35 protein-coding genes are annotated in these 44,770 nt (G+C 41.0%); 27 read left to right on the top strand and 8 right to left on the bottom strand.

Annotated features, from left to right (window positions below; all coding sequences use genetic code 11):
* Positions 1-5 precede the first annotated feature (5 nt).
* Positions 6-338, bottom strand: a complete 333-nt coding sequence (locus ACKVDP_RS10410) for a hypothetical protein (protein WP_409228783.1) — start codon at positions 336-338, stop codon at positions 6-8.
* A gap of 154 nt (positions 339-492) precedes the next feature.
* On the opposite strand from ACKVDP_RS10410, the gene ACKVDP_RS10405 reads away from it, so the two are divergent.
* From ACKVDP_RS10405 to ACKVDP_RS10375, 7 genes are all read left to right on the top strand, one after another.
* Positions 493-1,983, top strand: coding sequence for a 4Fe-4S binding protein (locus ACKVDP_RS10405; protein WP_409228782.1), 1,491 nt, complete (start codon positions 493-495; stop codon positions 1,981-1,983).
* 75 nt (positions 1,984-2,058) lie between these two features.
* Entirely contained in the window at positions 2,059-2,466 is a 408-nt protein-coding gene (locus ACKVDP_RS10400) for a gamma-glutamylcyclotransferase family protein (protein ID WP_409228781.1), read from the top strand.
* 62 nt (positions 2,467-2,528) lie between these two features.
* The gene (locus tag ACKVDP_RS10395; protein ID WP_409228780.1) at positions 2,529-3,032 is read left to right on the top strand and encodes a gamma carbonic anhydrase family protein; all 504 of its coding nucleotides are present in this window, start codon (positions 2,529-2,531) and stop codon (positions 3,030-3,032) included.
* A 112-nt stretch (positions 3,033-3,144) separates the two neighbouring features.
* The gene (locus tag ACKVDP_RS10390) at positions 3,145-3,714 is read left to right on the top strand and encodes a TetR/AcrR family transcriptional regulator (protein ID WP_409228779.1); all 570 of its coding nucleotides are present in this window, start codon (positions 3,145-3,147) and stop codon (positions 3,712-3,714) included.
* 9 nt (positions 3,715-3,723) lie between these two features.
* Positions 3,724-4,992 (top strand): efflux RND transporter periplasmic adaptor subunit, encoded by a 1,269-nt coding sequence (locus tag ACKVDP_RS10385; RefSeq protein ID WP_409228778.1) that lies wholly within the window; start codon positions 3,724-3,726, stop codon positions 4,990-4,992.
* Positions 4,989-8,120 carry an efflux RND transporter permease subunit gene (locus tag ACKVDP_RS10380; protein WP_409228777.1) on the top strand — a complete coding sequence of 1,044 codons (3,132 nt, stop codon included), beginning with the start codon at positions 4,989-4,991 and terminating at the stop codon, positions 8,118-8,120. Before ACKVDP_RS10385 ends, ACKVDP_RS10380 begins: the two co-directional genes overlap by 4 nt.
* A gap of 89 nt (positions 8,121-8,209) precedes the next feature.
* Positions 8,210-9,898, top strand: a complete 1,689-nt coding sequence (locus ACKVDP_RS10375) for a phospho-sugar mutase (RefSeq protein WP_409228776.1) — start codon at positions 8,210-8,212, stop codon at positions 9,896-9,898.
* A 62-nt stretch (positions 9,899-9,960) separates the two neighbouring features.
* Here the strand turns inward: ACKVDP_RS10375 and ACKVDP_RS10370 are convergent, their stop codons facing one another.
* The 4 genes from ACKVDP_RS10370 to ACKVDP_RS10355 are packed head-to-tail and all read right to left on the bottom strand — an operon-like array spanning position 9,961 to position 17,289.
* Positions 9,961-11,004: a flavodoxin family protein gene (locus ACKVDP_RS10370; RefSeq protein WP_409228775.1), complete on the bottom strand. Its 1,044-nt coding sequence runs from the start codon at positions 11,002-11,004 to the stop codon at positions 9,961-9,963.
* Positions 11,001-12,233, bottom strand: coding sequence for a lactate/malate family dehydrogenase (locus tag ACKVDP_RS10365; RefSeq protein ID WP_409228774.1), 1,233 nt, complete (start codon positions 12,231-12,233; stop codon positions 11,001-11,003). The genes ACKVDP_RS10370 and ACKVDP_RS10365 overlap by 4 nt, the downstream gene beginning before the upstream one ends.
* A 5-nt stretch (positions 12,234-12,238) precedes the next feature.
* On the bottom strand, positions 12,239-16,963 hold the full coding sequence (locus ACKVDP_RS10360) for a cytidyltransferase (protein ID WP_409228773.1): 4,725 nt from the start codon (positions 16,961-16,963) through the stop codon (positions 12,239-12,241).
* A 38-nt stretch (positions 16,964-17,001) separates the two neighbouring features.
* Entirely contained in the window at positions 17,002-17,289 is a 288-nt protein-coding gene (locus ACKVDP_RS10355; RefSeq protein ID WP_409228772.1) for an ACT domain-containing protein, read from the bottom strand.
* 129 nt (positions 17,290-17,418) lie between these two features.
* On the opposite strand from ACKVDP_RS10355, the gene ACKVDP_RS10350 reads away from it, so the two are divergent.
* The 13 genes from ACKVDP_RS10350 to ACKVDP_RS10290 all read left to right on the top strand — a co-directional run bounded on the left by ACKVDP_RS10350 (position 17,419) and on the right by ACKVDP_RS10290 (position 35,216).
* A complete protein-coding gene (locus tag ACKVDP_RS10350; protein ID WP_409228771.1) occupies positions 17,419-18,351 on the top strand; it encodes a PfkB family carbohydrate kinase in 933 nt (310 codons plus the stop codon).
* Positions 18,352-18,361: 10 nt separating this feature from the next.
* Positions 18,362-19,450, top strand: a complete 1,089-nt coding sequence (locus tag ACKVDP_RS10345) for a metallophosphoesterase family protein (RefSeq protein WP_409228770.1) — start codon at positions 18,362-18,364, stop codon at positions 19,448-19,450.
* Positions 19,447-21,819, top strand: a complete 2,373-nt coding sequence (locus ACKVDP_RS10340) for an ATP-binding protein (protein WP_409228769.1) — start codon at positions 19,447-19,449, stop codon at positions 21,817-21,819. The genes ACKVDP_RS10345 and ACKVDP_RS10340 overlap by 4 nt, the downstream gene beginning before the upstream one ends.
* A gap of 13 nt (positions 21,820-21,832) precedes the next feature.
* Entirely contained in the window at positions 21,833-22,519 is a 687-nt protein-coding gene (locus ACKVDP_RS10335; RefSeq protein ID WP_409228768.1) for a metallophosphoesterase, read from the top strand.
* Between the two features lie 24 nt (positions 22,520-22,543).
* The gene (gene nagB / locus ACKVDP_RS10330) at positions 22,544-23,278 is read left to right on the top strand and encodes a glucosamine-6-phosphate deaminase (RefSeq protein ID WP_409228767.1); all 735 of its coding nucleotides are present in this window, start codon (positions 22,544-22,546) and stop codon (positions 23,276-23,278) included.
* A 14-nt stretch (positions 23,279-23,292) separates the two neighbouring features.
* A complete protein-coding gene (locus ACKVDP_RS10325) occupies positions 23,293-23,859 on the top strand; it encodes a class IV adenylate cyclase (protein WP_409228765.1) in 567 nt (188 codons plus the stop codon).
* Positions 23,849-25,240, top strand: a complete 1,392-nt coding sequence (locus tag ACKVDP_RS10320) for a TldD/PmbA family protein (RefSeq protein WP_409228764.1) — start codon at positions 23,849-23,851, stop codon at positions 25,238-25,240. Before ACKVDP_RS10325 ends, ACKVDP_RS10320 begins: the two co-directional genes overlap by 11 nt.
* Positions 25,240-26,589 carry a TldD/PmbA family protein gene (locus tag ACKVDP_RS10315; protein WP_409228763.1) on the top strand — a complete coding sequence of 450 codons (1,350 nt, stop codon included), beginning with the start codon at positions 25,240-25,242 and terminating at the stop codon, positions 26,587-26,589. Before ACKVDP_RS10320 ends, ACKVDP_RS10315 begins: the two co-directional genes overlap by 1 nt.
* Positions 26,590-26,872: 283 nt before the next feature.
* Positions 26,873-27,406: an NADH-quinone oxidoreductase subunit NuoE gene (nuoE, locus tag ACKVDP_RS10310; protein WP_409228762.1), complete on the top strand. Its 534-nt coding sequence runs from the start codon at positions 26,873-26,875 to the stop codon at positions 27,404-27,406.
* A 177-nt stretch (positions 27,407-27,583) separates the two neighbouring features.
* Complete coding sequence (locus ACKVDP_RS10305; protein ID WP_458306241.1) at positions 27,584-29,152, top strand: NADH-ubiquinone oxidoreductase-F iron-sulfur binding region domain-containing protein; 1,569 nt, start codon at positions 27,584-27,586, stop codon at positions 29,150-29,152.
* Positions 29,153-29,167: 15 nt separating this feature from the next.
* A complete protein-coding gene (locus ACKVDP_RS10300; protein ID WP_409228760.1) occupies positions 29,168-32,731 on the top strand; it encodes a molybdopterin-dependent oxidoreductase in 3,564 nt (1,187 codons plus the stop codon).
* Positions 32,732-32,824: 93 nt separating this feature from the next.
* Positions 32,825-33,553 carry an ABC transporter ATP-binding protein gene (locus ACKVDP_RS10295; RefSeq protein WP_409228759.1) on the top strand — a complete coding sequence of 243 codons (729 nt, stop codon included), beginning with the start codon at positions 32,825-32,827 and terminating at the stop codon, positions 33,551-33,553.
* The gene (locus ACKVDP_RS10290; RefSeq protein WP_409228758.1) at positions 33,546-35,216 is read left to right on the top strand and encodes a putative ABC transporter permease subunit; all 1,671 of its coding nucleotides are present in this window, start codon (positions 33,546-33,548) and stop codon (positions 35,214-35,216) included. The genes ACKVDP_RS10295 and ACKVDP_RS10290 overlap by 8 nt, the downstream gene beginning before the upstream one ends.
* A 41-nt stretch (positions 35,217-35,257) precedes the next feature.
* On the opposite strand, the gene rpsD is transcribed toward ACKVDP_RS10290, so the two are convergent.
* Positions 35,258-35,857, bottom strand: coding sequence for a 30S ribosomal protein S4 (gene rpsD, locus ACKVDP_RS10285; protein WP_409228757.1), 600 nt, complete (start codon positions 35,855-35,857; stop codon positions 35,258-35,260).
* A gap of 97 nt (positions 35,858-35,954) precedes the next feature.
* Positions 35,955-36,455 carry an inorganic diphosphatase gene (locus ACKVDP_RS10280; RefSeq protein ID WP_409228756.1) on the bottom strand — a complete coding sequence of 167 codons (501 nt, stop codon included), beginning with the start codon at positions 36,453-36,455 and terminating at the stop codon, positions 35,955-35,957.
* A gap of 217 nt (positions 36,456-36,672) precedes the next feature.
* Here ACKVDP_RS10280 and ACKVDP_RS10275 point away from each other — a divergent pair, with 217 nt between their 5' ends.
* The 4 genes from ACKVDP_RS10275 (at position 36,673) to ACKVDP_RS10260 (ending at position 40,820) form a co-directional block, all read left to right on the top strand.
* Positions 36,673-37,470, top strand: a complete 798-nt coding sequence (locus tag ACKVDP_RS10275) for a M55 family metallopeptidase (RefSeq protein WP_409228755.1) — start codon at positions 36,673-36,675, stop codon at positions 37,468-37,470.
* 15 nt (positions 37,471-37,485) lie between these two features.
* Positions 37,486-38,862: an MATE family efflux transporter gene (locus ACKVDP_RS10270; RefSeq protein ID WP_409228754.1), complete on the top strand. Its 1,377-nt coding sequence runs from the start codon at positions 37,486-37,488 to the stop codon at positions 38,860-38,862.
* Positions 38,863-38,871: 9 nt separating this feature from the next.
* Complete coding sequence (locus ACKVDP_RS10265) at positions 38,872-40,161, top strand: amidohydrolase (RefSeq protein ID WP_409228753.1); 1,290 nt, start codon at positions 38,872-38,874, stop codon at positions 40,159-40,161.
* Positions 40,162-40,310: 149 nt separating this feature from the next.
* A complete protein-coding gene (locus ACKVDP_RS10260) occupies positions 40,311-40,820 on the top strand; it encodes a hypothetical protein (RefSeq protein ID WP_409228752.1) in 510 nt (169 codons plus the stop codon).
* 208 nt (positions 40,821-41,028) lie between these two features.
* Here the strand turns inward: ACKVDP_RS10260 and ACKVDP_RS10255 are convergent, their stop codons facing one another.
* Complete coding sequence (locus ACKVDP_RS10255) at positions 41,029-42,066, bottom strand: IS6 family transposase (protein WP_409228751.1); 1,038 nt, start codon at positions 42,064-42,066, stop codon at positions 41,029-41,031.
* A 122-nt stretch (positions 42,067-42,188) separates the two neighbouring features.
* On the opposite strand from ACKVDP_RS10255, the gene ACKVDP_RS10250 reads away from it, so the two are divergent.
* The 3 genes from ACKVDP_RS10250 to ACKVDP_RS10240 all read left to right on the top strand — a co-directional run.
* Positions 42,189-43,802: a carbon starvation CstA family protein gene (locus tag ACKVDP_RS10250; protein WP_409228750.1), complete on the top strand. Its 1,614-nt coding sequence runs from the start codon at positions 42,189-42,191 to the stop codon at positions 43,800-43,802.
* A 62-nt stretch (positions 43,803-43,864) separates the two neighbouring features.
* Entirely contained in the window at positions 43,865-44,152 is a 288-nt protein-coding gene (locus ACKVDP_RS10245; protein WP_409228749.1) for a hypothetical protein, read from the top strand.
* Positions 44,153-44,169: 17 nt separating this feature from the next.
* The coding region (locus ACKVDP_RS10240; RefSeq protein ID WP_409228748.1) for an ArsA family ATPase at positions 44,170-44,770 on the top strand (601 nt) is incomplete at its 3' end.

Below are 44,770 nucleotides of genomic sequence, written 5' to 3'. Positions count from 1 at the left end.
CCTTTTTATAGCGAATATGTAAGATAGTCAATCAAGCCCGTTAAAACAGCCATCGAGAATATAAACCTTATGAACATTGTCAAGCGTCCTTTTTTCCATCGAAGATAGAATGCAAACAATGCTATCATTAATGGATACAGTGTAAATAACTTTTCAAGTGAAGTTTCCGAGGATGCCATTGAAAAGTTTAAGAGCGCCAGTAGTACCGCCATTGTAAGACTGAAGGAGCATGTTAAACATTTGCTCATGTGTTCACTGCTTTTGTAGAGATGAAGCTGTGTGAAAAACACCAGAATTACAACTAGAAAATTCATAATCATAGTAGTGATGCCATTCAAGTCAGCACCTCCTTTAGTTCAATTATACCAATTCACATATATATGTAAACCCTAAAATGATAATATGTTAACAAACATTGACAAAAGATTTTATTCCTAGTATAATTGTAAACTGTACCCAGGCAGGGTATAACACAAAAAGGAGGAGTTTTATATGAATGAATTGAATAATTATTACATAAAAACTAATAGAACTTTCACTACAATTAGAAAATTTGCTTGGATTTTTACTTTTCTTGTGGCAATCGGTGGTCTGTGGGAGCCTAGATTAGGTGTCCTTGTTGTGGGGATCATGGCAGGTCTATTGGGGACATCATTTTTTTCAGGAAGACACTGGTGCGGAAATTTCTGTCCACATGGAAGTCTTTTTGATAATATAATAAATCCCGTCAGCATGAACAAGAAGATCCCGGCTTTTCTCAAGAGCAAGTGGTTTATCGGGGCATTTTTCCTATTCTTTACCATCAACTTCTCTAGAAAGCTCTTTAGAATTGCAGCCCTTTGGGGATCATACAGCTTTATTGAGAGACTGGGATACATATTCGTCAATACCTATCTGATGGTATTGGTTGTTGGGGGAGCGGTTGCTCTACTGGTCAATTCCAGAACATGGTGCCAGTTCTGTCCAATGGGAACCCTTCAGAAGATATCCTATAGATTGGGGAAGGCAGTAGGAGTTGCTAAGCATACTGAGAAGAGAATAACAATAGAGTCAAAGGATAAGTGCCATACCTGTGGGAAATGTGCAAGGGTTTGTCCATTCCAGCTAACTCCGTATTTGGAGTTTAATGAGAACAACCAGTTTGATAACATTAACTGCATTAAGTGTACCACGTGTGTTGAAAACTGCCCTGCAAATCTTTTATCTCTGGAAACAGAACGCAAGGCTGTAAACATAATACAGATGAGTGATGTCAAAGGTTATGAAAACAGGCAGGAAATCCAATCCACACTTATAGAGATAAATGATCTTGATGGTGACTTGAGGGAATTTGTGTTCAGGTTTGAAAATCCAAAAAATGTTCACTACAAGGCCGGGCAGTTTATTCTGGTTAAGATTCAGGACAACCCGGTCCAGTACAGAGCTTACTCCATATCTTCAGCCAATGAGGATGACAGAATTCTTAAGGTTATAATAAAAAAGGTAAAGAACGGTTATGGAACTGAGATAATATTCAGATTCAAGGTAGGTGACGAGGTTACCTTGGAAGGTCCAATGGGAAATCACCTAGTACCTAGTGAGGATACGAAAAAGATGCTTTTTATTGCCAATGGAATTGGAATTACACCATTTATCGGGCTTGCAAAGGAAAGTCTTGCAAAAGGGGATTCAGTTGAATCTGTCAAGCTGTTAAACGGACAGAGATATATTGATGATTTTATATATCATGATTACTTCAAGGAGCTTCAGACGGAAAATGACAATTTTGAATATCTTCCTGCTGCCTCAAGAGAGGAGAAGGAGGGCTTCCATAAGGGATACGTAACTGGGCTGCTCAAGACCATGGATGTGACGGGGCATAAGGTATACATGTGCGGATCAGGTGCAATGATAAGGGAGTGCTACGATATATTAAGGTCTAAGGGGATTTCATCTGATGACATATTCTTCGAAAGCGAGGAAAGAATTCAACTTAGCGCATAGATAATAGAAATAGAAGCGAATATAATGCACCTCCAAGGGGTAATAATTTAGTGAGGATTCCGAGGAGGTGTTTTTATGTTGTATTTTGCTTATGCAAGCAATCTTAGCAAGAAGTATATGTCCAGCAGATGTCCACATGCAATACCCTTGAAAAAGGTAAGACTAAAGGGATATAAGCTTACCTTCAATGAGCTGGCCGATATAGTTCCCAAGGAAGGCGAAGAGGTAGTAGGAGGACTTTACCTTATATCAAAACAGGAGTTGGAAAAGCTGGATATACTTGAAGGACATCCAGACCTTTATGAAAGAATTATCGTTGAGGTTGAAGATGATGGCGGCAACCTATACGAAGCCTTTGTATACTCCATGGTGGACAAGAAGGAGCAGGCTCCGCCTGACAGCTACTACAATATACTCAAGGATGGCTACGAGGACTGGGAAATTGATAAGGAAAGACTTGAAAAAGCCAGAAGATTTGAATAAAAATTATCCCCTGGTCCAAGACTGGGGGAACTTTTATAATACAGATATAAAGGAGTGCTTTTATGTTAAAAAATTTAGGTGATATTAAACCTCAGGTTCATGAGGAAGCATTTGTTGCAGAGACGGCTTCTGTAATTGGTGATGTAAAGATAGGGAAGGGAAGCAGTATTTGGTATGGTGCGGTAATAAGAGGAGACATCGAAGATATAGAAATCGGAAAATACTCAAACATACAGGATAACGCATCAGTACACACTGAAACAGATATTCCAACTCGAATTGGTGACTATACTGTTGTGGGTCACAATGCAATAATTCACGGTTGCACCCTTGGAAACAATACCTTGGTTGGGATGGGGGCTATTATCCTCAACAATGCTGAAATCGGAGATAATTGTATAATTGGAGCAGGGACGGTTGTAACGGAAGGCAAGAAGATCCCTGATAATTCAATGGTTATCGGAATACCAGGGAAGGTGGTGAGAGAGGTAACGGAGGCGGAAATAGAGGGAATAAGAGATAATGCATTAAGGTACAACAGCTTGTTTAAAAAGCACATTGACTGATAAATGAATTGTTAGATTGTAAACCGGAGATAAATCTCCGGTTTTATTATTTGACAAAAATGATATTTATGCTATTATAAGTAAGTAAGCACTTACATAAGGGAGGGTAGCTATGAAAAATAATAGAACAAGAATGAACAGAGAAGAGAGGCAAGTCCAGATTACCCAGGTAGCAATAAAACTGTTTGTTGAAAATGGGTACAAGGGTACAACTACGGCTCAAATCGCTGAAGCTGCCGGTATTTCAGAAGTCACCCTGTTTAGGAATTTTGAATCGAAGAGGGAAATATTCCTTCATGGAGTGATGCCCATACTCACCCATACTTTAGAGGATAAACTTAAGGTGGATAAGGATAAGAGTCCGGAGGAGGTTTTGGAGAGCTTTTTGGTTGACAGGCTAGCCGTTATTTCTGAAAATCACGGAGTGGTAAGACTTGTGCTTATGGAAAATCAAATGAATCATGAGCTAGGGGATATAGACTTTATAAAGAAGGTTGGAGGTCAAATTCAAAAAGGCCTTCAGGAAATGGGATTCAAAGAAGGAATGCAGGACTTTACCATGAGATTGATAATGGGAAGCATCCTTTCTTTTCTATACCTGCCTGAAACAGATGAGGATACTGTAAGGGAATTTGCAGCTGAACTGGCAAGGACAATTGCCACAATTGATAAAAATAGATAGGAGAATCGTATGACCATAAAAAGGAAGATTATATCAATATTAATAATTGTTGCAGGATACTTGATTCTAAGGAATTCTTCACTATTGCCAATTGAGGCAAGTAATTCCAATCTGAGGACTGAGGAGCAGGGAATTGTAACCGAGCTACTTACCGTTGCCAAGGTTCAAATGGTTCAGGACTTGACCTATCTTGGTACGCTGGAAAGTGACACCAAGGCTATGCTAAGCCCAAAGGTAACAGGTAACGTAACTGATATAAACGTATCTGAAGGAGACATCGTTTATGAGGGAGAAATCCTGCTCCAGATTGACAGTGAACAGTTGGAGGCTAAACTAAAAACTGTGGAGCAGAGGAGGAATCTCTTATATGAAACCCTTTCATATCTTGATTCAGAGTTAGGCGGTTTTTACTCAACAAATCCTTTGGGCTCCAAGCTTCAATCTGCAAGATTATCACTTGATTTTCAAGAATCAGAAGTGGATAAATTAAGAACCTTGTATGAAGCAGGCGCTGTATCAAAATCCCAGTTGGATCAGGGAGAACATCAACTTCAATCCTTGAGACTTCAGGTGAAGGAATTGGAACAGACAATGAACTCAAATTATAACAAGCTTCAGCAGGAAAGGGATGTTACAGCAGCCCAGCTGGGAGAGCTTGAAGCATCCATAGACGAAATGGCGCTGTCTCTGAGGGATTCTTCCATAAAAGCCCCATTTGATGGTCAGATAACTCAGATAATAGCTTCAGTGGGAGAGCTTGCTTCACCGGGAAGAGCACTTGTAAGTCTGGATAATGTGCATCAGCTCAGGGTTGTTACACAGGTGGGTGAAACTGACCTTCAGAGAATCAGAAGGGGAATGGAGGTGGAGGTTACACTTTCAGGCCATGATGATCCAATTGGAGGAACCATTTCCTTCAAGAGTGGTAGTGTAAATCCCAATACAAGAATTGGGGAGGTAAGGGTTGATGTTGAACTACCAGCTGAGGAGGTTGTAATCGGCTCAAGTGCAAGGATAAGAATCCTTCTGGATTCAAGCAGAAATGAAATAATGATACCTTCTTCTTCAGTTAAGACTCTTGAGACTGGAATGGTGGTTTATGTCTACAATGGAAAGGGAAGGGTCTATGAAAGGAAAATCACCATCGGCAACAGTGTGGGCGGTCAATATCAAGTGATTGAAGGTCTGGCTGAAGGTGATGTCATAGCAGTGAGAAATATCCAATCATTAAGTGATGGATCACTTGTATACAAACTGGAGGAGGAGATTACACGATGAGTTTTGGCAAATTCTCCACAGGGAAGAAATACATTGTATTCTCAATCATAATCGGTATAGTAATTTTTGGAGTATACAGCATGTTCACCTTGAACACACAGCTATCTCCAGATACAAGTCCTCCTACTGCAACCGTTATGAGTGTATATCCCGGTGCAATGGCACTGGATGTGGCAACTGATGTTTCAAAGCCCATGGAGGAAGCTTTTGCCAAGCTGGATGGAATTGAAAACATCAGTTCATCAAGCCAGGACAATATCTCAATCATCAGATTGACATTTGATTATTCAACTGATGTGGATCAGGCCGCAATTGATATACAGAACACTATCAGCACCATCAGGAATAAATTGCCGGACGGTCTACAGGATCCTCAGGTTTTGAAGTTCAGCGTATCAGATCAGCCCATAATGACAATAGGTTTAAAGAGCGACTCCCTGTCCATGAGAGATCTTAGAAAGCTTACCGAGGATAAGCTGGCATATGAGCTTCAGCTGGTTGAGGGTGTAGCGGCAGTTAATATATTCGGTGGCTATGGTCAGGAAATACTGGTCAGTTTGGATGAGGCTACCGTCAGAGCATATGGACTTTCAATGGAAACCATAGTGGGTTCGCTTAAGGCATCCAATGTTAAGGCTCCAGGTGGCAGCATACTTTATGAGGATAGAGATTTGCTCCTAAGGGTTGAAGAAAGCCTCCTTTCCATACAGGAGCTTGAAAATATAAACATTCCTCTTGGGGATGGAAATTCTATACCCCTATCAGTACTTGGAAGAGTGGAATCGGGAACAGTAACCAGGGAAGGATCATATAGGCTTAACGGAGAGGATGCCTTGGCCATTCTGATTACCAAGAAGGCCGATTACAACACAGTTGATGTAATAAAGACTATTAGTGAAGAAATGGTGCAACTGGAGGATGCTTATCCTTATGTTCAAATGACTGTTGCTTCCGATGATTCCGAATTTACCAATCAAATGGTTACAAACATGGCCACAAGTGTTCTGATTGCCATTGCATTTACGATGATAATAATTCTACTGTTTATAAACAACATATCAAGATCCCTTGTAATTTCAATTTCAATGCCCTTGGTATTCTTGAGCACCATGGGATTGATGAAGCTCTTCCATATGGACCTTGACCTTGTTACGCTGTCTGCACTGATACTAAGCATTGGTTTTGTAGTTGATACTGCAATAGTGGTGGTAGAAAACATAAGCAGTCATGTGGGTAAGGGAAAGGAAATAACTAGAGCTGCTATAGAGGGCACAGATGAGATAGCACTTCCCAGTATAGCAGGGGCCACAACAACCTTGATAGTTTTGGTACCCCTGATGTTCATTACTGGCTTTGTCGGAGAGATGTTCAGGCCTTTGTCAGCAACCCTGATTTTTGCCATATCCTCATCCTTAGTGGTTGCTCTGATAATTATTCCATTGTTGACTGTGATGTTTCAGCCTTTGGAGTTTAAGAGGACCGAAAAGTTGGTTTCAAAGCTCTCAGGACCATTCAACAAAATAATGGATGCAGTTCAGGAAAAATATATAGCCCTTTTTCACATGACCAGGAAGGGTAAAAAAAGAGTATTGACTCTAATGGTTGCTTTGATGGCATTGAGCGTCCTGTTCCTAAGGTCCAATGGGATGGAGATGCTACCGAAGTTTGATAGTGGTGTTTCCTATGTGACAATAGAGATGGTACCGGGAACAACCCTGGAAAAGACAGAGGAGGCAGTAGGGAATATTGAGGATTATCTACTTGAGATAGAAGAGGTGATCTCATTTGATTCAAGAATCGGCTATGAGGAAGGAAACATTCAACAAGGTGACTTTGGGATCATGGGAAGCGACCAGGCAATGATAACAATAAACCTCACCTCAAGGAAAGAAAGAAGTCTTTCCATCTGGGACTTCCAGGAGGAGCTGAGGGATGAAATAGAAGAGATTCCTGATGTAAACAGGTATGTTGTCAAAGAGAAAGGTGGGACGGCTGTAACAGGTACCTCTGCTCCAATAGCCATCAAGGTTACAGGTGAAGACCTTGATGTGCTCTACCATCTTGCAGACCAGATGGTGAGTAGAATTGAGAATGTTCCGGGAACCACCAATATTTTTACCAGTTTCAACAATGACTACAGACAGATGTCTCTAAAGCTTGACAAGGAGAGATTATCAGAGCTTGGATTGACAAGTGCCTCAGTATCATCACAGCTGTATGGAAGAATGGAAGGTATTGATGCCACATCAATGACCCTGGGTAGGGATGATTCAATAGATGTTAGGGTAGGCTATAGTGGGGACTCTTCCCCTGACCTTGACTATCTTATGGACACCTACCTGACAACCCCATTGGGAGTAAGGATACCCCTTGGTGAAGTAGCATCAATAGAGGTTGAGAACAGGGCGAATATGGTAGAAAGAGAGAACATGTCCTATACAGTGAACATAAACGGGTTCACCGAAGACCGTGCATTCAGTCATGTTGTATCTGACATTCAGGGAGAAATTGACAAAATGGACCTACCAAAGGGCTATAGCATTGGGCTTGGTGGAGAGCAACAGACTCTGACCGACTCTGTAGGGGATATGGCATTTTTGATTTCATTGGCCATTGTATTTGTCTATCTGATACTGGTGCCACAGTTCAAATCATTTCTTCATCCTTTAACAATAATGGCTGCCATCCCCATGGTGGTAATCGGAATTGCACCTGCGCTTGGATTGACAGGAAAATATATGTCCATGCCAGTTCTTCTGGGACTAATATTGCTTGCAGGAACTGTAGTAAACAATTCCATTTTGCTGGTTGCTGCAATAAATGAAAACAGAGAAGCTGGAGTACAGATGGTAATTTCAGTAGAAGAAGCTATAAGGTCAAGGTTTAGACCTATCATGATGACCGCTCTATCTGACATAGTTGGAATGCTTCCACTTGCCCTTCAGTTGGCATTGGGCTCAGAAAGGTTTTCGCCCTTGGCAATAACAGTAATAGGTGGAATGCTTGCAGCCACTCTATTGACAATTATAATTATTCCCCTGATTTACATGACTTTGGAGGGAGCGGGAACGAAATTCAAGAAGATATTTGGAAGAAGCAAGGCTTCTGTAGAAATTGAGCCCAGTTAAAATTCAATCATTAAAAGGATGGGTATAAAGGTTGATAGAGGGTATAAAATAATAAGATATGCAATGATATTACCAATGGGGGGATGATTATGAACTATAAAGAAAAGTACCAATCCTGGATTGAAGATCCATTTTTTGATGAGGAAACAAAAGCTGAGCTTAAGGGATTGACTGATGAGGATGAAATTGAGGATAGATTTTACCAGGACCTTGAGTTTGGAACAGCTGGCTTGAGGGGAAAGCTTGGAGCAGGCACAAACAGGATGAACATATACACTGTCAGTATGGCTACAGAAGGACTGGCAAGGACAATTGAAAACTATGGAGAGGAAGCGAAGAATAAAGGTGTAGCAATAGCCTATGATGTGAGACAGTACTCAGACAAATTCGCTGAAATAGCCTCCAGAGTTCTAGCTGCAAAAGGTATCAAGGTGTATCTGTTCGATGATATAAGACCTACACCGATGCTTTCATATGCTGTAAGAAGACTGGGCACAAAGTCTGGTATCGTGGTGACAGCTAGTCATAATCCCCAAGAATACAACGGATACAAGGTTTATTGGGAAGAAGGGTCACAGATTCTTGATGATGTTGCGGATGAGATATTGGAAGAAATCGATGGAATAGACCATTATAGAGATATTGAAATGATGGATTTCCAGGAAGCCAAGGAAAAGGGTCTGATTCAAATAATTGGTAAGGAAGTAGATGATGAGTATTTCTCTGAATTGTTGAAGATGCCAATACATGATGACATAGACAAGGATGTAAAGATTGTTTTCACTCCTCTTAACGGAACAGGTAATAAGCCTGTAAGAAGAATTTTGGATGAAAGAGGGTTCAATAATATCATAGTTGTACCAGAGCAGGCTGAGCCTGATTATACATTTGCGACTGTAGGCTATCCAAATCCAGAGGATAGCAAGGCCTTCAAATATGCAAGAGAGCTGGGACTCAAGGAGAACGCTGATGTATTGCTGGCAACTGACCCGGATTGTGACAGGGTTGCAATTGCAGTAAAGAATGACAAGCACGATTACACATATCTAAATGGCAACCAGATTGGAGCTTTGCTGGTTTATTACATCCTCTCTGAAAGAAGCAAGAAGGGAGATTTGCCAGAAAATCCAGCCATTGTAAAAAGTATTGTTACTGGTGATCTAGGCAGAGCCATTGCAAAGAAGTATGATGTTGCAACCTTCGATACACTAACAGGATTTAAGAATATCTGTGCAAAGGCAAATGAATGGGACGAAACAGGGGCCTTCAACTTTGTATTCGGCTACGAGGAAAGTATAGGCTATGTTTACAAGGATCTCGTCAGGGACAAGGATGCTGTTGTCTCCTCCATGATGATAGCTGAGATGGCTGGTTTCTATAAGAAGGAAGGAAGATCCCTTCTGGATGTTCTTGAGGACATATACAAGGAATTTGGGTACTATTATGAAAAGCTTATTTCAATCGTACTTGAAGGAGTTGAAGGACAGGAGAGAATCAAAAGGATGATGGATGATATAAGACACCATTCGATAGATTCCATAGGGGAAATGATGCTGCAAAAGACAGTTGACTTCCTTAGGGATGAGACTGATGCCGGGAGATCAAATGTACTGAAATACTACTTGAATGATGGATCATGGTATGCTGTTAGACCATCGGGGACAGAACCTAAAATTAAGCTCTACATCTACTCAAAGGGAAAATCCAGAGAGGAAGCTAAGGATAAGGTGGAGCTGATTGAAAAGGTTGTTAGACACAGAATGGATTCAGTTGAATAGTACACAAAAAAGCGGGAGAAGGTTCCCGCTTTTTATTTGCCACAAAATAGCCGGTGGATAGGCTATATATTTTCAAGTATGTGATTTGCAAAGGCCTTTGCCTTGTCTCTGATGTTTGGAACATTGTTGATCGACCCCGGGTCATTGGCTGTTGCCATTATTGAGAACTCAGGGGGCAACTCAAAGGTTTTGTTCATGTTAAGACTGCTTATAAGCTGTTTGGCCAGCGCATCTCCGCCTGAATATCCAGAAACGATAACTGCAAAGATCTTCTTGTCATAAAACTTAGTCTTTCTGAAAAGTGCAGTAAGCCTGTTGATGGTAGCTACAATATTTGCTGTAATCATGTCATTATAGTTGGGGCAGAGAAGCATGATTGTTGATGAATCCTGAATTGCAGGATAAACCTCCTCCACAACCACACCACCATAGTAGCATTTAGCCTGTTTTCCAAAGTATTTGCAGGTTTTGTAGCTGCAGCCTCTGCAGTCAGTTATCGTGCCATTACCAAGATAGACTTCATTTATTTGGACTTTTTCCTGCAAATGCTCTTTTATCATTTCCCAAAGTGAATACGTATTCGATGTTCCTTTATTTGATGAATGAAGTACTGTAATTGTTCTATTTCTAAAATATTTCTGGGTTGAAAGAAGTCTTCTTCCAAGCTCTTCACTTTTCTGCAGACAGATTTCCTCCAAGGGAAGATCATAGATTTTTTTTAATGGAATGTAATTGTCCAGATTCTGGTTTGCTTCAATGACAGGTCTTCCAGGGAAGGTGCAGCCAAGCTGGTTTGCAATGAAAACGATGTCCTGAGCAGCTGTTTTTGTGAAATTGTCAAAACCGCTGTGTATCAGGATAGAAGCTCTAGCGTTTTCAAGAGAGCTCTTACCTCTCTTGACAAGCTCCTCCAAAATTCTGTTGAGCTTTGGATTTATTCCTATGGAATTAAGCTCAACTGCGAATAGGATGTTATGACCTTTCAGGTCGGGCAGGTTTTCATCGCTGCTTACAATATTGAACTCCTGGCCGCTTACTGCCCGGTCAATCATTTTTTGAAGCAGCGATGATGGTTGTGAAGGTAAAATTAGTGTAAATGGTCTCATATCATACTCCTTAGTTGGTTGTAGGTTTTCTCAAGTCTATTTTCTAGCATGGGGTGGAGGCTGTAGGAAGGTATGTCAAGACCGTTTTTTGTCAGTCTCATTTTTGCTCCCATAAAAACTTCGCCCATCATGGAAGAACCATAAAAGTATTCATTCTCAATTGTTGCTATAAGCGACAAAGCACCTGATGACAAGCTTGGAGCCACAAAAGGTTTGAATCCGAATCCTCTGATTTCCAAATTTGAGTTTAGGGTTTTCTCTGTCAAGAACAATGAATTTTCCTCATTGTAGTTTATCATACTATCAGCCACAATCAAACCCTTACCATGTGGACCAAAGACCTGGCCTTCCTTGAAATAATGCTCCAAAAGTGGATTTTTTTCAGCATGGAAGCAAGCTCTTGCATTCATGACACCCAGACCATAGCCAATTATTTGATTAGGTGCCAGGCCCCTGTAGTCCAGATTTCCGTTGACATCTGTGTTTGAATCAAGATAAAGTCCTCTGCAAAGAAGATCTACAGGATCACTTACAACAGCAAAGATGCCTTTAAACTCTTTTTCACGAGCAGCTCTTGCATGTTTCATTAGGATTTCCCTGTTGCCTTCAAACTGAACCATTCTAACATCAATATTTTCAGAGCCTACAGGAGGGATACCTCTTGAGGCACAAAAAACTACCATATCACAGTTAAACAGGTCTTCCTCGTCCACTGCCTCTACAGCTGGGAAGGACTTTTCATGGTAGGGACGCCGAATCTGACCAAGCTCGTGCTCCCATCTCTTAACCTTTTCTGGCGTTCTGTCATAGATGCCTATTGTCATATTGGAGCCAAGGAGTCTCAGTCCAATAAGCAATGTGCTGCCAACATCTCCCAGGGCGATGACATTGATCCTCCAATGGGAGGGGAGGTCATCCAATTCTTCTTTCCACCGAGGAAAAGATATGTTTATCGCCTTTATCTTCTCATCCCTTATTTTGTCTTCAATCCAGTCAGGAACATCGAAATTGTTTACATCTCTTTTAAGGATATCAAGTCCCTCTTTGTTTTCCTCAATCTGGGCAGGGGATTTAACCAGAAATCCCCTCCTTGAAGAGAAGGGATCCATGACCTTTAAATAGTAGATTGGGTCCTTCGTCTTGGCTAAATGATCTTCGGTTGTTTTATCCAGTTCTTCAATGTGGATTTTGGAAAACAGTAGTTTGTCTTTATATCTGTAGTAATACATTTTAATCACCTCGTGTGTCCTCTAAGAGTATGCTCAAGCCTCTTGAGGTAATGGATGTCCATCTCCAGGAAGGTAGATGGTTTTTGATGTCTCTTTTGAAGTACACTTCTTTCCAGGTCAGGATATCTTGGTGTAAAAATTACCTCCCCGAGGGATGCAAGAGTAAGGTTCTTTTCATTAATCTCCTGATATACCTCCTCGATGACTCTTAACAAGTCCAAAGTATTGTTAAGGCAGATTTCAGATAGATTATATATTGAGTCCTGCGTAATGTCCTTGATGAACCTGGGAGATACGTAAGGCAGTATAAAGTTTATACTTGGAATCAGGTTTGACTCAAGATAATCCTTGCGAACCATGTCGCCACCAAGAAATGGGTACTGGCTACTTTCATTGAACCACAATCTCAGGTTGGGAACAAAATATGCATATTCAACATCAAGATTCCTTATCTGGGCAATTTCCTTGCCCTTTCCTGATAGAATTCCAACGAACAATTTGGCAATCTCTATGCCCTCCTTCCGAAGAAGAGGCTCTACAATCTTTATTCTGTAGCCCTTGTGAAGTAGGTCATCCGTAAGCATTACTGGCCGTTCAAAGGATTTGATGGTTTTACACTGGCCCTCAAGTGACAGATAGTTGGGGAACTCACCAACTGTGAAGCTGTGTATGTCTGGTGCGAATATTCTTTCAGTGTGCAGCGTCTTTGTTACAGTATTTGGAATTATTGAGTTGTTCAGGATTATACCAAATGGCACACACATCTTTTCGCCTAATGATTTCTTTCTGTTATCCAATATTGATACACCATTTTCATCACACAGCTTCTGAATCAGCTTGCTGTAGACCATGTCCCTGTTGAAGGAAATGAGCAGCTCATTTGGATAAAGGTCAGCCAGGGCTCTCTTTAGCTTCTTTCTGGTTGCGGTTATAACCCTCTGTATTCTTGGATCGCTATCATAAGGTGCCTTTAATGTGTTTTCCAGGTCAAGGTTTATGCTTATGGGGTTGTTCATATCAACCATAAACATAGGTGAACCCATATGCTGGAAGGGCATTTGGGAGAAGCCTTGCATCAGCAGATATTCCTCTGCTTTCTTGTTTTCGCCTGAAATCATCGTATTGCAGTAGAGTGCATAATTGTAGTCTCTGTTCAAGGCAATGGATAGTGTTTCGTTTAGAACCATATCCATAATGTTGTCATTGTCATCCCTTGCATAAAGACAGGCTATAAAAGCAGTCCTCCCCTTGGCGTAGGTCCTGATGTATTGTGTCAGTTCCTGATCCTTGAACTCATCGTATAGCATGCTGTGTCTGACCCAGTAGAAGGCTGAAAAACCTAAGGGAAGTCCGGTTTCCATATCCTTCAGGAGTATGATTCTGTAACTTAGCTTGTTTCTAAGCTCAAGAATTCCTTTTTCCAATATACTGTTACCGAAATTGTCCATAAGGTAAATGAGAATCTCACTGCTTAGATTTCTGTGAATTTCAACATCCAGGGTTTTTGTCTCAACCAGGGTTTTGTATAGGGGTTCTCTTATATAGAGTCCGTAATTATAAATATAGTCAGCTGCCATTGGGTCGATGAGCTTAGAAATATCTCGGTTTTTGTCAATGTTGTCCCTGATCTGAGTTGAGCTTATGTCCTCATACTGGGTTGGTAGGGTAAGTTGAATTACCTTGCCCCTTATTCGGGAAATGGCTTCATTTGAAGCGGACAGATTACTGGTTACCGTTTGATCTGTTCTCCTGTCAAAGATGACATGAGAAAAGTCAAGAATCTCCCTGTTCTTCCTGTAGGCGGAAGCATTGGTAATAACGTCTGAACCGACAGCTATATATACTTCCCTGTCGCCAAATATTTCCCTAAGCTTTATCATGTCTCTATCTGAACCAATATTTATTGGAATTTCCTTCGGAAATAGGTATATTCCATCTTCCTTGGCAATACTCATATTAATGATATTTCTTCTAAATTGATGAGCTTCTGTCCTCTTCGACCAGGAAAACTCGTCAACAGCAAGGTATACCTCAAAGCCCTTTCGTCTTATTTCCTTTGCAATCTCCTTGTGGCCGAGACTGAATGGGTCGAATGAACCAGGGAAGAAAACAACATCCTCATCGGTGGTAATATCAAGGCTTCCATTTTCAAACTCAAAATCGGAGATATATCGGTATATATGGTTCAAGGATGCTGCATTGTTATAGAAGACAAAGTTGTTTTCACGGGAATCTTCTATAAGGGTGAGAATTTTCTTGCCAATACGTCTGAATACAGATTGCTTCTCAAGGTGAGTAAGTTTCTCTGAGTTGAAGACAGTTGAAGCGATTACCCTAAGAGCTTCAGTCTTTAGCTCAACATTATAGGATGCGATAGGGACCAGCAGCAGTCCAAGAAGCCTGTTCAGGCGTTTTTTATTTGTTTCTTCATCCTCCTGGAACAAGTCCTTGTATTTCGGATAATTTACAATTGCTGTGCCTATGGTGTTCAGCAATAGCATAATAGTTTGTGGTCTTGAAACTTTAATTTTCTCTTCCAGATCCTCGATTACTTCCTCCAGCTCCTGAGGGGGAAGGTATAGGAAAAGATGGCCCAAATATTCTGGTATGAACTTTGTGAACTGGTAGTTTTCCATTTCCAGAGCTCTCAAAAGCTCTATTGCAACATCATTACGCTGCTCAAGGGAGAGCAGGGGAATTATGTTCAGCAGGGTGTAGCCACTGTAATTTCTGACCCTTTCAACAGCACTTACCTTGAGTACGTTGCAAAGATGTATCGCTGTGTGAATGCCTGTCTCCTTTGGATTTTTCCTTACCTGGTCATACAGAATATCTATGTTTATCTTCTTTGTGGTCCAGCCGGTTGCAGTTTTCAGGTTCTCAAGAAACAGTTCAGAAACGTTGGCCTGGTCCTGAAAATAGTTTTCCCTGAAGTTACCCACGGTCTCCTGATCCATTGAAAGCTTGTTAGATAGGATGTACTTAAGATAATTTTCAGCGGGAATAGGGGACTTCAAAGGTCTCGCCTTAAGGTAATCCCTCATGGGGGAGTAAAGGTTTTCATCAAATAGCTTGGTTATTACTTCCGCTGCCCTATCAAGAGCACTCAATCTGATGTTGGATATATCTGAAGAAACCATTTTTTGAATATAGGAGTAGAAGAGATTTCGTCTGCCGGAATCCAATTCTTCCAAAGGAAGGTAGGTTACAGTCTGGATTAGGTAGAACTGAGATACGGGAATCAAATCCTCAGAACGCTGAAAGAAGTAATTCAACGCATCGAAATATTCTCCATAGCTTTCCTTGCTGCAGTTCTCAAACAGGGACTTTACAATGAGCTTAAGATTGTATAGCCATATGTTCTGTGAATCAGTCATCTTATGACTGGGAATCAATAGTGATTCAAGGATTTCCTTGAAAACTACAACGCTGGTCTCTTCAGGTTTTTTTCTTGCTATTGAGGAAGGTAGCTCCTTTCTGTACTCCTCGTCGTAGTTTGCAAGAAGCTTGCCTATAAGTTCAGCGGATTCCTTACGAACGTCCTCTTCCTTGTGTAGAAGAAGGTCTGTTAGAAAGCTTAGCACCATTATTTTTTGTTTTTGGGTTAGATAGGTTGAATATTCTTTAAGAACCTCTATATAAAGTCTCAAAATCCTCCAATTGGATTCGCCCCTTGCATCCTCAAGAATCTCAAGGAACCTTTCCTGGTTCATAAGGTTTGTCATAAGGTAGATGTTGTTTTCAATTGCCTTGTATTTAAAGGAATCTACAATATCCTCACCCCTAAGAAGGCTCCAATAGGTTTTTTCCTGTCTTTTCAGGATTCCATCAAGGGTTGTGTCTACCCCCATGGACTCCATATACTCCTCAAAGTCCTTTAATTTGCTGTAGACTCTTTTATATCTCATTTCCTTTGCTTCATCCACATTGTCAAGCTTATCAAGTATAACCTGGAATGACTCGTCAAGGTCATATGTAAACATGATAAACTTGCCATCGACTACTTTGTTTTTAACTCTAAAATCCGCATAGATAAGGATCAGAGATTCCAGTGGCAGAGTTTCCAACTCCAAATCCCAGGTTGAATGGTTTGTTGCAATATGACCAATTTTATCAAGTCTTAGCTGTCTAAACCATTGTTCAGTATAATAGTAGTGAAGGTATGGAACCCTGGGTTGTTCATCCTTAACAACACCATATTTTCCAACATCATGTCCAAGGCTGGCACCAAGAACTATCCCAAGATCCACCGGAAGCTCCAGCTCCTTTAACTGCAGAGCAACGTGCATAGCCACATCCTTTACGCTCATGACGTGATCAATTGTGTTGTAGCCGTTGATTTCCATGTCGAGCTGCATGATCTCATAAATGAAGAGCTTGTTGTAGGCCTCTTTAAAACGCTTGAATTCCTCTATTGAGTCAGAAACATCATAATCAAAATGATCCTCACCGTTTACGTACCTAAGTAAATTGAGAACCTCTTCGTAAAGAACAATCATTTCCATGTCAATTAGTTTACTTTCCTTGTGCGGAAATGACTTGAATAAGGCGTAGTCGTAAATTGTAAGAATCCATTCGTTCAAGTCCACAGACTTGAATTGAACGAGAAAATCATGAATAATCTCCATAAAAGAAAGGACAGAAATATTTCTGCCTTCCCTTAAAACTTCAATTTTATCTCTTCTGCCATTGCTATCCAGATATTCCCTAAAGCTTTGCTCAACATTCATGGCCTTCCTCCTTGTAAGGGTTCATGGATAATTTGATATCATTCCATGTTTAGAAATTCAGTCCTGATAAATGTGAAGGAGTTAAGTAGCTGCTCCTTGACATTCTCCTGGAGCTTGCCTTCAAATTGACATTTCATTGTCGCCACATCTCCTTCTCTTGTGACGGTCATATTGGCTATATTGATATCATTATTTGCAAGGATCGAACTAATCTTGCTAATTACTCCCTTTTGGTCAACGTATTCAAAAATAAAGCCAGGCTTAATTTCTGATTCTGACAATTCCAATTGATTTTCCGTGGAATCCTTATATATATTATCCATCATAGAATACCCCTCCTTTAGTTACTTCAATTATATAATTATGAGTGTGGCTTTTCAATGATGAATTGGCAAAGACAATTGCAAGTAACCGGTATATAAGGGTATAATAGAAAGCAATGGGGGTGTGCAAAAATGATACTGTCCGTAGATTTGAATCCTGTTCTTAACAAGTGGTTGGAAATAAAAAGTAATTCCAATGAGTCGAAATCCTTCAATGTTGATAAGGCATATATGATACCAGGTGACGGGGGTGCATACCTTTCATTGATTTTAAGCCTTATGGGTGAGGATTCTACAATAACTGGATTTTCAGGAGGACCAACTGGAAGTTTCATAAGAAATTATCTAAGAGATACCGGGGTAGTTGATTCCTTTGTTGAAATCGGAGATAAAAGCCCTGAGAGGTTAATCTTAACCTTCAATGATAGGGAAATTGAAGTCAGTCAGAAGGACTCTGAAATAAACAGGGAGGAAATTACATTTTTCCATAGAGAGATTAAGGAAGGTCTGAACAATTCTGAGATAGTATGCATGTGTGGTGGATACCCATCAAATATGCCCGAAGATATGCCAACTGACATTGTGCACCTAACAAGAGAATGGGGAAGAAAAATGCTGATATCCCCAAGGAAGGATACCTTGTCGGAGGTTGTTGAAGCTTCGCCATACTTGATTGCTCTGGATGTTGAAGGAATGGAGATACTGACCAATCTTAAGCTTGAGTATGAGGGTGAAATAATAAGGGCCAGTCAATATCTGTTTCAAAGTGGTATAAGCTATGTGATTGTAGACATGGGAGAAAAGGGTTTGCTGGTAATGAATAGCGAGACAGGGATCAGTATGAATCTTGACCATGAGGTCCTGAATCCCGGAAGATTTCTGCATGGTGGCATATTGGCGGGGTTTGCGACTGGAATGAGGAGGAAATTTGATTTTGAGACAACCTCAAGATTGTCTTTTGCATGTGGTTCACTTGATTTCAGGAATTATGAGGGGAAGCCTGATATGACTGATATCAAGGCATTAATGAAAAAAATAGACATAAGAAAATTTCACAACCAATAGGAATGGTGATATGATGGTTAGCTTTATACATTCTGGAGATATTCATCTTGGAATGAAATTTAACAGCTCCAGCTTTGGCGGAGTGAAGGGCAAGGAAAGAAGAGAGGAACTGTGGAGTACCTTTAGTCGTATGCTTCAACACGCAAAAAGTGAAGGTATGGATTTACTGCTTATCACTGGGGACCTTTTTGAAGGCAATAATCTTACCATTAAGGATATTAGGAGACTCAAGGATTCCTTTGAATTTGCAAAGGAACAGAAATTTGTAATTTCCTTGGGGAATCACGATATGGGATATAGGGACTCGGTCTATGCTGAAGCCGATTGGCCTGATAATGTTATGATTCTCGGGGAGGCAGGCCTTCAGCATGTTGAATTTGCAAATCTCTTTACTTCAATTTGGGCAATTGAAGCAAAGAGGGAAAAGGAAGTCTTGCTGAAGGAGCTTAGTAATATCAAGCCAACTCAGGGATATCACAATATCCTTATGCTCCATGGTGAGTTTGGGGCAAAGACAGATTATCCACTTCCCGATCTGAAGTTTTTAGAGGGGCTGCAAATGGATTATATTGCCCTTGGACACATACATAAACCACAGTTTTTGCACCATAACATTGCCTACTGTGGATCGTTGGAACCCTTGGATTTTGGAGAGACGGGCAAGAGAGGATTTATCCAGGGCAAGCTATCCCATAATAACAGCTTCAGTTTCATTCCCTTCTCAAGGCGGGAATTCAATGTTCTTGACTATACTTTGCATAGGGAAGCTACAATTGAGAAGGCAAGGGAAGAAATAATGGGTTTGATAGGTGATGATGGAAAAAATAATTTTCATAGGATAATTCTAAAGGGTGTTTCTCCAACATTTCTCCACAAGGAGGCATTGGAAGCAACCCTAAGAGAAGACCTCTACTATCTTGAAATGATAGATGATTCAAAGCCGGATATTGATATTGAACTATTGTTTGATGAAAATAGAAACAATATTATTGGAATGTACATAGAGAGCTTTAAAAATGAGGATATGGAAGATCCCATTGTAAGGGATGCTTTCTATGCTGGAATATATGCTCTTTTGGAAGGAAGTGACCGGCAATGATTATTCGGGAACTCCATCTTCATGGATTTGGCAAGTTCAATGACTTTACCCTTAGACTCCAACCAGGGTTAAATATCATATATGGACCCAACGAAAGCGGAAAATCGACTCTGCATAGCTTTATCAGTGGTATGTTCTATGGTTTTAGAAAACCGTATACAAAAAGAACCCTTTACTCCAATGAACACAACAGATTAACACCTTGGTCCGGTTCCAATTACAGTGGGTCTATAGTTTTTGAAAAGGATGGACAGCTATACAGGATATACAGGGTATTTGACAAAGGAAAAGAAGAGGTCAAGGTTTTTCATGAGTTGACTGGTGAGGACATTACAGACAGGACTCATATTGGAGAAAGCTCAAAGGTGCTACAACCGGGGGAATATTTTTTTGGAATAAACAGTGGGGTTTTCAGCAATACTCTATTTATTGGGCAGCAGAACATGGAACCTGGGGAGTCACTGGCCCATGAAGTCAGGGAAAGGCTGGTGAATGTATCCACTGGTGGAGATGAAAGCATATCAGTTGAAAGGGCCATACTTTTCCTGGATGAGGAGTTAAGGGAGATTGGAACAAGTAGGGCTTCAACTTCAGAGTATGGTAAGATTTTGGCTGAAATCAAAGAAACTGAAGAAAGTCTTAGAGCTGTGGAAGCAGATGTAAAAAAGTACAGGGATCTGGCGACAAGAAGGATGGCTATTATTAGTGAGTTGGAGTCAGTTGAGATGGATATTGCAAATTGTCAGGATTCCATAGAAGAGATGAATAGAATTAAGAAAATCAACAAATACCAGGAGATTTTGGAGCTGAGGGAGAAAAACAACCTTTTAGGTGAAGAAATTGAAAGACTGGTGATTCACGATTCAAAAAGTCGGGATGATTACAATGAGGCTGTAAAATTAAGTGAAGAGATTGGACTTGTAAATTCAAGGCTAGATTACATGGAGGAACAGCTGAATGGTATTGAAGAAAAGGCTACAAGGCTTTACGTAGACAGAAATCACGAGTATGGGGTTTCCGAGGATATTATTGAAGATGGGTATAAGTTTCAAAAACTGGACTATAAGTCCACTGATGACAGGGATTTGCCATCTCTTAAAAATGAGAAGGAAAAGCTCATGATCAACCGAAGGGCTTTTGAATGGATCTTGATTATCTTTTCATTCATATATTTTTCAGTAACCATATATGCATCCATCCAAGGCAATTATTCAGTTCTTGCAATAACTCAAACGGTTTTGATTCCCATATTCTATTTTATTTATAAGGTAAGAACCCTAAAGGGTCGGACAGATATCCTGGAGGGTGAAATTGATGTTGAGATACAAAAGGTTCTTATCCTTGATAAGTACAGTGTGTCGAACAAATACGATCTTTATAAATTGTATGAAAGAGCCAGAGAAGAGGATACTAAAGCCGAACAGGAAAGAGTGCTATTGGATGAACTTCAAGGTTCAAGAGAAGCCATATCGGTTAGGAAAAATGACCTGAACACCGAGCTAATGGCTCTGCAGAGGCAGCTTGATGGAATATTTAGCAAAAACCAGGCTGAAGACATGAAATCCTTCAATGAAGGTTTGGAAAAGAAATCAAGGCTAAAGGAGATCAAGAGAGAAATTGAATACAATCAGGAGACTATAAAGAGAATTCTTAAGGAAGAAAGCATTGAAGAGCTAACGGTACTTTATGAAGAGAGATCTGATACCGGAAGTGCAATGTCTTTAACTGATATGGTTGAAACAATTGAGTCTCATGAAAAGCTCATTCAATACAAAGGTGATCTTCTAGTGAATCTTAATCAGGTGGAGGGCTCTCTAATGGAGCTTGAAAATTCCATTGAACAGGAGCTAACCCTAAATGAAAAGCTACAGAAATTGAGAGAAAAGGAATTCTCCTTGAAGTGTAGGAAGGAATCACTTGAAATGGCCAAAAGCAGAATTAACGATTTATCAGGTGAGATACACAGGGACTTTGTTCCAGCATTAAACAGGAGGGTGGAGGAGTTCATAAGCAGGATTACTGCAGGGAGATATATTGATGCAAAGGTGGACAGGAATCTGAATTTCAATCTGGTTCAGGAAGGAACAAATAGGTTGGTTCCATTGGAGAATCTAAGTGGTGGAACGTTGGACCAGATGTATTTTGGTTTGAGACTTGGCATTGTTGATGAGTTGATTTCAAGCAGACTCCCCATCTTTCTGGATGAATGCTTCTCACAGTATGATGATTTGAGGTTGAAAAGAATTCTGGACTTTATAATAAGCTTTGAGTATAGGCAGGTGCTACTGTTTACCTGTCAGACAAGAGAAGAAGAGGTGCTGAGAAGTACAGGCAAAAAGTACAATAAGATTGACCTGCAAAATAGTTAAGAGAGGTGCGTATATGATCTATGCAATTGGTGATCTCCATTTTGATCACTCTAAACAGAAGCCTATGGATGTTTTTGGTGAAAACTGGATAAATCACAAGGAAAAGATTATCGAGGATTGGAAAACGAAGGTCCTGGACCAGGATCTTGTGCTTGTACCGGGTGATATTTCCTGGGCCCTTAAGCTTGAAGAGGCTGTACCTGATTTGGAACTAATAGACAGCCTGCCAGGTCATAAGCTATTTATAAAAGGTAATCATGATTATTGGTGGGAAAGCATATCAAGGCTCAACGCTTTGAATCTAGATTCCATAACATTTATAAGAAACAACTCCTACGTATATGGAAATGTGGGGATAGGAGGAACCAGAGGATGGATGAGTAGGGATTCGGAGGGGTTTGACGAAGGAGATGAAAAGATATACAGGAGAGAGCTGCTTAGACTGGATGCATCTTTGTCAACAATAGAAGAAGGGATAACCAAGAAAATCGCCATGCTTCACTATCCTCCATTTGATGGGAAACTACGGCCCAATGATTTTGTTGATGTTTTAGTGAAGCATAATGTAGATTTATGCATTTACGGACACCTGCATGCTGAGGGACACAGGTACTCAGTTGAAGGCTTGATTAAAGGGATAGACTTCAAGATGGTTTCCTGTGATTTTTTGGACTTCAAGTTAAAAGAGATTGGCATATAGACATATTTCTTAAGGGGGACTGGAATGAAAATAATAGTGACTGATTCATATGATGAAATGAGCAAGGCGGCTGCTGAAATATTTGAAAAGGAAATAAGACAGGATTCAAAGATCGTGCTTGGGTTGGCGACGGGGTCGACACCCATTGGGACCTATGAGGAGCTGGTAAGGAAGTACAAGGAGGAAAAGCTTGATTTTTCTGGGGTCACAACTTTCAACCTGGATGAGTATGTAGGCCTTGATGTTAAGGATCCAAACAGCTACAGATTTTTTATGGAGGAGCATCTTTTCAATCATGTAAACACAAACAATGAAAACACACATGTTCCAGATGGGATGACAGTGAATCCAGATGAGTACGGGGAAAAATATGACAAGATGATTGAGGCTGCAGGTGGAATCAGGATTCAACTTCTTGGGATAGGGTCTAATGGCCACATAGCATTTAATGAGCCTGATGAGGAATTACCTGTAGGTACAGGGCTTGTAAATCTAACCATACAGACCATAGAGGATAACGCCAGATTTTTTAAATCCAAGGAACAAGTACCTACCCAGGCAATTTCAATGGGCATGGGCAGTATAATGAAGGCAAAAAAAATAGTCATTCTCGCCAGCGGTGAAGGAAAAGCAGAAATCATAAAAAAACTCCTAGAAAGAGGCAAGGTTAGCACAAGGATACCTGCTACATTTTTACTACTTCACCCTGATGTAACATTGGTTTGCGATAGAAAGGCATATTCATTGGTAGGCAGGTAGTCAGGAGGTACTATATGGTAAAGGAGTTGGAAGTGAAGGTTTTGGATATTGACATTGATAATATCCAAGCGTTGATATTATCCAAGGGCGGCAAACTGATAGGGAAGGAGAGACAAATCAACACCCTCATCGACTCTACAGAAAAACCGATAAAATCATTTATGGATGCATATCTAAGAATCAGGGAGAATCATGATCTCTTAAGTGACAACAGGTCCGTAACATTGACTCTTAAAAAGAATCTTCCTAACAATAGCTTAAGGGAAAATGAAGAGTACAATGTTTTAGTTGATGATAGGTACACTATGTTGCAAATTTTAAAGCAACTTGGTTTTGACAAGGCAGTAATTGGCTACAAGGACAGGACATCCTATTCATTTCTAGAAGGAAGAATTGACATTGACGTATGGGATGAAGAAACCTATCCTGATCCATATATGGAAATTGAGGTACAAGAGAAGAGGGACCTTGATACCATTTTGAAGGAACTGGAGATCCCCCAGGAGAAGGTATCAAAACTTTCAATAGTGGAGCTTCAGCAGAAGCTCATAAAAAGGCGGGATGATTCCAATGTTAAATAGGATAATGGTTGAAAGGGTTTTAAATGAGGCCTTGTCCAGAGGTGGAGATTTTGCAGAAATTTTTTTTGAAGATAAAATGACCTCCAATATCAAGCTGGTCCAAGGTGAAATAAAGGATAGTCTGTCGGGCAGAGATTATGGAGTTGGTATTAGGATACTTGAAGGAACAAACAGTGTATATGGCTACACCAATAGCTCTTCAGAGAAAGAGCTTGTTGATCTCGCAAGGTCCTTATCCTTGTCCATGTCTGGTGAGGCAACAGTTCGACCACAAACGATGAGAGAAACCCTATACTCTGAAAACAATTCAATCAAGATTCCCATATCAACTGTTGGAAAGAAAGAAAAGGTGGAGCTGCTAAAAAGTGCTTACCATGCCGCTAAGGGATACGATCAGGTAATCTCCCAGGTCACAACGGCTTATATGGAGGAAGAACAGAAAATTTTGATTGCAAATTCCGATGGACTATGGACAACCGATAGCAGAACCCGAGTGAGATTTGCAGTTTCAGCGACAGCAAGCCTTAATGGTGAGCTTCAACAGGGATATTATGCACCTGGTGCCTCAATGGGTTATGAATTATTCGAGTATGTTGACGTGGACAAGGTTGGAGTTGAAGCGGCAAGAATCGCTAAGGCGATGATCCATGCAGATTATGCACAAGGTGGTAAAATACCGGTTGTGATAGAAAATGGCTTTGGAGGTGTTCTCTTTCATGAAGCCTGTGGTCATGCATTGGAGGCATCATTTGTATCTAAGGATGCCTCTGCATTTGGTGGGAAGCTTGAGCAGGAGGTGGCGTCTCCCCATGTTACTGCAATTGATGACGGGACCATGATAAATGGGTGGGGTACGACGAATATCGATGACGAGGGGACACCTACCAGGAAAAATATACTTATCCAGAATGGGGTGCTAAAGTCTTACCTGGTCGACAAGATAAATGGCAGAAGGATGGGAATGGAATCCACAGGTTCGGCTCGGAGACAATCCTATAGGTACCCGCCAACCTCCAGGATGAACAATACCTATATAGCGCCCGGTCATATGACCCACAATGATATGATCGGATCCATAGAAAGGGGTCTCTATGCTAAGAATCTTGGAGGCGGAAGCGTGAACCCTGCTACAGGTGACTTTAACTTCGCAGTAATGGAGGGCTATCTTATCAAAAATGGCAAGATAGCAGGTCCTGTAAGGGGTGCAACTTTGGTTGGGAATGGTATTGAGGTCTTAAAGCTCATAGACGGAGTGGGGAGCAATCTGAAAATGGGACAGGGAATGTGTGGAGCAGCCAGTGGCTCAGTACCGGTGAGTGTTGGTCAACCTGCAATTAGGGTCAGCAGCATTACTGTCGGCGGAAGAAAGGAAGATGATTGATGGATTTTAATGCTTTTAGCAGCCTGGTTTTCAAAAAAGGGAGTGACAGGCTTGAGGAAATGGAGCTCTTCCATACTTCGAAAAGAACCTTGAAAATTGAAGTTTTTAATCAAAAGGTTGATAACTACATTGTATCTGACTCGGCAGGAGTTGCTCTAAGAGCAATTGGATTGGAGGGCTTGGGTCACTCATATACGGAAAGATTGGATGAAAAGTCTGCTGAGATACTTGTGGATGAGGCTTACCAGAATGGTAAATTCACCGATAAAGATGAAAGGCCATACTTCACAAAGGCCTATGAATATATATACCGTGCTGAAAACAATCCAGATTATTCACAGGACCTGAAAGTGGAAGAAAAAATCAATTTAATGATGGAACTTGAAAAACAAGCAAAGAACCTTGATGGCAGGGTAACCAAGATTCAAATGTGCTCCTATGAAGATGTTTTTACAGAAAGGAGGATAAAGAACACCTTGGGCTTGGATATTGAAGATAGATCATTAATGGGTTATATATATATTTCTGTGGTTGCAAAGCAAGATGATAATGTAAGTACTGGGAGCTCCTATGTTGTTTTCAGAGATCCCAAAAAGGTTGACACATCAAAGCTTGCCAGGGAAGCTGTGGAAGAAGCCATATCATTATTGGGTGCAAGACCAGTTAGTAGCGGAAATTACTGTGCTGTAATAAGAAACCGAGTTTTTATTGATATTCTTGAAGGCTTCATGCCAGCCTTTTCAGGCATAAACGTACAAAGGGGGTTGTCCTTTCTGAAGGATAAGGAAGGGGAACTGATAGGAAGCACAAAAATAACCATCACAGAAGATCCTTTTCTAGACGGAGGATATTGCAGCTGTGATTTTGATGATGAAGGCTACAGGACGACAAAAAAGATTTTGGTTCACGAAGGCAGGCTGGAGGGATTCCTGTATGATTCCAGGGAGTCCAAAGATAAAATTAGTACTTCAACAGGAAATGGATTCAGGAACTCGATAAAGGCAACTGTATCGACAAGGCCAACGAATCTGTTGGTGGAAAAGGGATCCAGGAAACCAAATGAAATCATCGGAGAAGTAGCTGCAGGGATTTACATAACTGAAATAGCAGGCCTGCATTCCGGGCTGGATTTTGTGTCGGGAGATTTCTCCCTTCAAGCCCAAGGCTTCATAATAGAGAACGGATCATTGGGTAGACCAATAAAAGGTATTACAATTTCCGGAAATCTGATTCAGCTTCTAAAAAGTGTAGAGGAAGTTTCTGATGACATACTTTTTGGCCTTCCAGGTAACGGTTGCTATGGGGCTCCATCCATAAAAATAAATTCAATAAGTGTTTCCGGGGATTGACAGTTCAATAACATGACACATTCAAGAGCTTAAATGTGTTTGTTTGAATCTCCATTAACATAACGAAAGCAAAGGAACTTGTATCTTACCATAGGTTCCTTTTTGTTTGAGTTCAAGAAATATATGTGTAATTCAGAGGGTTAAAAGTCAATAAATCAATATACTAACATGTGAATTACATAACGATGTTGGAAGGAATTTCTGCCCTTATCTGATTGTTAATTCTGAATATTTAAGGTATAATAATTCTGTTGACTTAAATTACAGTAAAGGAGTTGGTAACGTGGATTGCTGTGGAGCAAAGGAACTAAAAGGACACTTCCTTGATGAAGAAGTGGATTTGTCACTTATGGATGAGACACTGAAAAAATATAAGGAAGTAAAAGGTAGCCTGATTACAATACTTCAGTATGCCCAGGAAATATACGGGTTTTTACCCATGTCCGTACTGGAATACATATCTCAGGAGACAGGAATTTACAGCTCACAGATATATGGTGTTGCAACCTTCTACACACAGTTTCGACTGAACCCGGTTGGGGAAAATCTGATCATGCTGTGCAAGGGTACTGCATGCCATGTAAATGGTGCAGATGGTATTGAAGAGGCTATTACAGAAGAGTTGGGCATCAAGGATGGAGAAACTACAAAGGACAATGTATTTACATTGAACAATGTGGCGTGTCTTGGGTGTTGCAGCTTATCTCCAGTCATGATGGTAAATGGTGAGACATATGGAAGCCTGACACCACAAAAAACCAAGGATATCTTAAGGGAATTGGGAAAACAGACCCTTGAAGCGAAGGAGGGGAACTAGATGAAGGTAGTGGTTGGTCTTGGAAGCTGTGGTATAGCAGCTGGAGCCAGGAAAGTATATGAAGAGCTGGAGAATCAGGTAAATAAGCTTGGGATGGATATAGATCTTGAAATAACCGGCTGTGTTGGGATGTGTCATCTGGAACCCATAGTCGACATCTACGATGATGAAGGACGGATGGAACGATTTGTAAAGGTTTCCGGAGACAAAATTGTGGAGCTTGTTGAAAAAAAGCTTGCAAATGAAGATGACAGTACATATAGGATTTCTTCAGTAGATGAAGAAGCCATTGGCAAACAGGTGAGAATAGCAATTGAAAATTGTGGGATTATAAACCCTGAGAGACTTGAAGAGTACATAGAAAAAGATGGTTACAAGGCATTGGAAAAATGCCTTAAGGAAATGTCACAGAAAGACGTGATTGACGAAATTAGAGACTCCGGATTGAGAGGGAGAGGAGGAGCAGGTTTTCCAACTTGGTTTAAGTGGAATGCTGCAATGCAGGAAAAGAACACTCCTAAATTCATGGTATGTAACGCTGACGAAGGTGATCCAGGAGCATTCATGGACAGGTCAATCCTTGAAGGAGATCCTCACAGACTACTTGAGGGAATGGCAATCGGTGCCTATGCAATTGGTGCGGAAGAAGGCATAATATATGTTAGAGCTGAATATCCACTTGCAATAAAAAGACTTGATATTGCAATCAAGCAGGCAAGAGAATCGGGATACCTTGGTAAGAACATCATGGGAACAGGCTTTAACTTTGACATAAGGATCAAGGCTGGAGCGGGAGCATTTGTATGTGGAGAAGAAACGGCCCTGATAGCTTCCCTGGAGGGCGAAAGAGGGATGCCAAGACTTAAGCCTCCATTCCCGGCACAAAAGGGTTATTGGGGTCAGCCAACCAACATAAACAACGTTGAGACCTTTGCAAATGTGCCTTGGATAATCAGAAAAGGTGGAGATGCCTTTGCCGCCTATGGTACAGCCCAGTCAAAGGGAACGAAGGTTTTTGCATTGACCGGTAAGATCAAAAAAGGTGGACTTGTAGAGGTTCCCATGGGAATGCCAATCAAGGAAATCATATATGGTATCGGCGGTGGAATACTTAACGACAAGGAGTTCAAGGCTGTACAGATGGGAGGACCATCAGGTGGTTGTATTCCAGCTTTTATTTCTGATACAACTGTTGACTATGAATCGTTGGGCAAGGTAGGAGCCATTATGGGTTCAGGTGGTATGGTTGTAATGGACGAGTCAACCTGTATGGTTGATATGGCAAGATTCTTCCTTGATTTTACCAGAAAGGAATCCTGCGGAAAGTGCATCCATTGCAGACTTGGTACAAAGAGAATGCTTGAAATCCTGGAGAGAATTGTAAGTGGAGATGGCAGGGAAGGGGATATTGAACTGCTTGAGAGCCTTGCAGTTGAGGTTAAGGACGGATCTCTTTGCGGACTTGGACAGACGGCTCCAAATCCTGTATTAAGCACAATAAGATATTTCAGAAATGAATACGAAGCTCACATAAATGAGAAGAAATGTCCGGCAAAAGCCTGTAAATCCCTTATTACCTATGAAATACAGGATAATTGCATTGGCTGTGGAATGTGTAAGCGAAACTGCCCAGTTGAGGCAATAACAGGTGAACCTAAGCTGATTCATGAGATTGACCAGGACATCTGTATCAAGTGTGGAAAGTGCTATGAGGTATGTAAATTTGACGCAATAACAATAAGTTAAAGGTAGGGGTGAAATATGTCTGTTATACATTTGAACATAAATGGAAAAGAAGTAAAAGGTAATGCAGGTCAGACGATACTTGACATTGCAAGAGATAATAAAATTGATATCCCTACCATGTGCTTTGATGAAAGGGTAGAGATATATGGATCATGTGGAATGTGTGTTGTTGAGGTAGAAGGAGTACCGAAGCTTCTTAGATCATGCGCAACAATGGCATCTGACGGCATGATAATTAACACCAACACTGAAAGGGTAAAGAGTTCTAGAAAGACGGCGCTTGAGCTTCTTCTTTCAGACCACGTTGGTGACTGCAGGCCGCCATGTGTACTGGCTTGTCCGGGCTATACCGATTGCCAGGGCTACGTGGGACTTGCCGCCAATATGGAGTACAGGGAAGGCCTTAAACTGATTAAGGAGCAGCTTCCACTTCCTGCATGCATAGGAAGGGTTTGTCCACATCCATGTGAGGATGCTTGTAGAAGGCAGCTTGTTGAGGAGCCGATTTCCATAGCATATCTGAAGTCCTTCCTTGCCGATATAGACTTGGCAAGCGACGATGTATTCATACCTGAGCTGGGAGAACCCACAGGCAAGAAAATTGCCATTGTAGGTGGTGGCCCAGGGGGACTTTCAGCAGCATACTTCCTAAGGGTTGCAGGACACGAGGTAACAATATATGAACAGATGCCTGAGATGGGCGGAATGCTTAGATATGGTATTCCTGAGTACAGGCTGCCAGGAAGTGTTATTGACCAGGAGGTTGCCATCGTTGAAAAGATGGGAACAAGATTTGTAAACAATGTCAAGGTTGGTGAACAGCTTGACCTTTCCTATATCCAGAATAACTTCGATGCTTGCTACATATCTGTTGGAGCCTGGAAGAGTACTCCATTAAGACTTGAGGGAGAAGATCTTCCCGGGGTAATAGGAGGGATTGACTTCCTCAGAAAAGCCACAGTTAATGAGGATATGAGAATCGGTGAAAGGGTTGCAGTTGTTGGAGGCGGAAACACGGCTATGGACGCCTGCCGTACTGCTGTTAGACTTGGAGCCAAGGAAGTTTATGTGCTCTACAGAAGGACAGAGGCAGAGATGCCAGCTGAGCTGATTGAAATCAAGGAAGCCAAGGAGGAAGGGGTACAGTTTAAGTTCCTGGTTTCTCCATTGGAAATAATAGAAGAAAACGGAAGGGCAGCCAAGGTTAAGCTTCAGAAGATGGAGCTTGGCGAAGAGGATGCATCAGGAAGAAGAAGACCAGTTCCTATTGAGGGAGAGATCGAGTACATCGATGTTGATCTGGTTATAGGAGCCATAGGCCAGCAATCAGCATTGGAAGGCTTTGAAATCCTGGAGAAGACCAAGAGGGGAACAATAGCAGTTGATGAAAACAGCTACCAGACAAATGTGGAAGGCATATTTGCCGGTGGAGATGTAATAAATGAAGGTGCGAACATTGCAATAAAGGCAATTGGAGACGCCAAAAGAGCCGTTGGGGTTATTAATTCATATCTGGAAGGGCATGTAATCCCATACAGAAGACCTTATGTAGTTGAAAGAACCCATTTGACCAGTGAGCACTACAGCGACAGGAAGAAAGAGTACAGATCAACAATGCCTCATCTTTCACCTGAAGAAAGAAAGAATAACTTCAGGGAGGTCAACAAAGGATTCTCGGAGGAGGATGCTGTAAAGGATGCCATGAGATGCCTTGAATGCGGCTGCCATGACGTCTTTGAGTGCAAGCTGTATAATTATGCAAATGAATATGATGTCGAACCTGAGAAATTTGACGGTGAGGTTCACTATAGGGAAGAGGACGACAGTCATCCATTTATAGTTAGAAACACAGACAAATGTGTCCTTTGTGGACTTTGTGTAAGAGTATGCGACCAGGTCATGGATAATGGCGCACTTGGACTTGTTGAAAGAGGTTTTGATACAATAGTAAAACCTGCATTGGATCTGAAGCTTGCGGAAACAGGTTGTATCGCTTGTGGACAATGTGTCAGCGTGTGTCCGGTGGGAGCCATCCAGGAAAGACTACAGATTGACAAGTCTGTGCCTGTTGAAACTGAGATAACCAAGACTATTTGCTCCTTCTGTTCCGTTGGTTGTAACATTGACCTTGAGACAAGTGGAGACATGCTGTACAGGGCAATCCCCGACAAGGAGTCAGATGTCGATAAAGGATTACTTTGTGTCAAAGGTAGGTTCGGATACGATCAAGCCAAGCAGAAGACAAGACTGGCCAAACCTCTTGTAAGAAGAGAGAATGGTGAGCTGGGCAATGCATCATGGGATGAGGGCCTTAGGATGACCGCCAAGACCATGCAGTCACTTAAGCTGCAGTATGGTCCTGAAGCAGTTGCAGTTGCAATTTCTGACAGATACACCAATGAAGAGATATTCATAGCCAAGGAATTTGCACAAAAATTCCTGGGCACTGAAAATGTAACATCCTTCAACAGAAATTATGGAGGGATTGAAGAGGTTCTGGGATATGATGCATCAACCAGTACCTTCAATGAAATTGAGCATGCAGAGTTTATATTGGTTGCAGGAGCTCATATGATGAAAGACCACACAATAGCTGCCTTGAAAGTGAAGAAAGCGGTTGAAAATGGTGCCAGACTCGTTGTTGTGAACGAAGGCTACGATCAGATAAATGACTGGACTGAGGCCAGCATTTGTCCTGACAACAACCTTGACCTGCTAAAGGGTATCCTTAAGGTAGTATTGGATAAGGTTGAAGAACCCAGGAATGTTTTGGGTTATAAGGAACTCAAGGATAGCTTTGCAGACTTCAAACCTAGAAATGCAGCAATAGACATAGCAGAAATGTACCTTGAGTCAAAGACGTCAATGATAATATTTGATGAGAACATGTTGACAAGTGAAGCAGCAAAGCTTCTTGCAAACATAGCTGTTGTAGCTGGAAGAGTTGGCAAGCCAAGAAGAGGTATAATCCAGCTTAAGCCTAAGAACAACAGTCAAGGATTGGCAGATCTTGGAATCAACAAGCCAAGCAATGAAATAATCAAGGGAATTGAAGAAGGAACAATTAAAGGACTTCTGGTATTTGGAGAGGACATTCCACTTGAGTACCTTGAGAATCTTGAATTCCTTGCAGTGCATGACCTCTATCTGACACCTACAGGTGAAAGGGCGGATGTGGTACTGCCTGCTGTAAGCTATGCTGAGTCCACTGGATCAGTAACCAACTCAGAAAGAAGAATTCAGAGAACATACACAGCAATACCTCCATTGACTGGATATTCCAACTGGGAAGTTGTAAATGAGATGATGTATATACTTGGAAGGACTTCAAGATACAAGAAGATAGAGGAATTGACTGAGCAGATTTCAAAATCAGTGCCTGAGTACACTGACCTTTTCAAGTTCAAGGAAGCTACCTACTGGCCAATATACGGCAAGGAAATACTCTACACAGAAGGCTTCGCATTTGATGATGGGAAGGCAAGGCTTGCATCAGTTGAAGAAGGAAAGATGTTTGACAAGCGAATTTCTACAGATTTTGTGGAAAAGGAGTTTGCAAAGGTAGTTGAAGAGATTTAAACAGGAAAGGTGGGACTTTGTTCCCACCTTTTTGCTGCCAATATTCAATTTTTGTGTTAAGCTATATTTGTGAAAAAACCTCGGAGGTGTGGTATGTTAAAAATTGACGGACTGACAAAGTCTTACAACAAAGGAGAAATAAGAGCCGTTGACGACATTAGTCTGGAGATCGGGGATGGAGAAATATTTGGTTTTCTGGGACCCAACGGAGCTGGTAAAACAACTACCATAAAAATGATTGTTGGACTTCTGAAGCCAGATGATGGTGAAATACTTCTTGACGGAATGGATGTTTGGGAAGAGCCGTTGAAAGCCAAGTCCAGAATAAGCTATGTACCGGACAACCCTGAAATTTATGACAGGCTTAGCGGAATTGAGTACCTGAATTTCATTGGGGACATGTATGGGATTCCAATAGGTGAAAGATCTGAAAAAATAAAACATTTCACCAGTGTATTCAACATTGGGAATGCCCTTGGTGATATTATCAGCAGCTATTCCCATGGTATGAAGCAGAAATTGGTATTGACAGCCGCACTTATGAGTAATCCTGACCTATTTATACTTGATGAGCCTATGGTGGGGCTGGACCCAAAATCATCCTTCAATCTGAAGGAAATTATGAGAACCATGTGCAATGAAGGAAAATCTGTGTTCTTTTCCACCCATGTTATGGAGGTTGCAGAGAAGCTTTGTGACCGAATAGCAATCATAAACAAAGGCAAGATCATCGCAATGGGGACCATGGAGGAGCTTAGAAGAACTGCTCAGGAGAAGGAATCTCTCGAAAATATATTCCTGGAGCTGACTGAAAATGAATAATAAACTGCTGTCGTTGATAAGAACTGATTTAAACATAACCTTTGGATTATCATCGCTTATGTACAATATTAAAAATAAGAAGAAGATATTTCCAATGGCAATAATAGTCTTGGCCTTGATGTCTCTGCTACCATCCTACATTCTTATGGTAAGGGCTTTGGACTCTTTTTATGATGTATTCAGGCAAATGGGTCAACAGTCATATTTTCTTCACATTGGATTTATGTCGGCTCAAATGATAGTTTTGGTGCTGGGAATTATGTATGTCATGAGCAAATACTATTTTTCCAATGACCTTCCCCAGCTTGTGCCTCTACCAATAAAGCCATCAGATATAATTGGGTCGAAATTTGTTTCTTTGATGGTCAGCGAGTATTTGACAAGCCTTCCTGTCATACTTCCATTTATTATTATATATGGAAGGGCTGGGAATGAAGGATTGCCCTATTGGGCCATGAGCTTAATAGCAGTTGTAGCACTACCAATTCTCCCTTTGGCTGTATCATCGGTTCTAATCATGGTATTTATGAAGTACACAAACATTAAGGGGAAGAAGGACCTCATTAGGACAATTGCAGCGGTATTATTTATTATATTCGTTATTTTTGTTCAGATAAAAATAAATCAGATGACATCTCAGAACCTAATGGACAGTGAAAACTTCATGTTCAACCTTGCAAGAGATGCAAATCTGTTGTTGAATAGAGCTGGGGTGGCTTTTCCTACTGCCATGTGGGCTGCATTGGCATTGACCAATGGATTTTCACCAGCTGGTTTTTTCTACATTCTCCTATTTATGGGAACTGGTATAGCTGGATTCATACTCATGATGCTGTTGGCAGAAAGAATATTCTTTGATGGCCTGATTGGGAACATAGAGGTATCAGCGGCAAAGGGTAGGGGAGGAAAAGTGGATTCAACAAGCATTGTTAAAGCAAGGAATCCCATTATAACAATGGCCAAAAAGGAACTTCTGATGATTTTCAAGACTCCTGTGTACCTTATGAATTCAGTAGGTGGGGTTATAATCCTTCCCGCCCTTCTGGCAATATCAATGCTCACTGGTGGCGATGCATACGAACCGATGAAGGAGATGATCATGGAGAGCAGGGAAATACTGATATTAGGCTCCATTGGAGTAATAGGATCCTTTGGAATCCTTAACTCATTGGGAGCGACAACCTTTTCCAGAGAAGGAACAAATATGTGGATACAAAGGACACTTCCCATAAAGCCTAAGGTTCAAATATTGGGAAGAACTCTCTCATCAGTCATTCTCCAGGTATTGGGAGGAGTACTGCTCATTTTGGGAATTTTATTCATGGTTCCATTGAAGGTCTCTGAGGTAATAATAATTCTGTTATTTGGAATCAGTGCCAGCATTCCTTTGACCATGATAGGGATGGTGGTTGATATTACAAGGCCCATGACGGGGTGGACAAATCCTCAGCAGGCAATGAAGCAGAACCTCAATGTGATTATTTCAATGGCGATCGGCACCCTATATATATTCGGTGCAGGCTTTCTTGGATATATTCTTCTTCCGGACCAGAGCCTATTGATGATTTTAGGTATTTATGCAGTCATAATATTTCTTTCAACAGCATTCTTATACAAGCTGCTGGAAAATCTTATCCAGTCAAAATTTATGAATATGGAATAAAAAAAGGAAGGTCTCAAATCTGAGTCCTTCCTTCATAGTGCTTATATAAGCTTTGAGTAATACTCAACAACAAGCTGATCCTCTATTTCAATTGGTACTTCTTCCCTTTCAGGAAGTCGCTCGAAGGTACCTCCGAAACGATTTGCATCCTTTGATAAATAGGGTAGAGAGCTTGCTAGAGCATTTTCGAAATTCTCCTTGAAAAGCTCAACGCCTCTGGATTTTTCTCTAAGGGTCACGCTGTCACCTGGATCACAAAGGTATGAAGGTATGTCAACCTTTCTGTCGTTTACCAGTATGTGACCGTGAACAACCATTTGTCTGGCTTGTCGAATAGAAGAGGCAATGCCCAATCTGTACACAAGATTATCCAGTCTTGATTCAAGAATTTTCACAAGAGCATGACCAGTTTGGTCTTCACTTTTTTTTGCTTTGACGACGTACTTGACGAACTGCTTTTCCATAACACCGTAGTATGCTCTAAGTCTTTGTTTCTCAAGTAGCTGCTGTCCATATTCCGTCAGTTTTCTGTCTGCTCTGGAAGTGCCCTTTACGGCCCTGTCCATAGCCTTAGGATGTCCATAAACATTTAAACCAAGTCTTCTGCTCAGTTTGAATCTGGGTCCTTTCATGTTAGCCATTAATTATCATCTCCATAAAGAAATTTGCCGCGATAATTTTTAAGCCATGGACATTATACCACATAAGTGACGAGGTGTAAATGATAATATATATCAATTACTTCAAGGCATCCTTAGCTTTTTTGTATGCGATCCTTGATTTTTCAATAGCTTCAATTGCCGCATCAACTCCAGCCCAGCCACTCACTATGACTTCCTTTTCTTCGAGACGCTTGTATTCGGAGAAAAAGTGTTCAAATTCCTTTTTCATATGAGCACCCATATCTTCTACTGTTTCAATTTCAGTAAACCTCGGGTCGTTTCTTGGAACTGCAATAATTTTTTCGTCCTTACCCTTTTCATCCTTCATAAGGAACATTCCTATTACCCTTGCATGAACAAGGCAGCCTGGGAATGTTGGATTGGCTATTAATACCATGATATCAATGGGGTCGCCATCCTCTGCCAGGGTGTCAGGTATGTAACCGTAGTCAGTAGGGTAGAACATTGGAGAAAAAAGTGATCTGTCCAGTTCAAACACCTTGTACTCCTTGTTGTACTCATACTTGTTACTGCTTCCTTTTGGAATCTCTATAAATGCCTTTACAATATAATCCATTTAAAACCCTCCCTTCTGTCATTCAATTATAACAGGATTTTGATAAATTTCATCTTATTTTAGTAAAATAATCAAAGTGATACTATTCCAAAAGTACTAAATTTTGAAATGATAATTCGATTTGGAGTTCACTCAGATTTTTAAAACAGCTGTAAAAATAACTTTTAAATGTTATAATTAGAAGGAAATAACAAGAAAGCACGGGGGAGGAATTGGATTGAAATTATACATAAGTGCAGACATTGAAGGTATCACTGGTGTAACACATTGGGATGAAACCTCGAAAAACAAGGGGGACTATTCACAATTTGCAGATCAGATGACTGCTGAAGTAAGAGCGGCATGTGAGGGAGCAAATGAGCTCGATGAAATGGAGATTATAATTAAGGATGCCCATGACAGTGGAAGAAATTTGGATCACAACGGGCTCCCTATGAATGTCAGACTGATCAGGGGGTGGGATGAAGGGCTATTTTCAATGGTACAGGAGCTGGATGATTCCTTTGACGGTGTGGCATTTATAGGATATCACTCAGGTGCGGGTATGGACGGAAGTCCTCTGTCACATACATTGACCACTGGAATTCTTTCCATAAGTATTAATGGGAAGCCTGTAGATGAATTTATGCTTCATGCATATATTGCGGCCTATCATAAAGTCCCTGTAATATTCCTATCTGGTGACAAGTCGTTATGTCAGGAGGTAATAAAGATTAATCCATTCATAGAAACTGTTGCTGTCAAGGAAGGAAGGGGTAATTCCACTATCAATATTCACCCTGAACGAGCAATTGAACTTATAAAGGCAGGGGTGAAGAAGGGACTGGTCAAGGAGAAGGGCGACCTGATGATTCAACTTCCGGAAGAATTCAATGTTGAGGTTGAATACCCAAGACATTACGAAGCCAGGAGAAATTCCTTCTATCCTGGAGCTTCTCTTTTAAATAGCACCACAGTAGGCTTTACAACAGACGATTATATTGAGGTATTGAGATTCCTACATTTTACGGTATAACAACAGGGAGAGAACATGACGACAATAGCTATCGATGATAAAAAAGTAAGGAAAAAAATTCTTTCCATGGCTTTGCCCATAACCGCTGAAAACATTCTTCAGATGACTGCCGGGGTAGTGTCAATGGCGATGGTGGGAAGGATAGACTCTGTAGCAGTTGGAGCAATTGGAATGAGTAATATCCTATTTAGGATTATATGGGCAGTTCTAAAGGGAATAGGGACGGGGAACTCGGTTTTCGTTGCACAGAACTTTGGAGCTGGGGATCACGGGAAGCTAAAGGATACCACTGAACAGGCCTTTATACTTGCCCTTGGTGTATCCGTGCTCTTTCAGCAGCTTATATACTGGAACACTGAGAGCTTAATTGGTGTTTTCAACCCCACTCCTGCTTTATTGGCTGGTGGGGCAATGTATCTTAGAATATTGTCCTGGAGCTTGCCATTTACTGCAGTCATTTTATTGACAGCAGGGATTTTGCAGGGGATGGGAAATGCAAAGACACCCATGATAATAGTTGGAGTTCTCAATGGAGTAAACATAATACTCAGCTACATCCTGATATTCGGAAAGCTTGGACTGCCTGAAATGGGACTCAAGGGTGCTGCAATCGCCTATAACATATCATATGGTATAGCAGCTTTAATGGGTCTTTTCGTATTGTTTGGCAAGAATGGAACATTTGCAAAGCTTGGTGGCGGCTTCAGATTAAAGTTCAATAGGGAACAGGCAATCAGACTAATAAGGTTTGCCATACCCACATCATTCGAAATGAGCTTCTGGCAGTTTGCCTCCATAATCATCACACGAGCTGTACTGACCTATGGTGAAGTTGCCTACGCAGCATACCAGCTTGGTCTACAGGCTGAGTCCATATCATATATGCCAGCTGCTGGCTTTGGAATAGCCGCATCAACATTTGTGGGACAATCAGTAGGTTCAAGAGACAATGAAATGGGGAGAACCTACATGAAGCATCTAATAAGGCTTTCTCTTGTTGTAACCTCAGTGGCTGGGGGTCTGATGATATTTCTGCCATCACAAATCATGAGGGCTTTCTCAAATGATCCTGAAATTATAGCAGTAGGAGCAGTTTACCTGTTTATAATGGGTCTATTGCAAATACCACAAAACTTGGCAGGTCTTCTGAATGGAGCACTTAGAGGAGCTGGATATCCAAAGGCTTCAATGATAAATGTGGGAGTGGGACTTTGGGTTGTGAGGGTGCCGCTGGTTCTCTTAATGACATACGTTATGGATGCAGGGATTGAGTGGATATGGCTGATGATGGGGGTGGATCTGTTGGTCCGCTTCATACTCGCAGTCTTAACATATAGGAGAAAGGATATATTCAATTCAGGCAAGGAAGAAGTGGGAAGCGTTTACCAATAGGAGGGTTTTATGGTCTTAAGGATAAAAAATGTTGATATAGTAACCGTTGATGAAAAAAATCGAATATTAAATAATAGCAACATCTATATTGAGAATGGAATAATCATACATTTGGGTGATGAAATTCCAGGGATTGAAATAGATGAAACAATTGATGGTAGAAACAAGGCAGCATTGCCAGGACTTGTAAATGCACACACCCACATGGGGATGAGTCTATTGAGGAATTATGCAGATGATTTACCCCTGCATCAATGGCTAACTGAAAAGATATGGCCTGTTGAGGCCAATCTAAACGGTGAGGATATATATTGGGGCTCTTTGCTCAGCATGGCTGAAATGATTCAGACTGGAACAACTACCTTCTGTGACATGTATTTCTTTATGGATGAGGTGGGCAAGGGGGCAGCGGAGTCTGGACTCAGGGCAATGATAACAAGGGGAATTGTAGAGGACAGAAATGATCCCGACAGAAAACTCAATGAGAGCAGGGAACTTTTCAACCGCTACCACAAGACCTCAAATGATAGAATACGTGTCATGATAGCCCCTCATGCTCCCTACACCTGCAGTCCGGAGTTTCTGGTAAAGGCCAAAAACTTGGCAGATGACCTTGGAACAGGTATCAATATACATTTGTCTGAAACAAAAAGAGAGGTTCAGGAAAGCTATGAAATATACGGCAAATCTCCCATAAGGCACGTCTATGATCTTGGTGTTTTGGATGTGCATACTCTGGCTGCACATTGCGTACATGTAGACCAGGATGACATTGAGCTTATGGTTGAAAAGGAGGTCCATCCGGTAAACAATCCTGGAAGCAACTTCAAATTGGCAAGTGGATTCGCTCCGGTTCAAAGCATGCTTGAAAAAGGTCTTAATGTATCTCTTGGTACAGATGGAGCTTCTTCAAACAATAATCTTAACATGTTCAAGGAGCTGAACCTGGCAGCCTTGGTAAACAAGGCAGTGGATCAGGACGCATTAAGCATAAAGGCGGTGGATGCATTAAGGATGGCTACAATAAATGGAGCCAGAGGATTACAATGGGATAAGGAGATTGGATCCCTGGAAGTCGGGAAAAGGGCGGACATCATTCTGGTGGATTTAGATAAACCGCATCTTGTTCCAAGACATAATCTCGTGTCTGCATTGGCTTACTCAACCTATGGAAGTGATGTGGACACAGTAATAGTTGATGGAAGGGTTTTGATGCATAAACGTGAAATGAAGACAATAGATTTGGAAAGGATTAAGTACATGGCTCAAAATAGGGCTATGGATTTGATAATTAGATAATGGTGTTTCCAATGGAAAGTCCAAAGGAGACTGCACTTTAAAGGAATAAAATTTCCACCTTCATTTTATTGACATTGAACTTGAGCAGGAGTACAATAAAGGTGTAAATTAAACATTTGTCATAAATTTAATATGAAGAGAGTGATTGGATGGAATTGGAGCTGTACTTGGATGAATTGGAAAAAAAGCTGATTAGAAGCTTTGATATATTAAGGAATCATAGGGTCGACAATGAAGAATATGACTTGTTCGCAAGGTATCATTTAAGGGCTGAAAAGTATTTCCTTACCAAGTCAGCTAAGATATATGCTATGGAGAATAATGAATATATTCTTGTAAAAAGAGTAGAAAATCTCGATACCAATGAGTTCAAGAGATTTACAGATAATATGGTTAGGAGCATTGATGAACTGGTGGAGCTCCATGACGAGCATATGTCAAGCATCATTACAGGTGTAATACTGGTGGATAAACCACTTAATGAAATAGATGGCAACGTATTAAGGAGCATTGAGAAATTCAGGTATCACAAGGGCTTTTCATTCGGATTCAAGGGTTGGGTTGATATTAGGATAATACTGACCTCCCTTGAGGACGGATCAAATATAGCTAATAAGAAAGGAAGGGAGGTAAGCGAGATTTACGGTTTTACCAGGTAAATTATACAATTTTAGGCTCTGTAAACTAAATATGAAAGATTAGCACAATGTTTTCATAGAATTGCTCAAAATTGCTTCAGATTTCGCCAGGAAGATGATAAAGGATCATCCTAGTCCTGGTCAAGGGTAAAATGAACACGCTTACGCGCGCCCTTGACCACTCCAAGGCCGCTCCTTTGAAAACAAATTAGGCGAAATCAAACACAAATCAAGCTATGAGAAGATACCTTCTCTTTTGCTTCTTAGTTAGGCTTAGTCCAGCAACTTGAGCTGGTGTAAGACCACCAAGAGATGAATGTGGCCTAACAAAGTTGTAGAAGAACACAAACATGCTGATCAGATTATTGGCAGAGTCAAATGAGTTGAAACCCTGTTTTGTCTTGTACCAAGCCTTGAACTGATGATGGAAAGACTCAATCAGATTGTTGGAGATATCATCCTTGAAGCTCTGTACTCTGATATGCTTGACATCAGAGCCAAGCACAGACTTGGCAGGCACCTTGTAGGCGCTGTAACGGTCACTGACAATGGAAGAAACCTTTCCCATACCTTTTACAGAATTGAAGATTGTAAAGGCCTGAGCAGAGTCCCTGTAGGGTGATAAGTGAAAGCCAAGGACAAAACGAGTTTCAGAATCAACCACAAACCAAATGTAATATCTTTTACCAGAAATCTTAACTACCGTTTCATCGGCATGCCACTCATCAGAATCAAAATTCATCAAAGGCATAAGCTCCAAAGAAAGATTATTGAACAAGGGAGCAAACTTTTTACACCAGTTGCTGATGGTGGTATGGGAAACCTTGATATTATTGGTAATCCTAAGTATCAAGGCGATATTCCTGAAGGAATCCTTACCAAGATAGAACATGGAAAGAGCCGAAATGATGATATGAACAGGATATCGCATACGCTTGAAATCATTCTTACCAGCAAGCTTAGAGACAGAAGCAGGTAATATGGCCGAAGGTTTTACAACAAAGAAAGAGTGGTTGCACTTTTTATCACAGCACCTGAAATTAGAATAATGCTCATGATCATGGTGAAGAAAAGTAGCCTTGGAGCACATAGGACAATCTGGATACTTGCGATTGTCAGAATCCCTCTTACTGGGATTATCAGGTGCGAATTGATGGTTACACTTACGGCAGAGATACTTTTGGAAACCAAATTTATCTTTACCGTAACGATAAAATGAATGATTATTGTTGCACTTTGGACAACTGATTGATACAATTTTTTGCATGAGGACTTCATCCTTTCTGGGAGGTATTTGTTTTCCGCAAAAAACATTGTACCACAGAGGGTTTGGAGTCCTCAATTTTCATTTAAGTTTACAAAACGCAATTTTATAGAAGGAGGGAAATTATGAATTCATTATGGTTAATTATTTTTAGTATTGTCGCATTTCTAATTGCCTACGCTACATACGGTGCATGGTTAGCGAAACACTGGGGTTTGGATATCACAAAAAAAACGCCTGCCCATACCATGAACGATGGTGTGGATTATGTTCCCGCTAAGGCACCAGTTTTGTTGGGGCACCACTTTTCATCGATTGCTGGAGCAGGTCCAATAGTAGGGCCAATTGCAGCATCAATGTTTGGATGGCTTCCCGTTATGCTTTGGATTGTTATTGGTTCCATCTTCTTTGGTGGCGTCCATGATATGGGTTCACTGTTTGCTTCAGTTAGACATGGAGGTAGATCCATTGGTGAAGTAATCGGGCACACCATGGGTTCCAAGGGTAAAAAGCTATTTGCTCTATTTGCATGGCTTACCTTGATACTTGTTGTTGCAGCATTTACAAACATAGTAGCTTCAGCATTTGTATCAACACCTGAGGCTGCAACATCATCAATACTGTTTATCGCTCTAGCAATCCTGTTTGGAGTTGGAGTATACAGGAGGGGAGTCAGCTTAGCGGTAGGAACCGTTATAGGTGTAGCACTATTGGCTTTGGCTGTCTGGGTTGGAGTCATGTTCCCATTAAGCCTGTCTGTGAACACCTGGATGATTATACTACTGGGTTATATATTCGTGGCGTCAGTAACACCTGTTTGGATACTTCTACAGCCTAGAGACTACCTTAACTCATTCCTGCTTTACGCCATGCTTGCAGGTGGAGTTATAGGATTGTTTGTAATGAGACCCGAAATTCAGTTGCCAGCATATACAAGCTTTAAGGTTGGAACAAACTACCTGTTCCCAATATTGTTTATTACAATAGCCTGTGGAGCCATTTCAGGCTTCCACTCACTGGTTGGATCAGGTACAACAGCCAAGCAGCTTGACACTGAGGCTGATATTAAGTTGGTTGGCTACGGTGCAATGCTTATTGAAGGCGTACTTGCAACACTTGCAATTATCACAGCTGCATATCTTACAGCTGACAAGCTTGCTGAGGTTACCGCAGCAGGAGGAGCCCTTAATGTTTTTGCCGATGGTATAGGAACATTCATGGCATCATTGGGATTCCCACAGTTGGTCGCAAAGAACTTCGTTACACTAGCGATTTCAGCATTTGCATTGACTTCATTGGATACTGCAACAAGACTTGCAAGATTTATTTTCCAGGAATTTTTCACATCTGATATAGAAGGTGCAGCTTCAAATGGATTCACTAACACCTTGACAAACAAATATGTTTCAACACTTATAACAGTTATTATAGGTGGTACATTGGCATTTAGAGGATACCAGCTTGTATGGCCGATATTCGGATCTGCAAACCAGCTGCTGGCAGCACTAGCCCTGTTGGCTCTTGCTCTGTGGCTTAAGAGAACTGGAAGACAATACAAAATGGCTGTTTACCCAATGGTATTCATGTTTATAGCAACATTGGTCGCCCTTGTCCTATTGATGATGGCAAACCTGGCAAATCCAATACTTTTGGTATTTGCAGTGGCATTGTTCATTCTTGCAATTGTCTTGATACTGGAGTCCAGGGCAGCCTTTGCAAGTACAGAGGAATTGGACTGATGGCAATCTGAAAGGTATGAGAGAGAAGCCTAGGCTTCTCTCTTTTATGTAAGGGGATTATTATGGATAAACTTAAGAAATTTATCACAGATTTCGGACTATTTTTTAAGGGTGCTACTGATTTTAAAGGTAGGGCCTATGAAATGCTCGAAAGTGAAACAAAGACGGAAATGGATAATTTTATTTTGATTTGTTTTTCCGATCAGCTAGGAATGCCCCTTCCAATAAGCTACTACACCTTGGAACTTCTTCCGTATTTGGTGGATGAAATAGAGGATTGGGACAAGCGTATGGGAAAAAGAAAAAGCGTATGGGAAGAACGATGGTCAAATTATGATCTGGATCCCTAAGATGACGGAGGAAGAATATGGCTAAAATTATTTTTTACGGTGGAAAGGGTGGGGTCGGCAAGACAACCTGTTCCACTGCCAATAGCATTAATTATGCTGAAAGGGGATTAAGAACTCTCCTTGTATCAACGGACCCGGCACATTCTATTTCGGATGTTCTTGGAATTGAGATTGGTAGAAGCATAGTTAGAATAAGAGACAACCTTGACGGACTGGAAATTGATCCTGAATATGAAGCTGAGCTCTATATTGAAAAAATAAGAGCTAATATGAAGACAATTTTGTCAAATGTAATAGTGGAAGAAATCAACAGTCAGCTGGATGCTGCCATTGTATCACCTGGTACCCATGAGTCAGCACTATTTGACAAGATTTCAGATATAATAATAGACAAATATGATGAATACGATATTATAATCTTTGACACTGCTCCAACTGGTCATACCCTACGTATTCTGACTCTTCCAGATCTTTTGGAGGGTTGGATGGGCTCCCTTGCCAAGAAGAGAAAATCAATTGTGAACATGAACAAAATGGTCACAAGAAAATATGATGAAAAGGATCCGGTGCTTGAAATCCTTGAACGTCGTCAGAAAAGATTCGGAGAGATCAAGAAGA

The sequence above is a fragment of the Gudongella ferriphila genome, assembly GCF_046224405.1.
Taxonomy (GTDB): Bacteria; Bacillota; Clostridia; order Tissierellales; family Tissierellaceae; genus Gudongella.
This window is presented reverse-complemented; position numbering and strand designations above follow the sequence as displayed.

Coding starts and splice junctions, on each gene's coding strand:
- ACKVDP_RS10405 (WP_409228782.1), top strand. CDS start 493: ATGAATGAATTGAATAATTATTACATAAAAACTAATAGAACTTTCACT.
- ACKVDP_RS10400 (WP_409228781.1), top strand. CDS start 2,059: ATGTTGTATTTTGCTTATGCAAGCAATCTTAGCAAGAAGTATATGTCC.
- ACKVDP_RS10395 (WP_409228780.1), top strand. CDS start 2,529: ATGTTAAAAAATTTAGGTGATATTAAACCTCAGGTTCATGAGGAAGCA.
- ACKVDP_RS10390 (WP_409228779.1), top strand. CDS start 3,145: ATGAAAAATAATAGAACAAGAATGAACAGAGAAGAGAGGCAAGTCCAG.
- ACKVDP_RS10385 (WP_409228778.1), top strand. CDS start 3,724: ATGACCATAAAAAGGAAGATTATATCAATATTAATAATTGTTGCAGGA.
- ACKVDP_RS10380 (WP_409228777.1), top strand. CDS start 4,989: ATGAGTTTTGGCAAATTCTCCACAGGGAAGAAATACATTGTATTCTCA.
- ACKVDP_RS10375 (WP_409228776.1), top strand. CDS start 8,210: ATGAACTATAAAGAAAAGTACCAATCCTGGATTGAAGATCCATTTTTT.
- ACKVDP_RS10370 (WP_409228775.1), bottom strand. CDS start 11,004: ATGAGACCATTTACACTAATTTTACCTTCACAACCATCATCGCTGCTT.
- ACKVDP_RS10365 (WP_409228774.1), bottom strand. CDS start 12,233: ATGTATTACTACAGATATAAAGACAAACTACTGTTTTCCAAAATCCAC.
- ACKVDP_RS10360 (WP_409228773.1), bottom strand. CDS start 16,963: ATGAATGTTGAGCAAAGCTTTAGGGAATATCTGGATAGCAATGGCAGA.
- ACKVDP_RS10355 (WP_409228772.1), bottom strand. CDS start 17,289: ATGATGGATAATATATATAAGGATTCCACGGAAAATCAATTGGAATTG.
- ACKVDP_RS10350 (WP_409228771.1), top strand. CDS start 17,419: ATGATACTGTCCGTAGATTTGAATCCTGTTCTTAACAAGTGGTTGGAA.
- ACKVDP_RS10345 (WP_409228770.1), top strand. CDS start 18,362: ATGATGGTTAGCTTTATACATTCTGGAGATATTCATCTTGGAATGAAA.
- ACKVDP_RS10340 (WP_409228769.1), top strand. CDS start 19,447: ATGATTATTCGGGAACTCCATCTTCATGGATTTGGCAAGTTCAATGAC.
- ACKVDP_RS10335 (WP_409228768.1), top strand. CDS start 21,833: ATGATCTATGCAATTGGTGATCTCCATTTTGATCACTCTAAACAGAAG.
- nagB (WP_409228767.1), top strand. CDS start 22,544: ATGAAAATAATAGTGACTGATTCATATGATGAAATGAGCAAGGCGGCT.
- ACKVDP_RS10325 (WP_409228765.1), top strand. CDS start 23,293: ATGGTAAAGGAGTTGGAAGTGAAGGTTTTGGATATTGACATTGATAAT.
- ACKVDP_RS10320 (WP_409228764.1), top strand. CDS start 23,849: ATGTTAAATAGGATAATGGTTGAAAGGGTTTTAAATGAGGCCTTGTCC.
- ACKVDP_RS10315 (WP_409228763.1), top strand. CDS start 25,240: ATGGATTTTAATGCTTTTAGCAGCCTGGTTTTCAAAAAAGGGAGTGAC.
- ACKVDP_RS10305 (WP_458306241.1), top strand. CDS start 27,584: ATGGAACGATTTGTAAAGGTTTCCGGAGACAAAATTGTGGAGCTTGTT.
- ACKVDP_RS10300 (WP_409228760.1), top strand. CDS start 29,168: ATGTCTGTTATACATTTGAACATAAATGGAAAAGAAGTAAAAGGTAAT.
- ACKVDP_RS10295 (WP_409228759.1), top strand. CDS start 32,825: ATGTTAAAAATTGACGGACTGACAAAGTCTTACAACAAAGGAGAAATA.
- ACKVDP_RS10290 (WP_409228758.1), top strand. CDS start 33,546: ATGAATAATAAACTGCTGTCGTTGATAAGAACTGATTTAAACATAACC.
- rpsD (WP_409228757.1), bottom strand. CDS start 35,857: ATGGCTAACATGAAAGGACCCAGATTCAAACTGAGCAGAAGACTTGGT.
- ACKVDP_RS10280 (WP_409228756.1), bottom strand. CDS start 36,455: ATGGATTATATTGTAAAGGCATTTATAGAGATTCCAAAAGGAAGCAGT.
- ACKVDP_RS10270 (WP_409228754.1), top strand. CDS start 37,486: ATGACGACAATAGCTATCGATGATAAAAAAGTAAGGAAAAAAATTCTT.
- ACKVDP_RS10265 (WP_409228753.1), top strand. CDS start 38,872: ATGGTCTTAAGGATAAAAAATGTTGATATAGTAACCGTTGATGAAAAA.
- ACKVDP_RS10260 (WP_409228752.1), top strand. CDS start 40,311: ATGGAATTGGAGCTGTACTTGGATGAATTGGAAAAAAAGCTGATTAGA.
- ACKVDP_RS10255 (WP_409228751.1), bottom strand. CDS start 42,066: ATGCAAAAAATTGTATCAATCAGTTGTCCAAAGTGCAACAATAATCAT.
- ACKVDP_RS10250 (WP_409228750.1), top strand. CDS start 42,189: ATGAATTCATTATGGTTAATTATTTTTAGTATTGTCGCATTTCTAATT.
- ACKVDP_RS10245 (WP_409228749.1), top strand. CDS start 43,865: ATGGATAAACTTAAGAAATTTATCACAGATTTCGGACTATTTTTTAAG.